The sequence below is a fragment of the Bradyrhizobium ingae genome, from assembly GCF_055791185.1.
Genome location: NZ_JBVUBB010000001.1, coordinates 1 through 55,478, shown reverse-complemented (window position 1 = coordinate 55,478; position 55,478 = coordinate 1). Strand labels below are relative to the sequence as shown.

At 63.6% G+C, this 55,478-nt stretch carries 54 protein-coding genes and 1 tRNA gene; 29 read left to right on the top strand and 26 right to left on the bottom strand.

Annotated elements, in window-relative coordinates; translation table 11 throughout:
• Window positions 1-25: 25 nt before the first annotated feature.
• Window positions 26-196 (top strand): hypothetical protein, encoded by a 171-nt coding sequence (locus ACV1FX_RS00275; protein ID WP_473115528.1) that lies wholly within the window; start codon window positions 26-28, stop codon window positions 194-196.
• 67 nt (window positions 197-263) lie between these two features.
• Here ACV1FX_RS00275 and ACV1FX_RS00270 read toward each other — a convergent pair whose 3' ends face one another.
• Window positions 264-1,478, bottom strand: coding sequence for a hypothetical protein (locus tag ACV1FX_RS00270; protein WP_473115527.1), 1,215 nt, complete (start codon window positions 1,476-1,478; stop codon window positions 264-266).
• 2 nt (window positions 1,479-1,480) lie between these two features.
• Entirely contained in the window at window positions 1,481-2,848 is a 1,368-nt protein-coding gene (locus tag ACV1FX_RS00265; RefSeq protein WP_473115526.1) for an APC family permease, read from the bottom strand.
• A gap of 311 nt (window positions 2,849-3,159) precedes the next feature.
• Here ACV1FX_RS00265 and ACV1FX_RS00260 point away from each other — a divergent pair, with 311 nt between their 5' ends.
• Window positions 3,160-4,503, top strand: coding sequence for an alpha/beta hydrolase (locus ACV1FX_RS00260; RefSeq protein WP_473115525.1), 1,344 nt, complete (start codon window positions 3,160-3,162; stop codon window positions 4,501-4,503).
• A gap of 33 nt (window positions 4,504-4,536) precedes the next feature.
• On the opposite strand, the gene ACV1FX_RS00255 is transcribed toward ACV1FX_RS00260, so the two are convergent.
• From ACV1FX_RS00255 to ACV1FX_RS00245, 3 genes are all read right to left on the bottom strand, one after another.
• Window positions 4,537-4,932, bottom strand: a complete 396-nt coding sequence (locus tag ACV1FX_RS00255; RefSeq protein WP_473115524.1) for a hypothetical protein — start codon at window positions 4,930-4,932, stop codon at window positions 4,537-4,539.
• A gap of 104 nt (window positions 4,933-5,036) precedes the next feature.
• Window positions 5,037-6,215, bottom strand: a complete 1,179-nt coding sequence (locus tag ACV1FX_RS00250) for an MFS transporter (RefSeq protein WP_473115523.1) — start codon at window positions 6,213-6,215, stop codon at window positions 5,037-5,039.
• A gap of 49 nt (window positions 6,216-6,264) precedes the next feature.
• Window positions 6,265-7,614, bottom strand: a complete 1,350-nt coding sequence (locus ACV1FX_RS00245; protein WP_473115522.1) for a COG3904 family protein — start codon at window positions 7,612-7,614, stop codon at window positions 6,265-6,267.
• A gap of 225 nt (window positions 7,615-7,839) precedes the next feature.
• Between ACV1FX_RS00245 and thrS the strand changes: the two genes are divergently transcribed.
• From thrS to ACV1FX_RS00230, 3 genes are all read left to right on the top strand, one after another.
• The gene (gene thrS, locus ACV1FX_RS00240) at window positions 7,840-9,882 is read left to right on the top strand and encodes a threonine--tRNA ligase (protein WP_473115521.1); all 2,043 of its coding nucleotides are present in this window, start codon (window positions 7,840-7,842) and stop codon (window positions 9,880-9,882) included.
• A gap of 98 nt (window positions 9,883-9,980) precedes the next feature.
• Window positions 9,981-10,544, top strand: a complete 564-nt coding sequence (locus ACV1FX_RS00235) for a nitroreductase family protein (RefSeq protein ID WP_473115520.1) — start codon at window positions 9,981-9,983, stop codon at window positions 10,542-10,544.
• A gap of 126 nt (window positions 10,545-10,670) precedes the next feature.
• Window positions 10,671-11,945 (top strand): serine hydrolase domain-containing protein, encoded by a 1,275-nt coding sequence (locus tag ACV1FX_RS00230; protein ID WP_473115519.1) that lies wholly within the window; start codon window positions 10,671-10,673, stop codon window positions 11,943-11,945.
• Here ACV1FX_RS00230 and ACV1FX_RS00225 read toward each other — a convergent pair.
• The 3 genes from ACV1FX_RS00225 to ACV1FX_RS00215 all read right to left on the bottom strand — a co-directional run bounded on the left by ACV1FX_RS00225 (window position 11,931) and on the right by ACV1FX_RS00215 (window position 17,222).
• A complete protein-coding gene (locus tag ACV1FX_RS00225; protein ID WP_473115518.1) occupies window positions 11,931-14,393 on the bottom strand; it encodes a putative bifunctional diguanylate cyclase/phosphodiesterase in 2,463 nt (820 codons plus the stop codon). The two genes, ACV1FX_RS00230 and ACV1FX_RS00225, sit on opposite strands and share 15 nt — an antisense overlap.
• A gap of 1,013 nt (window positions 14,394-15,406) precedes the next feature.
• On the bottom strand, window positions 15,407-15,601 hold the full coding sequence (locus ACV1FX_RS00220; RefSeq protein WP_027525651.1) for a hypothetical protein: 195 nt from the start codon (window positions 15,599-15,601) through the stop codon (window positions 15,407-15,409).
• A gap of 559 nt (window positions 15,602-16,160) precedes the next feature.
• Window positions 16,161-17,222, bottom strand: coding sequence for a hypothetical protein (locus ACV1FX_RS00215; protein ID WP_473115517.1), 1,062 nt, complete (start codon window positions 17,220-17,222; stop codon window positions 16,161-16,163).
• Window positions 17,223-17,458: 236 nt separating this feature from the next.
• Between ACV1FX_RS00215 and ACV1FX_RS00210 the strand changes: the two genes are divergently transcribed.
• Complete coding sequence (locus ACV1FX_RS00210; RefSeq protein WP_473115516.1) at window positions 17,459-18,595, top strand: patatin-like phospholipase family protein; 1,137 nt, start codon at window positions 17,459-17,461, stop codon at window positions 18,593-18,595.
• A 3-nt stretch (window positions 18,596-18,598) separates the two neighbouring features.
• Here ACV1FX_RS00210 and ACV1FX_RS00205 read toward each other — a convergent pair whose 3' ends face one another.
• Both ACV1FX_RS00205 and ACV1FX_RS00200 read right to left on the bottom strand, forming a co-directional pair.
• Complete coding sequence (locus tag ACV1FX_RS00205) at window positions 18,599-19,027, bottom strand: CBS domain-containing protein (protein WP_473115515.1); 429 nt, start codon at window positions 19,025-19,027, stop codon at window positions 18,599-18,601.
• Between the two features lie 190 nt (window positions 19,028-19,217).
• Complete coding sequence (locus tag ACV1FX_RS00200; protein ID WP_473115514.1) at window positions 19,218-20,024, bottom strand: rhomboid family intramembrane serine protease; 807 nt, start codon at window positions 20,022-20,024, stop codon at window positions 19,218-19,220.
• A gap of 456 nt (window positions 20,025-20,480) precedes the next feature.
• On the opposite strand from ACV1FX_RS00200, the gene ACV1FX_RS00195 reads away from it, so the two are divergent.
• Both ACV1FX_RS00195 and ACV1FX_RS00190 read left to right on the top strand, forming a co-directional pair.
• Window positions 20,481-21,035 (top strand): PAS domain-containing protein, encoded by a 555-nt coding sequence (locus tag ACV1FX_RS00195; protein ID WP_473115513.1) that lies wholly within the window; start codon window positions 20,481-20,483, stop codon window positions 21,033-21,035.
• 80 nt (window positions 21,036-21,115) lie between these two features.
• Entirely contained in the window at window positions 21,116-21,589 is a 474-nt protein-coding gene (locus tag ACV1FX_RS00190) for a GNAT family N-acetyltransferase (RefSeq protein ID WP_473115961.1), read from the top strand.
• A 15-nt stretch (window positions 21,590-21,604) separates the two neighbouring features.
• Here ACV1FX_RS00190 and ACV1FX_RS00185 read toward each other — a convergent pair whose 3' ends face one another.
• From ACV1FX_RS00185 to ACV1FX_RS00175, 3 genes are all read right to left on the bottom strand, one after another.
• Window positions 21,605-22,024 (bottom strand): VOC family protein, encoded by a 420-nt coding sequence (locus ACV1FX_RS00185; protein ID WP_473115512.1) that lies wholly within the window; start codon window positions 22,022-22,024, stop codon window positions 21,605-21,607.
• A 98-nt stretch (window positions 22,025-22,122) separates the two neighbouring features.
• On the bottom strand, window positions 22,123-22,602 hold the full coding sequence (locus tag ACV1FX_RS00180; protein ID WP_473115511.1) for a DUF5680 domain-containing protein: 480 nt from the start codon (window positions 22,600-22,602) through the stop codon (window positions 22,123-22,125).
• Between the two features lie 8 nt (window positions 22,603-22,610).
• A complete protein-coding gene (locus ACV1FX_RS00175; RefSeq protein WP_473115510.1) occupies window positions 22,611-24,350 on the bottom strand; it encodes a serine hydrolase in 1,740 nt (579 codons plus the stop codon).
• A gap of 246 nt (window positions 24,351-24,596) precedes the next feature.
• On the opposite strand from ACV1FX_RS00175, the gene ACV1FX_RS00170 reads away from it, so the two are divergent.
• The gene (locus tag ACV1FX_RS00170) at window positions 24,597-24,950 is read left to right on the top strand and encodes a cupin domain-containing protein (protein ID WP_473115509.1); all 354 of its coding nucleotides are present in this window, start codon (window positions 24,597-24,599) and stop codon (window positions 24,948-24,950) included.
• A gap of 20 nt (window positions 24,951-24,970) precedes the next feature.
• Here ACV1FX_RS00170 and ACV1FX_RS00165 read toward each other — a convergent pair whose 3' ends face one another.
• Together ACV1FX_RS00165 and ACV1FX_RS00160 are read right to left on the bottom strand one after the other, a co-directional pair.
• The gene (locus tag ACV1FX_RS00165; protein ID WP_473115508.1) at window positions 24,971-25,483 is read right to left on the bottom strand and encodes a hypothetical protein; all 513 of its coding nucleotides are present in this window, start codon (window positions 25,481-25,483) and stop codon (window positions 24,971-24,973) included.
• 122 nt (window positions 25,484-25,605) lie between these two features.
• Window positions 25,606-26,757, bottom strand: a complete 1,152-nt coding sequence (locus ACV1FX_RS00160; protein ID WP_473115507.1) for a zinc-binding dehydrogenase — start codon at window positions 26,755-26,757, stop codon at window positions 25,606-25,608.
• A gap of 198 nt (window positions 26,758-26,955) precedes the next feature.
• On the opposite strand from ACV1FX_RS00160, the gene ACV1FX_RS00155 reads away from it, so the two are divergent.
• The 3 genes from ACV1FX_RS00155 to ACV1FX_RS00145 all read left to right on the top strand — a co-directional run bounded on the left by ACV1FX_RS00155 (window position 26,956) and on the right by ACV1FX_RS00145 (window position 29,869).
• Window positions 26,956-28,212, top strand: a complete 1,257-nt coding sequence (locus ACV1FX_RS00155) for an MFS transporter (RefSeq protein ID WP_473115960.1) — start codon at window positions 26,956-26,958, stop codon at window positions 28,210-28,212.
• Window positions 28,213-28,300: 88 nt separating this feature from the next.
• On the top strand, window positions 28,301-28,912 hold the full coding sequence (locus ACV1FX_RS00150; protein WP_254105341.1) for a PilZ domain-containing protein: 612 nt from the start codon (window positions 28,301-28,303) through the stop codon (window positions 28,910-28,912).
• A 330-nt stretch (window positions 28,913-29,242) separates the two neighbouring features.
• Window positions 29,243-29,869, top strand: a complete 627-nt coding sequence (locus ACV1FX_RS00145) for a transglutaminase-like cysteine peptidase (RefSeq protein ID WP_473115506.1) — start codon at window positions 29,243-29,245, stop codon at window positions 29,867-29,869.
• Between the two features lie 758 nt (window positions 29,870-30,627).
• Here ACV1FX_RS00145 and ACV1FX_RS00140 read toward each other — a convergent pair.
• Complete coding sequence (locus ACV1FX_RS00140) at window positions 30,628-31,347, bottom strand: GntR family transcriptional regulator (RefSeq protein ID WP_473115959.1); 720 nt, start codon at window positions 31,345-31,347, stop codon at window positions 30,628-30,630.
• 288 nt (window positions 31,348-31,635) lie between these two features.
• On the opposite strand from ACV1FX_RS00140, the gene ACV1FX_RS00135 reads away from it, so the two are divergent.
• The 6 genes from ACV1FX_RS00135 (at window position 31,636) to ACV1FX_RS00110 (ending at window position 37,186) form a co-directional block, all read left to right on the top strand.
• On the top strand, window positions 31,636-32,622 hold the full coding sequence (locus tag ACV1FX_RS00135) for an ABC transporter ATP-binding protein (protein ID WP_473115505.1): 987 nt from the start codon (window positions 31,636-31,638) through the stop codon (window positions 32,620-32,622).
• Window positions 32,623-32,666: 44 nt separating this feature from the next.
• Complete coding sequence (locus ACV1FX_RS00130; protein WP_473115504.1) at window positions 32,667-33,956, top strand: ABC transporter substrate-binding protein; 1,290 nt, start codon at window positions 32,667-32,669, stop codon at window positions 33,954-33,956.
• A complete protein-coding gene (locus tag ACV1FX_RS00125; RefSeq protein ID WP_473115958.1) occupies window positions 33,956-34,912 on the top strand; it encodes an ABC transporter permease in 957 nt (318 codons plus the stop codon). The genes ACV1FX_RS00130 and ACV1FX_RS00125 overlap by 1 nt, the downstream gene beginning before the upstream one ends.
• A complete protein-coding gene (locus ACV1FX_RS00120) occupies window positions 34,912-35,790 on the top strand; it encodes an ABC transporter permease (RefSeq protein ID WP_473115503.1) in 879 nt (292 codons plus the stop codon). The genes ACV1FX_RS00125 and ACV1FX_RS00120 overlap by 1 nt, the downstream gene beginning before the upstream one ends.
• Before the next feature lie 4 nt (window positions 35,791-35,794).
• Window positions 35,795-36,526 carry an aspartate/glutamate racemase family protein gene (locus ACV1FX_RS00115; protein ID WP_473115502.1) on the top strand — a complete coding sequence of 244 codons (732 nt, stop codon included), beginning with the start codon at window positions 35,795-35,797 and terminating at the stop codon, window positions 36,524-36,526.
• A 162-nt stretch (window positions 36,527-36,688) separates the two neighbouring features.
• Window positions 36,689-37,186, top strand: a complete 498-nt coding sequence (locus ACV1FX_RS00110; protein ID WP_473115501.1) for a hypothetical protein — start codon at window positions 36,689-36,691, stop codon at window positions 37,184-37,186.
• 225 nt (window positions 37,187-37,411) lie between these two features.
• Here ACV1FX_RS00110 and ACV1FX_RS00105 read toward each other — a convergent pair whose 3' ends face one another.
• On the bottom strand, window positions 37,412-37,858 hold the full coding sequence (locus ACV1FX_RS00105) for a hypothetical protein (protein WP_473115500.1): 447 nt from the start codon (window positions 37,856-37,858) through the stop codon (window positions 37,412-37,414).
• Between the two features lie 96 nt (window positions 37,859-37,954).
• Between ACV1FX_RS00105 and ACV1FX_RS00100 the strand changes: the two genes are divergently transcribed.
• Both ACV1FX_RS00100 and ACV1FX_RS00095 read left to right on the top strand, forming a co-directional pair.
• Window positions 37,955-38,182, top strand: coding sequence for a DUF6103 family protein (locus tag ACV1FX_RS00100; RefSeq protein WP_473115499.1), 228 nt, complete (start codon window positions 37,955-37,957; stop codon window positions 38,180-38,182).
• Window positions 38,179-38,346 carry a hypothetical protein gene (locus tag ACV1FX_RS00095; protein ID WP_473115498.1) on the top strand — a complete coding sequence of 56 codons (168 nt, stop codon included), beginning with the start codon at window positions 38,179-38,181 and terminating at the stop codon, window positions 38,344-38,346. The genes ACV1FX_RS00100 and ACV1FX_RS00095 overlap by 4 nt, the downstream gene beginning before the upstream one ends.
• A gap of 28 nt (window positions 38,347-38,374) precedes the next feature.
• On the opposite strand, the gene ACV1FX_RS00090 is transcribed toward ACV1FX_RS00095, so the two are convergent.
• Entirely contained in the window at window positions 38,375-38,905 is a 531-nt protein-coding gene (locus ACV1FX_RS00090) for a gamma carbonic anhydrase family protein (RefSeq protein ID WP_473115497.1), read from the bottom strand.
• Between the two features lie 166 nt (window positions 38,906-39,071).
• Complete coding sequence (locus tag ACV1FX_RS00085) at window positions 39,072-39,401, bottom strand: DUF6949 family protein (protein WP_473115496.1); 330 nt, start codon at window positions 39,399-39,401, stop codon at window positions 39,072-39,074.
• A gap of 205 nt (window positions 39,402-39,606) precedes the next feature.
• Here ACV1FX_RS00085 and ACV1FX_RS00080 point away from each other — a divergent pair, with 205 nt between their 5' ends.
• From ACV1FX_RS00080 to ACV1FX_RS00065, 4 genes are all read left to right on the top strand, one after another.
• On the top strand, window positions 39,607-40,317 hold the full coding sequence (locus ACV1FX_RS00080; protein WP_473115495.1) for a hypothetical protein: 711 nt from the start codon (window positions 39,607-39,609) through the stop codon (window positions 40,315-40,317).
• Window positions 40,318-40,693: 376 nt separating this feature from the next.
• Entirely contained in the window at window positions 40,694-41,542 is an 849-nt protein-coding gene (locus tag ACV1FX_RS00075) for a helix-turn-helix transcriptional regulator (protein ID WP_473115494.1), read from the top strand.
• A gap of 978 nt (window positions 41,543-42,520) precedes the next feature.
• Window positions 42,521-43,207: an alpha/beta fold hydrolase gene (locus ACV1FX_RS00070; protein ID WP_473115493.1), complete on the top strand. Its 687-nt coding sequence runs from the start codon at window positions 42,521-42,523 to the stop codon at window positions 43,205-43,207.
• Window positions 43,208-43,576: 369 nt separating this feature from the next.
• Window positions 43,577-44,395, top strand: coding sequence for a hypothetical protein (locus ACV1FX_RS00065; protein ID WP_473115492.1), 819 nt, complete (start codon window positions 43,577-43,579; stop codon window positions 44,393-44,395).
• Window positions 44,396-44,632: 237 nt separating this feature from the next.
• On the opposite strand, the gene ACV1FX_RS00060 is transcribed toward ACV1FX_RS00065, so the two are convergent.
• Entirely contained in the window at window positions 44,633-44,851 is a 219-nt protein-coding gene (locus tag ACV1FX_RS00060; RefSeq protein ID WP_027536208.1) for a DUF3126 family protein, read from the bottom strand.
• A 148-nt stretch (window positions 44,852-44,999) separates the two neighbouring features.
• Window positions 45,000-45,824 carry a serine O-acetyltransferase gene (gene cysE / locus ACV1FX_RS00055; protein ID WP_473115491.1) on the bottom strand — a complete coding sequence of 275 codons (825 nt, stop codon included), beginning with the start codon at window positions 45,822-45,824 and terminating at the stop codon, window positions 45,000-45,002.
• Window positions 45,825-46,096: 272 nt separating this feature from the next.
• Here cysE and ACV1FX_RS00050 point away from each other — a divergent pair, with 272 nt between their 5' ends.
• Complete coding sequence (locus tag ACV1FX_RS00050) at window positions 46,097-47,473, top strand: hypothetical protein (RefSeq protein WP_473115490.1); 1,377 nt, start codon at window positions 46,097-46,099, stop codon at window positions 47,471-47,473.
• Here the strand turns inward: ACV1FX_RS00050 and ACV1FX_RS00045 are convergent.
• Together ACV1FX_RS00045 and ACV1FX_RS00040 are read right to left on the bottom strand one after the other, a co-directional pair.
• The gene (locus ACV1FX_RS00045) at window positions 47,459-48,214 is read right to left on the bottom strand and encodes an alpha/beta fold hydrolase (RefSeq protein ID WP_473115489.1); all 756 of its coding nucleotides are present in this window, start codon (window positions 48,212-48,214) and stop codon (window positions 47,459-47,461) included. The genes ACV1FX_RS00050 and ACV1FX_RS00045 overlap by 15 nt on opposite strands.
• Before the next feature lie 36 nt (window positions 48,215-48,250).
• Entirely contained in the window at window positions 48,251-49,420 is a 1,170-nt protein-coding gene (locus tag ACV1FX_RS00040; RefSeq protein WP_473115488.1) for a hypothetical protein, read from the bottom strand.
• A 303-nt stretch (window positions 49,421-49,723) separates the two neighbouring features.
• Between ACV1FX_RS00040 and ACV1FX_RS00035 the strand changes: the two genes are divergently transcribed.
• Window positions 49,724-49,969, top strand: a complete 246-nt coding sequence (locus ACV1FX_RS00035; protein ID WP_254105288.1) for a zinc-finger domain-containing protein — start codon at window positions 49,724-49,726, stop codon at window positions 49,967-49,969.
• A gap of 20 nt (window positions 49,970-49,989) precedes the next feature.
• On the top strand, window positions 49,990-51,192 hold the full coding sequence (locus ACV1FX_RS00030) for an FAD-dependent monooxygenase (RefSeq protein ID WP_473115487.1): 1,203 nt from the start codon (window positions 49,990-49,992) through the stop codon (window positions 51,190-51,192).
• A 15-nt stretch (window positions 51,193-51,207) separates the two neighbouring features.
• Here ACV1FX_RS00030 and ACV1FX_RS00025 read toward each other — a convergent pair whose 3' ends face one another.
• A complete protein-coding gene (locus ACV1FX_RS00025) occupies window positions 51,208-51,654 on the bottom strand; it encodes a twin-arginine translocation pathway signal (protein ID WP_473115486.1) in 447 nt (148 codons plus the stop codon).
• Between the two features lie 171 nt (window positions 51,655-51,825).
• Here ACV1FX_RS00025 and ACV1FX_RS00020 point away from each other — a divergent pair.
• Together ACV1FX_RS00020 and ACV1FX_RS00015 are read left to right on the top strand one after the other, a co-directional pair.
• Window positions 51,826-51,914, top strand: a tRNA-Leu gene (locus tag ACV1FX_RS00020).
• A 213-nt stretch (window positions 51,915-52,127) separates the two neighbouring features.
• Window positions 52,128-53,363, top strand: a complete 1,236-nt coding sequence (locus tag ACV1FX_RS00015) for a GGDEF domain-containing protein (protein ID WP_473115485.1) — start codon at window positions 52,128-52,130, stop codon at window positions 53,361-53,363.
• Between the two features lie 96 nt (window positions 53,364-53,459).
• On the opposite strand, the gene ACV1FX_RS00010 is transcribed toward ACV1FX_RS00015, so the two are convergent.
• Together ACV1FX_RS00010 and ACV1FX_RS00005 are read right to left on the bottom strand one after the other, a co-directional pair.
• Window positions 53,460-55,049, bottom strand: coding sequence for a peroxidase family protein (locus ACV1FX_RS00010; protein WP_473115484.1), 1,590 nt, complete (start codon window positions 55,047-55,049; stop codon window positions 53,460-53,462).
• Between the two features lie 315 nt (window positions 55,050-55,364).
• On the bottom strand, window positions 55,365-55,478 hold the full coding sequence (locus ACV1FX_RS00005; RefSeq protein ID WP_473115957.1) for an integrase core domain-containing protein: 114 nt from the start codon (window positions 55,476-55,478) through the stop codon (window positions 55,365-55,367).

Here is a 55,478-nt window from a genome sequence, read left to right as displayed (position 1 = left end):
ATGCTCCCATTGGGAGGAAACAACAATGCGCTGGAAAATCAGCCCCCACGGTCACGACGGCAGGACCATTGACCTGCTCGCTATCGTAGCACTGCTCACTCTCGTCCTCGGCTCCGGCTGGTACCTGGCGACGAGCTTCGCAACTCCACCAAGCACGACCGCCTTCATCGTTCCCAGCCAGAGCGTGCACTGGTAGTGAAAGCGTGATCCGGAAAAGCGTGAAGCGCTTTTCCGAATAACCTGAAGCGCGATGTCATCGCGCTTTAGCGAAACCAGAAGAAGCGTCCGGGCGGCGGCGGGATCGGCTCAGGTGGACGCGGCCGCTTCGCACGAACCGGCTTGGGCGGCGGTTCGGCCGACGAGGTGGTTTCGGCCGGCACGTCCTCGCTTCCCGGAACCTTCACCGACAACAGCAAATTCGATTCATTCATGCGCCAGCGATAGCCGATGCCGAAATCGATCGGCTCGGCGCGCGAGAAGAGCTCGGCATAGCGCTCCTGATACCGGCCGGGAAATTCCGCAATCGGGCCGAGGTAGCGCCCAAACGGGAAGAACCGCCATTGCCGCGCATTGTAGTTCGCAAGCGGAATGCCGGAATCGTCCTGGATGATGGTGGCGCTGTTGGCGAGCAGCCAGTCGCGCACCGTCGTGAAGTTACCGGCATGCAGGAGATATGACGCGCTCTTGAGCAGGCTGTTGCCGGGGCCCAGCGTCTCGCAGAACTTCAAAAAACCGGCCGCGCGCGCGCTGGAATTGGAGAGGTCAGTCGAGAAGTAATACAGCGTCCGCACCTCGCCATCGCTGCCGACGAAGGTGATGCGCACGCCGTGGGTGGCGTTCGGTCCAGCGTTTTCGCCCGCCACATGCAGCCCGCCCTTGTCATCGATCGAGAGCATCTCGACGTTGCGGATGGTCTTCCCCGAACGCGCCAGGAAGACGTAGAGGATCGGCAAGGTGCCGCTGACCACGTTGGCGTGCAGGTCGACCTTCATATGCTTGGTGATGAAGAAGCTGAAGCTGAGGATCGAGCCGAGCGAGCGTTCGACATTGTAGAGCGCGGGCGCGATCGCGCCGCGCGGCACGCGTGTCAGGTCGGGAACGTTGCCGACCGGCTCGAGCGCGCCAAGGACGTAGGTGCTTGCCTTGGAATAGAACGCGTCGGCATAGAGGAAATCCGGCCCCGAGAACATGTAGAACATGGTCGGCCGGGGCGCAGCCAGATTGACCCCCGACCAGGCTCGGATTCTGGAAAGCTGCCGCTGCTCAAGCTGGGCGAAAGCACCATCGAAGAACTTTGCGTGGCGCTGCCAGAACGGATCCTTGGTCAGCGCCACAAGCGGAGACTCCGCGGAGGGCTGCATGCCCGCAAGGAAGCGCGCCGTGTCGTCGGCCGTGACGGCGCCGGTCGCATGCGCGGGGGCCACCACCGCGAACAACAAGGTGAAGGCGACGGCCGCAATCTTGATGGGTCGAAACATACCTATTCGCGATTGTGTGAGGTGGCAGCGGCGTCCGGCCGCCTGCGGAAAATGGCGTAGATCAAAAGGCCCGAGAGCATGATCAGCATGCTCGACAGCGACTGAACCGGCCGCTCGGTCAGCAGATAGTACATCATGAAGGCGGTCACGAGCAGGAAAACCATCGGGGTGACCGGGTACCCCCAGGCGCGATAGGGCCGCGGCAAAGCGGGATCCGTGAAGCGCAGCTTGATCACCCCGAGCACGGTGAAGAATGAGCAGAACAACAGCGCGAACTGGATGAAGTCCAGCACCGCCTCGAAGCTGCGCGTGAAGAGCAGAAGGTTGGCCACCGCAAGCTGGAACAGGATCGCATAGGCCGGCGCGCCGCTCGTCGATTTCCTGGAGAACACGCGGAGCGCCGGAATGTCCTCGCCCATCGTCATCATGACGCGCGGACCGATCCACATCATCGCGCTGATGGATGAGATCAGGCCGACGCAGATCATGGTGCCGACGATGCGGCCACCGAGGTCGCCGAAGATGGCGGCGCCGCTGATGCTCGCGACCTCGAGCTGGCCGGCGAGCTTGTCGATCGGGGTTGCGTAGAGAAAGACCGCGTTCAGCGCCACATAGAGCACCATCACGATCAGCGTGCCCGCGAGCAGCGCGCGCGGCAGGCTCTGCTGCGGCATGTGCAGTTCGCCAATGATGTAGGTCGCCGCGTTCCAGCCGGAGAAGGAGTACATCACGAAGACGAGCCCGATCGCGAAAGGTGCACTGGTGATGTGACCGAAGTCACCCGACGCAGGCATGAACGACACCGGCTGCCTCACCCCGATCGCAAAGCCCGCAGCCAGGAAAGCCACGATCAGAATGACTTTCAGGACCGTCGAGACGAGCTGGAAGGTCGAGGAGTGTTTCACCCCGGTGAGCTGCACGATCGACACCAGCCACACCACGCCGATGGCGAGCGGGATCGGCGGCAACGCTGGAATGACCGACTTCGCATATTGGCCGAACGCCATCGCCGCGAGTGCGACCGGGGCGGCAAAGCCGACGGTCGCCGAGACCCAGCCGGCGAGAAAACCGAATGCGGGATGATAGGCGCGGCCGAGAAAATTGTACTCGCCGCTCGAGCGCGGGAACATCGCCCCGAGTTCGCTGTAAGAGAATACGCCGCACAGCGCGACGATGCCGCCGACCGTCCACAACAGCAGGATCGAGAAGCCGGATGGGATGTCCTTGACCTGGAAGCCGAGGCTCGTGAATACCCCGACGCCGACCATGTCGGCGACGACGATCGCGGTCGCCACGAGGACGGAAACGCCGGACCTGCTACCGAGACGCCGGCCTGTCCACGCCGCGCTTCCCGCATCTGATGCCGTCATCGCCGTCCTTAGCTGAGGCCTCGGCCTCTCCCAAGCATCGCGCAGATTGATCCAGTCAATTCAAGCAGGGTTAACAAGGGCTAAATGAGGCAGGCGGAAAGCATCTCAGCACCACAGACGCATCTTTCCGGCCGATAAACCTGCTGCTTCGCTCCGAAAGCCGCCCCCCCTCCCCACATTCGCGACACGATTCCGTGGTCATTTTGAGCGTTCCGGATGTGGGGAGTTTTCTCCGGAAGCTTAACGTCGCCTAAACACCAGTCGGCTCAATTAGCTCAAGATGGCCGATTGCCTTTGGGGTTAGTGGGTGGATGGTCGGGGCCGATCCGAGAGTCGAAACAGCCACGCGTGCTGATCGGGCGAGATCGCCCGTCATGCATTGTCGCGCGTTTCGACTCGCCTGCCGGGTCGGCCTCGCCTCCGTCCTGGTGCCGCTCTCGCTGACACTAATTCAATGCGGCAAGGCGCCCAACCCGGCGATGCTGGCGGCGAACTCCCAGGCGACCTCCCAAGCCAATACCCAGATCGTCGCCAAGACCAGCACGCAAGTCGCAAGCAGCGACACGTTCGAGGACCGCTTTCCCGCCCCGCAATTCAATGAGCGCTTCCCCACCGCAAGCGAAAGCTTCCTGCAACGGCAGATGTCGGACTTCTCGCCGAAACGCGCGGTGCAATCGGCGGAGCCTGCCCCCTACAAGATCGCCTCGCTCGAGCCGCAGGTGCCTTATCAACGTCCGCAACGCGACGATCTGACCACGCTCGTCAGCATGAAATCGTCCGCCTTCCCCTATTTCGGTAACAATCCCGCCTCCGACGCGCCCTTCCTCAACATCTCCAAAGGCGATCGCCGCGGCCATCGCAGCTATTCGGGGCGCGTGTTCTGGCAGGACGAAACCTACAATGACAGCCGCGTGCTCGTGCACGTGCCCGAGCATTTCGACGTGCGCAAGCCCGGCGTGATCGTAGTGTTCTTCCACGGCAACGGCGCGACGCTGGAACGCGACGTGCGCGACCGGCAATTGGTGCCGCAGCAGATCTCCGACTCCGGCGCCAACGCCGTGCTGCTTGCCCCGCAGATGGCTGTCGATGCCGCCGATTCCAGCGCCGGCAAGTTCTGGCAGCCCGGCGGGCTCAAGCGCTTCATGGAGGAATCGAGCCAGCAACTGGCCCGCCTCTACGGCGATCCGAACAGCGCGCGCACCTTCGCCAATATGCCGATCGTCATCGTGGGCTATAGCGGCGGTTTCCTGCCGACCGCCTGGAGCCTCGAGGTCGGCGGCATCAGCGACCGCGTTCGCGGCGTCGTGCTGCTCGACGCGGTCTATGGCGAACTCGACAAGTTCGCATCCTGGATCGAGAGCCACCGCTCCGGCTTCTTCGTCAGCTCCTATACCCACTACACTGCGCGGCGCGATCGCGAGCTGATGAGCATGCTCCGACAAAAGGGCATCAGCGTCTCGGAAGACATGGACGGCCCCTTGCGTCCCGGCAGCGTGGTGTTCGTCGAGACCGGCGACGGCATCAGGCATCGCGACTACGTGACCCGCGCCTGGACGCAGAATCCGCTCAAGGACGTGCTGGTCAAGATGTCGGCGACACCGTCGCTGGCGCTGACGCGTGTCGCCGCGGGTGCGCCGTCCTCATCGAGCCGCTAGTTGCGGATCGATGCGCTCCTCCGATAGGGGCAATCAGTTCTTGGGCAGCTTCGGAATGCTTTCCGCAAAGCCGTTGAAGCAGGCCAGGCGCTCGTCCTCTTCCTTGAGGAAGCGGCAGTCGGCGACGCCCTTCGCCTTTGCGGGCTTCGGCTTCGGCGCCGGCGGGATCACTCCGTCGTAGCAGTTGAGCCGGTCCTTGGTGCCGTCGTCGAGGTCGAGACAGGCCTGCAGCCTGACCGCCGTGGACTGCGGCTTGCCCTTGGGCGCAGCCGCCTCGGGTTTGCCTTTGGCTGCCGCCTCTTTGGTGCCCTTGCTGGCCCCCTTGGGCTTGACCTGCACCAGCGGCTTGTCGCCAACCATCGGCGTGTCGGTTTGCGCGAAAGCGGCGGCCGAATACAGCACCGCGACAAGCGCCAGGATCATCCTCATCTTAGTCAGCTCTCGTTGGTCCCCCACCCTCGCCTTCTAGCGCCCTCCTGCGCGGTTTGCCAAGCGCCCGCTGAGGGGAAAAGCCGGATATGATGGGGTTTGCACTATGCCGCAACCGTCGCCACGGCCGGCCGGGGCCGGGTTAACCCGACAACGACAAGTGCGAGGACGACGAAGCCGGCCGCCACGAAGCCGATCGTGTGCAAGAGATCGCGCGCGAACAAGGCCCCGCCCGCTGCCGAGCCCACGGCCTGCCCGACATAGAGCACGGACGTATTGAGCGAAACGGTGGCCGGCGCCAGCGACGGCGCCGCGGTGACCAGGCGCACCTGCTGCATCGAGTTGGTTGAAGCAAAGCCGAGCCCCCAGACCGCAACCGAGAGCATCATCAGCGCAAAGTTGCCGGCGCCGAGCGCCCATCCGGCGATGCCCGCGAGCAACAGGCTCGTGAACAGAACCGAGGTCTTGTAGGGCCCCCAAGTGTCGACGACGCGCGTGGCAATGAGGAGGCCGAGGAAGCCGCAGACACCGTAGACGCCGAAGAGCAGACCGATCGCATCGGGACCGGCGTCCGTCAGCTTGTTCAGGAGCGGCCCCATGAAGGTGAAGATCACGAACTGCCCGGACATCTGCAGCATGGTGATCGCAAGCAGCAGCACGATGGTGCGATTGCGCCCGACTTCGCCCCAGGTCTTCAAATCGACCGGCGTCCCCTGCAGCCCCGCCGGCAGCCGCCACAGCAGCAGGAGGAAGCTGAGGCAGCCGAGCCCGCCGATCGCGCCATAGGATGCCCGCCAACCGTAGCGGCTGGCGATGAAAGTGATCAGCGGCAACCCAACGGCCGCGGCGATCGACCATCCGAGAAACACATAGGCGATCGTGCTGCCACGCTTTTCGACCGGCACGATAATCGCCGCAGTGCCTGCCGCCTGCGGTGTATAAAGCGCGCCGATCGCGAGCATCACCAGGCGAATGGCGAGCAGGCTCGCATAGTCGGGTGCAAGGGCCGAGCCGATATTGCCGACGGCGAGCAGCGCCAGCGTTGCAGTGAGCAGCATGCGCCGCTCGATGCGGCTGGTCAGCCATGCCGTCAGCGGCGAGCCGATGCAGAGCGTGATGGCGCCAAAGGTGATCAGGAGGCCCGCGGCGCGGATGCTGATGTCGAGTCCTGAGGACAACTCGGGGAGCATCCCGGCAGGCGCCAGCACCGAGGAGCCGGTGACGACATTTCCAAGCATCAGGGCGGTCGGCGCGAAGCGGCAGGCGGCGGGATCGGATTTCATGCAGGTGCATGTAGGCAGCATCGGCATGGCGCGGAAGGGCCAACCATATCTATTTCGCCAGATCCACGATGTCGCCACGCGCACCGGCCGTATTCACCTTTGCCGGTGCGCAGGTCGCGAGCAGCCGGTCGAGTGCAGCCGCCAGCCCTTCGTTCGAGAGCCGGCTGGTGCGGGAAGGCCCGACGCCATCCGGCCCCTGCTCCGCCTCCGTGAAGTCGAAGTGTGGCGCATCCGAGAGGGAAAGCAGCGTGGCCTTCCTGAATTGCGTGCCCCAGAACTCAAATCCCTGCAGCTTGACGGGATTGGAGATGAGCGCGAGCGAATTTGCGTTTCCCAATGCCACGCGAACCGAGGCAGGGCTGGCCGCGGACGCAGCCGGACGCCGGAACTCCAGCGCGAAACGATCGAGGTCGAAGCATGTCAGGCGCCAGGCAATCAGCCGAAAGGATTTGTCGACGTCATTCCGCTCGGCAACGATCTTCTGCACCATGCTTCGCGTGCCGAACTCGAACAGCCATGGCGTCTCGACATGCCCGCGCCGATCGATGCCGAACCGTGCGATCTCATCGCGCGTCAGCACGTGCATGTCCTCATATCTCACGGAGTCGGCGAGTCTGAGCAGGCCGAGGTCGACACCCATTCTTGTGAAGTAGCTCGTCAGCAACTGATCGGCGCGGTCGAGACCGCGCCTGGTGGCAGCCGCGCGCATCTCCGGTGTCGGCGCTTCGACACGGAAGAGAGTGACGACCTTCGGTGAGTGCACGCCGAGCACGGCATCCGGCGCGATCTCCCGCGTCCCGGCTCCCAGCATCACATAAGGACAGGCCGAGGCACAAACCACGCCGCGGGTGGAGAGGTTGCCGCGCAGCTCCCGTCCCGAAGCCTTCAGCTTCAGGCAGACATCGCTGTCCTGAGCCTCGAAGCCGCACTCCTCCGCCACCGTGCGCCCGACCCGCGCCACTGCATTCCGCTCCCGGAGCATGGCGCCCATCGCCACGGCCTGATCCAGATTGCCACCGGGCGAGGAAAAATAGATCGGCAGGGCGCGATCGAGGACCTTCTGCAGGAACTTGCGAAACCGCGGTGCGGCGCCGGCGTCGATCGTGCCCTCTGCCGCGATCCAGCGGTCGCAACCGTTGCCGCAGGCGTCGGGGCTTCCTTTGGCGACATAGAACGTGATCGGCCGTTGCGAGGTCGGCGACTTCTTTGGCGGAATTTGCGGCACCGGGTGTGCCGGCAACGGCGGACCTGGCTGCGGCGTCAGAGGAGCCTGCGAAACCCGGCCCGCGACCGGCGCGGCCCAGGCAGGACTGGACGCCGGCCCGCCGACCATTGTCAGAAACGTGACGAGGACAATGCGGGCGCCATCCCTGAGGCAAGTCGATCCAACGAACGTCACGAAGCAACCAACCCCAAAACCGCCAGTCCATCCCCGATGCGCCCATGAAACAACAACCTGTGGAGGCATGCAACGTCCGTATCGCGTCTGGCTTCGGGCTTCGAAACGGGATGTTTGCGCGTAATTTCCTCGTTTTGCCCGATTGCGCAGGCCGAATCGCCTGATATACCGCTCGTTCCCGCTTACCTGCGCTCGTTCGCAGGAGTGAGCTTCAGGAGAAATACCATGTCCGACGACCACAAGTCCGAATCCGGCTTCCAGTACAGCCTCAGCAATTTGAAGCCCGTGACCCCAGCCGCCAAGATTACCCTCACCTTCCCCGACGGCGCCAAGCGACAATTCGACAAGAGCGTTACCGGCCTCGACATCGCCAAGGGCATATCGCCCTCGCTCGCCAAGCGTACGGTGGCGATGGCGCTCGACGGCGCGCTCGCCGATCTCAATGATCCCATCGAGTCCGACGCCAGGATCGAGTTCGTGGGCCGCGACGAGCCGCGCGCGCTGGAGTTGATTAGGCATGACGCCGCACACGTGCTGGCGGAAGCCGTGCAAGCGCTGTGGCCGGGCACCCAGGTCACCATCGGTCCGGTGATCGAGAACGGCTTCTATTACGATTTCTTCCGCAACGAGCCGTTCACCCCGGAAGATTTTGCCGCGATCGAGAAGAAGATGCGCGAGATCATCGCGCGCGACAAACCCTTCACCAAGGAAGTCTGGGATCGCGAGAAGACCAAGCAGGTGTTCCGCGACAAGGGGGAGGCCTTCAAGGTCGAGCTGGTCGACGCCATTCCCGGTAACGAGCCGATCAAGATCTATTTCCAGGGCGACTGGTTCGATCTGTGCCGCGGCCCGCACATGACTTCGACCGGCAAGATCGGCAACGCCTTCAAATTGATGAAGGTGGCGGGCGCCTATTGGCGCGGCGATTCCAACAACCCGATGCTGACCCGCATCTACGGTACCGCTTTCGCCAAGCAGGAGGATCTCGACGCTTACCTCAAGCAGATCGAGGAAGCCGAGAAGCGCGACCATCGCAAGCTCGGGCGCGAGCTCGACCTCTTCCACTTCCAGGAAGAAGGTCCTGGCGTTGTGTTCTGGCATCCCAAGGGCTGGACCATCTTCCAGCAGCTCATCGCCTATATGCGGCGACGCCTGACCGGCGACTACAGCGAGGTCAACGCTCCGCAGATCCTCGACAAGGTGCTGTGGGAGACCTCCGGCCATTGGGGCTGGTACCGCGAGAACATGTTTGCGGCACAGTCCGCCGGCGACGAGGCCGAGGACAAGCGGTGGTTTGCGCTCAAGCCGATGAACTGCCCCGGCCACGTGCAGATCTTCAAGCATGGCCTCAAGAGCTACCGCGACCTGCCCATGCGGCTCGCCGAGTTCGGCGTGGTGCATCGTTACGAGCCGTCGGGTGCCATGCACGGCCTGATGCGCGTGCGCGGCTTCACCCAGGACGATGCGCACATCTTCTGCACCGAGGAGCAGCTCGCCGACGAGTGCCTGAAGATCAACGACCTGATCCTGTCGACCTACGCGGATTTCGGCTTCACCGGCGACCTCACCGTGAAGCTGTCGACCCGCCCCGACAAGCGCGTCGGCACCGATGCGATGTGGGATCATGCCGAGCGCGTGATGGCGACTGTGCTGCGCGAGATCCAGTCGCAGAACAATCACATCAAGACCGAGATCAATCCCGGCGAAGGCGCCTTCTACGGGCCGAAGTTCGAATACGTGCTGCGCGATGCCATCGGCCGCGACTGGCAGTGCGGCACCACGCAGGTCGACTTCAACCTGCCGGAACGGTTCGGCGCGTTCTATATCGACCATGACGGCGGCAAGAAGCCGCCGGTGATGGTGCACCGTGCGATCTGCGGCTCGATGGAGCGCTACATCGGCATCCTGATCGAGCACTATGCCGGCAACTTCCCGCTCTGGCTCTCGCCGGTGCAGGTGGTGGTGACGACCATCACCTCGGAGGCCGACGAATACGTCAAGCAGGTTGTGGAACAGGCGCGGCGCGCGGGCCTGCGGGTCGAGATCGACCTTCGCAACGAGAAGATCAACTACAAGGTCCGCGAGCACTCGCTGGCAAAGATTCCGGCGCTGCTCGTTGTCGGCAAGAAGGAGGCCGAGACGCATTCGGTCTCCATTCGCCGGCTCGGCAGCGAGGGGCAGAAGGTCATGCCGACGGCGGAGGCGATCGCAGCCCTGCTCGACGAGGCGACCCCGCCGGACCTACAGCGCATGCGGGCAAAGGCCTGATCGTTGAAATCGGTCTAAACTCGCTTTTGGTTGCGGGCTTGCATGCCTATCTCGGGTAGGCATGCAAGCCCGACGACCAGCCGAAGAGGAAACTTTCCGTGCCCGACGCCATCGACCTTCTGAAGACCCGCCGCTCCGTCAAGCCGCGCGAGATGGCGGGGCCCGGCCCCTCGCCGTCCGAACTCGAGACGATCCTCACCATCGGCGCCCGAGTGCCGGATCACGGCAAGCTCGCGCCCTGGCGCTTCATCGTGTTCGAGGGCGAGGCCCGGATGCGTGCGGGCGAGGTGATCGCACGCGTGTTCGCGCGCAAGAATCCGGGCGCGCCGGCGGCCGACATCGAGGTCGAGCGGAAGCGGCTCACCGACGCGCCGCTCGTGATCGGGATCGTCAGCTTCACCAAGCCGCACCCGAAGGTGCCGGCCTGGGAGCAGGAATTGTCGGCCGGCGCCAGCGCCATGAACATCGTCACGGCCGCGACAGCGCTCGGCTACGGCGCGTGCTGGCTGACCGGCTGGTTCGCCTTCGACCGCGACGTGCTGGAAGGGCTCGGGCTGAAGCCGGACGAGAAACTCGCCGGCCTCGTGCACATCGGCAAGCCGACCAGGCCGAGCGAAGACCGCCCTCGCCCGGCGCTCTCGGAGATCGTGACGCGGTTCTAGTCGACTCCTCACCAGTTGACGGACCGCTCATCTTCCGGCTTTGATCCCGTTGCGTCGGCCGGGCAGGATCCGAAGTGACGCTTGCTCGCGCCCGTGCCGCCGCCTGACGCTGCGCGGGCTCATGCCATGACCACCACGCGACGAACATTCCTCGCCGGCGCTGCGCTGCTTGCCGGCACCGCCATGCGCAGCCGCGCCAACGATATCCCCGCGCCCGCGCCCGACCAGCTCGAGCGCATCACGGCTTTTTTCGACAACGAGGTCGCGGCCCGGCGGCTGCCTGGTGCGGTCATCCTGGTCCAGCAGCACAGCAAGCCGCTCTATCTGAAGACCTTTGGCGTGCGCGACGTCCGGACCGGCTCGCCCATGACGCCGGACACGATCTTCGCCATCCACTCCATGACGAAGCCGATCACGAGCCTGGGGGCGATGATGCTGATCGATGTCGGCAAGCTCGCGCTCGCCGATCCGGTCTCGAAATACATCCTGTCCTTCGCCGATACCAAGGTTGGGTTGGAGGTCACCAATCCCGACGGCACGCTTGCCCTCGAGATGGTGCCGCCCAATCGTCCCGTGACCGTCCAGGACCTGATGCGTCACACGTCCGGCATCAGCTACGACTATATCGGCGGCAAATGGGTCGAGCAGGCCTATCACAATGCGATGATCTTCGCCGGCCAGTTCGACAACCGCGAGTTCGCCGAGCGCATCGCGAGACTGCCGCTGGCACGCCAGCCCGGCACGCTCTGGCGCTACGGTCATTCCACCGACGTGCTCGGCCGCGTCATCGAGGTGATCTCGGGGCAGACGCTTTACGAATATCTCAAGCAGAACGTGCTCGATCCGCTCGGCATGACCAGCACCAAGTTCGTGCTGACGACGTCCGACGAGTTCAAGCGGATGGCTCGGCCACTGCCGAACGACACCATCCTGCTCGACGCCGAGCGCGACCGTCTCGCCCATCCCGAATGGGAATCCGGCGGCGGCGGCCTGCTTTCGACCCTCACAGACTATGGGCGCTTTGCCCAGATGCTGCTCAACGGCGGCGAGCTCGACGGCAAGCGTTATCTCAGCCCCGCCGCCTTCAAGGACATGACGACGGACCACATCGGGCCGGGCTCGGGCGTCGATCGCGACTATTTCTATTTCCCGGGCGACGGCTTCGGCTATGGCTACGGCTTGGCGGTGCGCACCGATCCGGGCGAAGCCAAGCCGCCGCCGCCGGGCTCGATCGGTGAACTGAAATGGGATTCCGGCAGCGGCACCTATTTCGGCGTCGATCCAAAGCTCGACATGATCTACGTCATGATGCAGCAGACCCAGAACGAGCGCGGCCGCATTACGCCGGCTTTCAAGGCCCTCGTCTATGACGCCTACCCTCCCGAGCTACGCCGCCCGTGAGGCGCGCTGTCCGAACGTCGTCAGCAACTGTTCGATCTCGCCGGCGGGGCGCGCCGCGCTGAACAGGAATCCCTGAACCTCGTTGCAGCCTTCCGCCCGCAGCCAGTCGAGCTGGTCCTCGGTCTCGACGCCTTCCGCCGTCGTCGTGATGTTGAGGCTGCGGCCAAGCCCCGAGATCGCGCGCACGATTGCCACGCAGTCGGGACGCTCTGCGAGATCCTTGACGAAGGACCGATCGATCTTGATCTTGTCGAAGGGGAAGCTGCGCAAGTAACTGAGGCTGGAATAACCGGTGCCGAAATCGTCCATGGAGATGCCGACACCGAGCTTACGGAGCTGGTGCAGCGTGGCGAGGTTCGCATCGGTCTCTGCCAGGAAGATCGACTCGGTGATCTCGAGCTCGAGCCGCTTCGGCGCCAGGCCCGATTGTGCCAGCGCCGAGATCACGACCTGAACCAGGTTGCGGCTGCGGAACTGCGCGGGCGACAGGTTGACCGCGACCTTGACGTCGCGCGGCCATTTCACCGCCTCGTAACACGCTTCACGCAACACCCATTCCCCGAGCTGGATGATCAGGCCGATGTCCTCGGCCACCGGGATGAACTCGGCCGGCGAGATCATGCCCTTGTCTGGGTGGCGCCAGCGCAACAGGGATTCGAAGCCCGAGATGCGGTCGGAGGCGATCGAGACCAGCGGCTGATAGTGCAGTTCGAATTCGCCATTGGCAAACGCGCGCCGCAGGTCAAGCTCCATGTCGCGGCGCCGCTGCGCCTGCAGATCCATCTCCTTCTCGAAGAAGCGCTGCACGCCGCCGCCGTCGGACTTGGCCCGGTAGAGCGCCATGTCAGCGTTGCGCATCAATTCCTCCGACGTCACGCCGTCGCCGGGCGACAGCGCTATGCCGATGCTGGCGCCGATCACCAGGTCCACGCCGTCGATGTCGTAAGGTGCGCTTAGCATCTCGATCAGCAGGCTCGCACAAGCGCTCGCCTCGTTCGGCGAAACGTCGGCTGCGAGGATCACGGCGAACTCGTCGCCGCCGAGGCGCGCAGCCAGGTTGGCGCCGCGGATGGCGATCGCAAGACGCTCGGCGACCTGTTTCAGCAGGCGGTCGCCCACGGGATGGCCAAAGGCATCGTTGATGGTCTTGAACAGGTCGAGATCGATGCTGAGAACGCCAACCCTCTTGTCTCCGGCCTGGTCTAGCGCCTGCTTGAGCCGATCCTGGAAATATTCCCGGTTCGCCAGATTTGTGAGCCCATCATGATGGGCCATGTAGGCGATGCGCGCCTCCGCCTTGCGCCGTTCGGTGATGTCCGCCACCGCGACCAGATAGCCGTCGTGACCTTCGAACGTGACGCGGCGGCCGAAGGTCAGGACCTCGATCTCGCCGCCGTCGGCGCGCAGGTGTCGCCAGCTCCGCGAGGAGTGACAGGTGTCGCCGACACGCTCCAGTGCCTCGGACTGGCTGTCCCATTCGTCCTGCGGCCAGATCTCCGGCAGGCTCATGCGTAGAAAGGCGTCCCGGTCGTAACCATAGTGCTGGACCGCGGCGTCGTTGACGCTCAGGAAGCGTTTCGTCTCGGCATCGAACACCCACATCGGCATCGGGTTGTTGTCGAACAGCAGGCGGAACGATGCGTCGCGGCGCTTCAGCGCGGTGACATCGGAGATCGTAAGCGACACGATGTCGGCAAAGGCGGTGGCGCTGAGGCGCAGATAGCGGCCATCGCTCTCGATTTCGCACTGCTCGCTGCGGCCGTTCGCGATCGCCGCGAGCAGGAGTTCCTCGACCTCCGGTGAGGCGAGCAGCGTGCCGCCCTCGCCGAGCCTGCGCCAGAGCAGGCTTGCACTTCCGACCTTCAGGAGCACGTCGGCGCTCTTGTTGTGATGAACGATCTGGAAGTCGAAGGCCCTCGCATCGGCATCACGCAATGCGGCGAGCGACACCACCGCATCGTCGGTTGCGGAGAAGATTGCATCGAGAAGATTGTATTGGGCGCCGCGCTCGTTGACATAGATGCCGATCAGCGTGGCACCCCAGCGCGAGGCAGTCGGCAGTGCCAGCACGTCGTACGTCCTGACCATGCCGTCGCGCACGCAATGCGCGTGCGAATGATGCGGGCGGCCGTTGTGAAGCGCATTCGCCGCGACCTCCGCCAGCGCGGTGGCGCAATCGGGTGCCAGCGCCGTCACGGGCACGTCCCAGCGCTCGTCGCCAAGCCATGTCTGCACGTAGCGTCCACTGCGCGACAGCTCGAGCGCCCCGTCATTGCGCAACAGCGCGATATGATCGGCGAGCCGCCCGAGGCTGCCGAGCATCACGTCCTCGTAGCGCGGCAACCGCTCGCCCGGCCGCAACGCGGCGTGCCATTTGCGCTGAAGCACCGGAATGTCGTCGAACATGTCGGCGGCCGGTTTGCCCGGCATCTTCTTGACGGCACTCATCGCATTCCCCACGCACTCTGCCGCGCATCCAAGGCGGAGGCACTTAATGGCGTGTAAAGGATTTTTTCGTGCTGCGCGCAAAGCGCGATTATGACAGTTTTAAATCAGACGATGGTTAGTGCGCGTTAGAGACTGTGACAGATTCGTTTCGCTCTCTTTGACTTGCGCCTGGACGAGGCTGGAGAGATGTTCCGCGTCCGCTTCCACGAGCACCGTCATTGCGCAATGACGGAGGATGGGCGACGACATCGCCGCTTCAATTCGCATTTTCATCTTCGGACACACGTTCGCATTCTCGCGGCGTTTCGCCCGAGCTTTTGCTCATCTCCTTCCCTCCATCGGAACGGAGGGCGCAGGGAAGACCGGGTGCCGGCTGGCACCCGCGGTCCGCTGCGCGCAGGTCAAACAAAAGAACTGCACAGCGGCATACAGGTTGAGCCGGAAACAACACCCGGCCTTCCCTGCGCAGTGGGCTTACGGCTTATGTCGTGCTCTCCTCGGGGAGCGATGCACTATTGCCCCCGTCGCCTTGCGGCTCAACGATGCGTGCGGCCCGGTCGAGCCCACCCGCATCACCGCAAGAACTTGACGCACAGACTCCGGGCGCCAGGACCACACGATTTTGCCGTACGCAAATAGCGTTGTCGTACCCGCGCGATGCCGCCGCTCACGGGGACTACCCGCCCTGCGACCGCTATTCGCGCCAACGCTGCCTGCGTCCACCGCCGCTCACCCCGCATACCGTGACGATCGCGATACGCCCCTCTGCGTGGGATGAGATGAGCCAAATGTACGATAAATCCGAATTCCGTCAATCGACATATTTGATCCCATGCGAATTGACCCAGCACTGGCGTGATTTGCCGGTCGGGCAACCCAAGAGATTGTGGATGCGTAGTGCCCACCAAGGTCTCTCGCCGGGCAAGCCAAGTTGATGGGTTACGCTGCACCAACCCACCCTACGAAGCTTCTGGCTGATCTGCCTGACGGGTCCCGCCTTGCCCGTCCGCCCGCTAGTCCTCGCTCGAGGCCGCCGACCGGTTGTTCAGATAGGCCTGGGACAGGAGGAAGAACAGCGCGCGTTCGCCCTGATACTTGGCTGCCGGTCGGGTGCGCTCGAAGCCATCGGCAAACAGCTTGCCTGACTGGTCGCAAACCTGCCACCGCCAGCCAAATCGCTTGCGCCTCGTTAGGACCACTTCGAACATGCCGACGGGCTACACCCCCTGCTCGTTGCCGGCCACGCGAGGCCAAGACAGAAACCTGCGCATCCGGACGGATGCCCGAGATATAACGCAGCAGAAGCGAAAGAGAACAAGATTGATTATCGGAATTGCGTCGCAGGTGCGGTGTTTCCCCAGACCTTGCGCCTGAAGAACGATTTGGTAGCGCTTTCGCACGCGATTCAAATCGCAACATGGACAGGATGGCCGGCGAGCAGTGACTCACCGGTCAATTCGACGACGAACCTGAACGGCCGACTCGCGCCTGCAAATGCGCCGGATAGCGATCATCCTTGACGGTCACGCTGGCGAGAATGCCAACGATCGGCATCCGTTAGCGTGACGGCAGTCACACCGATGTTTTTCCTGTGGCCAGCGGCCAGGCGAGCGCAACTGCGCCGGCGTCACACCCTTTTCTTTCGCAATCGCACCGAGCGAGTTGACGAAGGCTGACCCACCTTTCGTGCACTGGATGAGAAGCGCGGTATGATGTTGCCCCGCCTCCGCCGTGCCGGCCGAGGCGCTGCGCTATCGGAAGCGAGGTCTAGCGCGCAACGACTTCAACTTCGCCGTCGACGCCGTTGACGACGTTGAAGCCGCGCTCATAGACCTTGCCCTCGTTCTTGGCGATGGCGCGGTATTCGCCTTCGGAGAGCACCACGCGCGGGAACGCGCCGATCGATTCCTTGATCACGTCGCCGCCGGGGGTGAGCACCGACCAGGCGGTGTTGGCGAGCGCCTCGCCGCCCTTGTCGCTGACGAGCTTCAGCGTAATCACAGCGGCGCGATGGGTGATGGTCACGTCAGTGAGCTTGCCCGCCTGCACGCGAATGTCGGAACGCACCACCGAGTTGGCGTCGCCATAGTTGGAGATGATGTAGTAGGTGCCCTCCGGCAGCAGCACGACGTCGCCGGCGGCGACGTTCGGCACCAGCGAGGAACGCTCGCCGCCTTCGAACTGGCTGCCCTTGTAGATCGCGAACGAGATCTGGTTCTGCGGAATGCGGCTGGTGCCGACGCGGCCCTCGATGCGCAGGCCCCCGGCCGGCAGCACAAAGGCTTCCCGGTCGGTCTCGGCCTTCAGGCTGACCGTACGCACTGCGCTGACGAGGCCGAAGGCGACGTGCACGACGTAATTGCCGGGCGGCAACACGATGTTGGGCGTGGCGTTGCGGTCCTCGCGGATCAGCTTGAACGTGCCGTTCTCGTCGGGGCGGTCGGCAAACACCCGCCACACCAGCCCACTGGTGATCGGCGGCAGATCCTTGCCGTATTTCGCGGTCAGCGACAGCACGGCCTGGCCGGGCGCGGCCGCCCCCATGGGCGCGGCCGGCGGTACGGTCGCGACCGACGGCGGGATGCTGGGAGAAGCCGGTTGCATCAGCGTCGGCGGCAGGCTCGGCGGCGCGGCACCCGGGCCCGAGGGCGGCGCGAGGCTGACGGCCGCGCCGGGGTCGGGCACGGCGGCCGGTGGCACTGGCGGCGGGCGGTCAGAGAACAATTGCGCGTGAGCCGCGTCCTGGCCGAGGAAGCAGGCAAGCAAAACGGCCGGCAGCAGCCATCCGCCGCGCCGCCATCGTCCGATGCCGTCACCCCCGAAAATCATGCCACCTGCTTTTCACCGAAAACGCGGCAAATTCAAGCCACTGGAACACCGGGAAACACCTGATTCTGGAACAGACGGAACCGCAAATCGTTAAGTCCTGCGGCAATCGGCCATCGCCATACTCCTGCCCGGTGCCCTCACCAAAGCAGCATAAACCATGCTCTGCTGTGTATCTGGCGGGGCGGGATCGCGGCGCCTAGTCTGGTGGGCGTCGGTCGGGTCGTAGGAGATCTTCTGTGCTGGATATGTTGAAGGGTCGCGGCGCGAATGGCTCCAACGGTGCGAACGGCGAAAAAGTGGGGCTCGGCAGCATTCGCCGGCCGGTGATCGGCCTTGCGCTCGGCGGCGGCGCGGCACGTGGCTTTGCCCATATCGGTATTCTGAAAACGCTACTGGCCAACGGCATCGTGCCGAACGTCGTGGTTGGCACCTCGATCGGCGCAGTGGTCGGCGGTGCCTATGCCGCCGGACATTTGGACACGCTGGAGGACTGGGCCCGCAGCTTCCAGGGTGTGCGCAACATCCTCTCCTATCTCGACATCCGTCTCAACGGCTCCGGCCTGATCGGCGGCGAGAAGCTGGCAACCCGGCTGGAGGCAGCGATCGGACAGACCCTGATCGAGGATCTGCCAATCAAGTTCGCGACAGTTGCCACCGAAGTCCGCACCGGCCACGAGATCTGGCTGACGCGCGGCCGCATGGTCGAGGCGATGCGGGCTTCCTATGCGCTGCCGGGAATCTTCTCGCCCGTGCTGATTGGCGACCGCTGGCTGGTCGACGGCGCGCTGGTGAACCCGGTGCCGGTCTCGGCGGCGCGGGCCTTGGGCGCGGAAATCGTCATCGCTGCAAATCTTTCCAGCGACATCTTCACCCATTCCACCACCATCTATTCACACGGCGCAATGGCGCCTCCGGTCGAGCCAGCGGCAGCCGAAGACGCCCCCAGGGACGCAGCCAAGCGGCGCTTCCCGAGGTTCTTCTCGCCCGAACGCACGATGAAGCGCGAGTTCTTCGGCGGCGGCGGAAGGCCTGGCATCTCCTCGGTGATGGTGGATGCCTTCAACATCATGCAGGACCGCATCACGCGCGCGCGTCTTGCCGGCGATCCGCCGGACATGCTGATCACGCCACGGGTCGGCCAGATCGGCTGGTTCGACTTCCACCGCGCCGACGATCTGATCGCCTTCGGCACCCGCGCCGCCGAGCGCGCGATCGACTCCATCCAGGAGGCGATCCACGTGCTCGCGCCGGCGCCGGAAGGCGCCGCGCCCAAGACTAATCAGGACAAGACTAATCAGGACAAGACTAATCAGGACAAGACTGATCAGGACAAGACTGACCAGAACAAGGCCGGCGAGAAAGTCAGCGAATAACGCTCAGGCCGTCTTGATGTAATCGCGCAGAGCTTCCTGCTCGGTCTCGTATTCGCGCACGCGCCATTTGACGATGTCGCCGATCGAGATCAGGCCAACCACCTTGCCATTATCGATGACCGGCAGATGTCGGAACTTGCCCGTGGTCATCATCTCCATAATTTCGGCGACCGTGTCGGTCTCCTTGCAGGTCACGACCTTGCGGGTCATGACGTTCGAGACCGGCTCCTCCAGCACACCGGCGCCCCGCTCGCCCAGCACTCGCACGATGTCGCGTTCCGACAGGATGCCTTCCAGCCGGCTCTGATTCATCACCAGGACCGCGCCGATTTTCTTCTCGCCGAGCAGTTTGATCGCGGCCGACATCTTTGCGTCGGGCTCGACGTTCATGATCTGGTGGCCTTTGGTGTTGAGGATAGAACGTACCGTCATTGCCGCCTCCCTGAATCCCACCCAGCCCCTCAAGCCTGGGCTGGACTTCTTCGCGAGTCTTCAACTAACAGTCTCAATGCCGGTTTCGTTCTCAGGCGCTGCGCGAAGCAGCGCCGCTACCGGCTTGTCGCATCACGACATTCTTCGCATGCGATGATGAATGAAATCGACTCATCCCGCAAGCGCCGCTTCAAATGCGGTCTGAAATGTCCTGTGATGACGCATCTGCAGCATCGGGGCGCACGCGCGGCACGGGGTCGAACAGCGAGAACAGCAGAAGCCCCGCGAAGAAACCGCCGATATGCGCCTGCCAGGCGACGGTTGCCCCCTCGGTGTCGACCCCGATGGCCCCGATGCCGAAGATGATGTTGACGCCGAACCACACCGCGAGAAAGCCCATCACCCGTCCGTCGCGCAGCGCCCGTGACAGCGGCAGCGCCGGTACTTTTGCCGCGGTGTCGGCATCGCCGCGGCTGAAGGACAGGAAGCTGCCGCGCACGAAGGCAAAGCGGATCGCAGCCGCCATGGCGCCGGATACCGACGCCGACGCCCCGATCATCGGCGCCACCGCATGCTCATGAGTAATGAGATGGGCGAGCGCGCCGGCCGCAGCCGTCACCGCGAGGAACAGGTAGAAGCGCACCGGCCCAAAGCGCCGCGCCAACGCGCTGCCGAACGGCAAGAGCCACAGCACGTTGAAGCCGAGATGGGTGAGGTTGGCGTGGAGCAGCGAATAGGTGACGAAGGTCCATATCTTCGCACCGGTGCCGCCGGGGATCGCGAGATTGAGCAGCGAGGAATCGTAGCGCTTCGGGATGAAGCCGAAGACGTCGATGGTCCAGTTTTCGAGCTCCGGCGGCAGCAGCACCCGCAGATGGATCACCGCCAGTAGCGCGATGTAGGCCGTCAGCGCGCCCGGCAGCGTCAAAACCGGCTCGCGCCGTGCGTCCTGAAGTGTGGCCGGCTCATCCGGCGGAGAATTTGGAGGGGCGTCCAAGGGATTTTTGGCTTTCAAGCGCGAACAAGGCGACAAGCGTGGAGATAGTCGCCTTTGCCTACCCCGTGCAAGTGCACAAAAGGAAAAGGGAGGGCCCTGGGAAAGCCCTCCCTGTCCGTGTCGGCCTTCCCGGATCTGCGAGCAATAAGGAGTGTCCCCACCCCTCCCCCGCGGCCCAGCGACCAAACTGTTTGACGCCTGTGTACAGACCCCGCCGAGAACCTGGAAAAGCGGCGAAGCTTGCGACCGCGACAACCATAGCAGCCGGGCGAACGGGTTAAAGCGGATCGTTAATTTAACGTTAATGACGCAAAGGCCCGCCCCTGGGGGCCAAAAACACGCCCGCGGCATGGACGCTGCAAATCCACTCCTGCACAACACACAAGGGGACCCGAGGTGCATTGAAGCGGGACAAGTTTGTCCCATGACATGTGGCCGAGGGGCGAGCGTAGAGTCATGAAACATCCGTCAAGCCGCGAATTCTTCGCTTACTGGGACGACAAGCGCGGAACCGCGCGAGCGCCGGATCGCGCCGATATCGATCCGGCCGCCGTCCGCGGGCTTCTCGGTGATATCTTCGTCCTGTCCTGCGAGCCGGCACTTGGCTTCCCCTTCCGCGTCGCCGGCACCCGCGTCTGCGCGCTCGCCGGGCGCGATCTCAAGGACCAGAGCTTTGCCGCGCTCTTTACGCGCGAAAGCCGCGCCGAGATCGAGGAGATCACTGCCATCGTCGCCGAGGAGACGCTCGGCGCCATCGCCGGCCTCACCGCGACGCGACAGGACGGCACGCGCGCACATCTCGAACTCCTGCTGCTGCCCTTCAACGCCCGTCCGCATACCCCGGTAAGCGTCACCGGCGTGCTCGCCCCGTTTGACGACGAATATGGCGCGCTCGGCGAATTCGCCCTCACCTCCTGGCGCTATCTGCACCAACCGGAGAAGCTGCTGCCCCGCGCCATCCGCAAGCTGCAGATCGCGCGCGGATTGATGGTATATGAGGGTCTGAGATAGACACCCGCCGCCGGGCCCTCACAGGAAGCCACGTGCAATCACATTGGCGCCGCGCCAAGCTCACCGATCTTCCGGCGATCATGGCGATCGCGACGGCAATCCATCCCGATCTGCCAGAGCGCGCGGACGTGCTTGCGGAGAAAATGAGCTTGTTTCCGGAGGGATGCCGGACGCTCATCGCATGCGATGATGTCTCTGGCTACGGTATCGCCCATCCCTGGACGCTCCACGAGATTCCACCGCTCGACGACTTCCTGCACAGGCTGCCGTCCGCGCCGGACTGTCTCTATGTGCATGACGTCGCGGTGCTGCCCGCCTCGCGCGGCAGTCGCGTCGCGACATCATACATCGAGGCCCTCGCACGCCTCGCGCAGGCGGAGGGAATCGGACATCTCGCGCTCGTCTCCGTCTACGACACCTCGCCGTTCTGGGCGCGTCATGATTTTCGCGCGGTCGCCGCCGACGCGGCGTTGCGCATCAATTTGGCATCCTATGGCGGCGGCGCGAGATACATGGTCCGGAATCTCACTGCGAGCCGGTTGCACGACGCGTAGTGCCCGCTCGCACCGCTAGATCTCGGCGTAAATCTCCAGCAAATTGCCGTCGGGATCACGGAAGAAAAGCGTGCGATGTCCAAAGGACTGGTCCGTCGGCGGCGAGAGCAGCGGAACTCCGTGTCTCACAAGCTCTTCAGCGCACAGGTCCACCTCCGGCGCTGACACCTTGAAGGCCAATTGAAGCGAAGCGCTGCCGCTCGGCGTCGGCGCATCGTCCGCGGTTCGGCTTGGCCGCGCCAGGGCCAGCGTGTTGCCGCCGACCCGATACTCGGTCCAGTTCGGCGACAGTTCGCGCAGCAGCGAAAAGCCGAGTACGCCCTCGTAGAAACGCCGCATCGCAGCCATGTCGCGCACGAAGATGACGGTATAGTCAATCGCGCGGATGGCTGTGAAGGGCGATGTCGTGCGTTGCGGAGGGGTTGGTTCGGTCACTGACGCTATTCCTGTAGCCCGATGCGCGTAGAGACATGCGGAATGCTACCCAAAAGACCTCGGATATCGCTTGGCTCATCCGGGTTACGTTGTCTAAATTATCCTACCAACCCGCCACCGTAGCGCAGCTCGTACAGGATTGTGCCACCCTGCGCGATCGCCTCGATTCCGTGGAAGCGTTCGATCGAACCTTCGGCATCGTTGCGATAAGTCAAGTCACCGGCGGTGAGGATCGCCGGTCCGCGATAGGGCATGTCGACGCTCACCGCGAGCAACGCCTGGCGCAAGAATTTGTAGATCGACAGCAGCCGCTCGCGATCGCCGACATTGCTCCGCGCGCCGCCGCTATAGCTCATCGACCAGATGACGCTGTCATCCCGTGACACGATCTCTTGGCCGACGAAGAAACCCGTGCCGAAATAGATGTCGCGATAGGCATAAGGCGGTGCACGATGCTCGAGCTGTTTCGAGCCGGCGAGCAATGGGGTCGCGATGGTCGTATCGTCGTCAAGACCTGCGTAGGTGCGCCGCTTGGCCTCGATCAGGAACGTAGCGAGATCGCCGGAAACATCCGTCATCACCTCTCCTATTCCGCCAGGCGGTCCGCAACGAAGGTGCCGTTCGGTTGGTGGAAGACGATCTGGCCGATACTCTCCCCCTCCCCGCGAAATTCGACGGCAAAGCCCTCCAGTTCGGCAACGCGAAACCTGCGGCCCTGCTGCGGCTCAAGGCGATAGGCCGGCTGGAAGTCCGGCTTCAGGATGAGCCTGCCTTCGCTGTCCAAGGTAACGCGATGCGTAATGGCGCCGCTCCTGAACTGCCCGACGCAGCGTGCGCGGAATGCGGGATCGACGCAGTCGCCGGCGGGTCGGCGCGCGAACACGATGTCCTTCACCGTCGGCTCCAGCGGCACCGACAGGTGCACAATGTTGCCCTCGCGGTCCGTCTGGAAGGTGATGGGGAGATTGTCCGGATGGAGCTGGTCGATGATCTCCGGCGTGACGAACGTCTCGAAATGCCAGTGCGACAGCGGCGCGCCCATGCCGCGCCACGACCAATGCAGCACGCGGTCCCGCTCGCGGATCGAAATCACGCCATAGGCGGGGTGGGCATAGTCGCCCGCATAGGCCGACAGCGCATGCGCTGGCTTGGTGTCCTTGTGACGCGCCTTCTCGCGAGCCTCCTTGTCGACCGGGATATGGGCGATGACGTCGTCGCGCATCTTGCGGAAGCGCGAGAGCCAGTCGACCGGCTCCCGGCCAAGCAGCCGGTCGATGATGTACCACGTCAGAATCGGCGGTATCTCGCTTGGACTGCGGTTGGTCAGTACAGCGACGCCGATGCCGGCGTCCGGGACCAGGGTCATAAACGAGCCCCAGCCGTTCCAGCCGCCGCCGTGCGATACCATGCGCTCGCCCCGATAGCTGTTGGACTGAAGCCCCAATCCATAGTGCGCGTGGCCGAACTCGGAAAATTCCGACTTGCCGACAGGTGCCACCGGCGCGTGCAGCTGCTCCACCAGCACCGCCGGAAGCAGGCGCTCGCCCTCGAACTCGCCCTTGCCGAGATGCAGGCGCATCCAGTTGGCGAGATCGGCGACCGACGTGTTGATCGCGCCTGCGGCCGTGGTGCGGATCGGCAGCCGCAGCGCCGGCGACCGCGTGTCGACGTCGATCTTGTAGGGCCGCGCCGGCTCGGGTCCTGCTTCGAGCTCATCGAGCGAGAAACTGACGGTCATGCCGAGCCGGTCGGTCAAGCGCTCGCGCACGAAGGCTTCAAAGCTCTTCCCGCTCAGCCGCTCGATCAGAAGACCGGCGGCGTTGTAGCAGAGATTGCTGTATTGCCAGGTGGTGCGGATGTCGCGGCTCAGTTCGAGGTGCCGCATCAGCGGCAGCATCTCGGCCGGCGAGAGATCGCCGGGCAAATGAACCCAATCATGCCGCGGCAGCCCCGACTGGTGGCTGAGCAAGTCGCGAATGGTGACGCGTTCGGTCGCTACCGCGTCCGAGAGACGAAACTCCGGCAGATAGTCACGGACCGGCTTGGTCCAGTCGAGTACCCCTTCGTTATGCAGCAGTGCGATCGCGGTCGCCGTGAACGACTTCGTGATCGAGCAGATCACGAACTGCGTGCGTGGCGTGACCGGCAAATCAGCCTCTACGTCGCGCTGGCCGTAGGCGCGGGTGAGCGCGACCTTGCCATCCTTTACGAGGGCGAGCGCGGCTCCCGGTACTTTCCAGACAGCCATCGCCTCTACGGCGAGCCGGTCGAGATCGGGGATGAGAGCTGTGATGGAATCGTCTGATGTCTCGGATGTTCGGTTCATGGCCCGCACAGTGCTGACAGGGATGCGCAGGCTAGCTGCATCAACGTAAAATGGAAGTCACGGATGCAGGATTTTTCGCTGCCGAGCCCCCTCACGCCTCCTTCGCGTAGTTCGCGAGCCCGGTGGGTTACGCTGAGCTACCCACCCCACCCATTCCGGTCATAGCGCGCGGCGAAGAGCCCTTGTCGCGTCAGCGGCTCGACCCCAAATCGCTGCTGCACGGGATCGACGCGACACGGGTGATACATGGCCGACAAGATATCGCTTGCCGACAAGCTCACGACATTCGGAGAATTCTGGTCTCCGCGCACCGTCGCCACCTTCAACGACTGCGACGTGATGGTGGTGAAGGTGAAGGGAGAGTTCACCTGGCATAGCCACGCGGACACCGACGACTTCTTTCTCGTTCTGAAGGGCAGCCTCGACATCGAACTGCGCGATCGCACGGTGACGCTCGAGCCGGGCGAGCTCTACATCGTCCCCAAGGGGATCGAACATCGGCCGGTGGCGCGTGAAGAGGTTCATCTTCTGTTGATCGAGCCGACCGGCACGCCGAACACCGGCGACGCCGCGACTGCGGCTCCGCGCAGGCTCGCATAGAGGGTAATTCGCCTTGTGGACTAATCCCGGAACGTCGCCAGCTTGCTGAATCCGCCGACCAGCCTTGCTCTGACCTCTGCGACATAGTCCCGCGCCGCATGGCTCAAGGCGCGAATGGCCCGCCAGGCTTCGGTGGCTTGCAGCCAGGCCCTCGCCTCGCAGTACTTCCCATAAGTCCAGGCGAAAGCCGGAATCCTCAGCAGCTTGTCACGCGTCAGGTGGAACAGGCGCTCCACCAGCACGAGCTTGAGCAATTCGCCGATGATGAAGGCAACGGCGCCGCTCAGCACCTGGCCCGTTGCGGCGAGGTAGGCCGCGACCGGCTTGATCGGTTCCAGAACAATCACCGGCACGGAAAATAGGGCGAGCGACGGATAAGGCGGCAGCGATTTGATCCAGGCCCGCAATCGCTTGAATTCCAGATGCCGCCCAAGCCAGCGTGATATTGGCCTCGCCACGGCCATGAAGACCGCATCTACCAGGAAGTAGATGGCGGCCAGGATGTAAGTGATGGGTTCCAGGATTCGCTTCACGGTCATTCTCCCGGGAATTGAAAGCCGGAACTTGGGCCTAAGTTTCACCTCCGCATGGATATCTCGCGAATTCCTGATGGAACTTTTGGGGCGGCGTGGCTCTCATGCGCCTCTATGATCGCTTACCCCACCAATTCCGGCCACGGCACGATGGTCGACTTCACCGTCTTCATCGCCAACGCGTCCGCAACCGCCTGCGCGACGCCCTCTTCCGTGAACGGATAGATCGTCTGCATCTTCAACCACGGATATTTGCCCGCCGTGCGGTAGAGCATGTCGACGCCGAGCGGCAGGTCGTTGCCTGTAAAGCCCCAGGAGCCGAGCACGTTGAGGTCCTTGGTGCAGATGCGATGCCATGAGGTCTCGATCGATCCGGCATCGGTGAACTGGCCCATTTCGACATAGGTGCCTCCGTCGCGCAGCATCTCGATGCCTTCCGGACCCGCGGTCGGATGACCCGAGCAATCCATCACGAGATCGGCACCAAAACCGCCGACGATGTCACGCACAGCCGTGATACGATCCTGCGGCGACTTGAGTTCATCGATGTTCACCGTCGCCTCCGCGCCGAACTCGCGCGCGAGCTTCAGCCGCGGCTCTTCCGGCGCGCCGACGCAGATCACGCGTCCCGCTCCCATCTCCCTGGCCGCAGCGACGGCCAGGATTCCGATCGGACCTGAACCCTGAATCACGACTGTGTCACCCCAAGCAAAGCCGCCGGCGCGGCTCGCGCGGTTGAAGGCGCGGATACAGGAGGTCAGCGGCTCGGACAGCGCCCCCAGGCGCAGCGACATGTCGTCGGGCAGCTTGTAGATCTTGGTACCCGGCAGCATGTCGAGATCGACATAGACATATTCGGCCCAACCGCCCCACAGGTGCGGCGCCTTATCGAAGCCGAGATAGCGGCCGTAGTAGACCGGCGTGAGGCACTTGTTGGCGGTCGCGGGATAATGGATGCAGTAATAGCAGCGGCCGCAAGGCATCAGCGGCGGGATCATCACCTTGGATCCGACATGAAGCGGCTTGCTCATGAAATCCTCGGTGAATTCGTCACCGCATTCGACGATGACGCCGCCGAGCTCGTGACCGAGCGTGAACGGCCAGGGCAGCGGCTTCGGCCAATGGCCCTTGAGAATGTGCAGGTCGGTGCCGCAGACGCCACAGGCGCCGATCTTGATCAGGGCGGCCTTCCTCCCGACTTTCGGCCACGGGACGGTGCGGATGACGGGTTCGGTACCCGGCCCCGCATGGGTGCATACGCGGATTGACTCCATGGCTGTTTCCTCACTGCCCGTCTTGTGGTGAATGTCGCAGGCTGCGGCAGAGCCTATGTGAGGTTCGCGATTATGCCAACCGCAGCGGCAGGAGCTGTAGCCCGCATGGAGCGGAGCGGAATCCGGGCCACAAGGTCCCTCTACTAAAACGCCAGAACGTAACCCTCGCCGAGTTCTTACCCAGGTCTCCGATTGAATATTCACACAACGACGAAACCGGCCGCCGTACCGAGCTCGTTCGCCGCGATGCAGTCACGGCCCTATCGTGCGCAGTTCATGGCTTACGTGCTGGCCATGATGGCCGACAATATCGAGCACGTGATCAGCTATTGGGTGGTGTTCCAGAAATTCCACTCGCCGGCGCTGGCGGGATTTGCGGTGCTGTCGCACTGGCTGCCGTTCCTGCTGTTTTCCGTGGCCGTCGGCAGCCTCGCCGACCGCTTCGATCCGCGCCGCATCATCCAATGCGGCATGCTGCTGTTCATCGTGGCCTCGACCGGATGGGGTATCTTCTTCATCACCGATACGATCCAGATGTGGCACGCGATGCTGCTGCTGGTCATTCATGGCTGCGCGGGCGTGCTGTGGCAGACGCCGAACCAGCTCCTGCTCTACGACCTCGTTGGGCCTGCCGATCTGCCGAGCGCGGTGCGGCTGAATGCGATGGCGCGCTATCTCGGCATCCTGGTCGGCCCGGCCGTGGGCGGCGTCATCATGCTGACGCTCGGCACCTCGCACGGCATCATTTTCAATACGTTGTTCTACCTGCCCATGCTGCTCTGGCTGTTCTGGGCGCCGTCGCGGGACAAGAGCGTCGCAGTCCGGCGCTTCGCCGTCCGCGGGTTTGCCGACATCGTACTGACCGTCCGCTCCATCGGCACGCAGCCGGTGCTGACCGCGATGACGTGGCTCGCCGGGCTCACCTCCTTCATGATCGGCAACGCCTACCACGCGCAGATGCCGGGCTTTGCCGGCGATCTCGGCCATGGCGATCCCGGCGTTTCCTACAGCGTACTCCTTGCGGCCGACGCCGCCGGCGCGCTGCTCGCCGGCATCGCGCTGGAATCATGGGGACGGCTCAAGGGTACGCCGCGGACCGCGATCACCCTCGCCATGCTGTGGAGCGTCGCGCTGCTCGCCTTCGCATCGGTGCGGATCTATCCGCTGGCGATCGCGCTGTTGTTTGCCGCGGGCTTCTTCGAGCTGTCATTCAACACCATGGCGCAGGCGCTGGTGCAGCTCAACGCGCCGGCCGACATCCGCGGCCGTGTCGTTGGTCTGTTCAACATGGCCGGGCTCGGGATGCGGGCCTTCAGCGGCATCACCGTCGGCCTGTTCGGCGCGGCGATCGGCATCCACTGGTCGCTCGCCCTGTCGGCGGCCAGCCTGCTGGCGCTGCTGCTCATCCTTTATTATCGCGCGGTCCGGAGAGGTAACCCGCCGCCGTCAATCTGAACGTCCCGCGCATCCCGCTAACGGCGCGTTAACCCTGTGCGCCTTAGGGTCGCTGGGACTCCGCCCGGGCGGGGGTCGGGTAGTGAAAATGGCGTTGGCGAACAAAAAATTTCTTCCTGCCGCCGAGGAACGTCGGCGTTTCCAGCGGGTGAAAGTGCATCTGCTCGGCCGCTATATGCTGCCGGACCGCCGTGAATTCCCCTGCCAGGTGATCAACATGTCACCGGGTGGCCTCGCTTTGCTCGCCCCCGGCATCGGCAATGTCGGCGATCGCGTGGTCGCCTATCTCGACCATATCGGCCGCGTCGAGGGTAAAATCACCCGGATCATCGACAACGGCTTCGCCATGACGGTCGGGGCAACGCCGCGCAAGCGCGACAAGCTGGCCGCCCAGCTCACCTGGCTCGCCAACCGCGACATCCTCAATCTGCCGGAGGATCGCCGCCACGACCGTATCGTGCCACGAAACCCGATCGCGGTACTCACGCTCGAAGACGGGACCAAGATGACCTGCCGCATCATCGACCTGTCGCTGTCCGGCGCCGCCATTGCCGCGGAGAACCGCCCGCCGCTGAAATCGCAGGTCATGCTCGGCCGCGTGCAGGGCCGCGTGGTCAGAAACCTCGAAGACGGCTTTGCGCTCGAGTTCGTCCACGAGCAGCCGATCGAGACTCTCGAAGAGAGCGTTACCGCGCGGTAAAGCGCAATCGCCAGAAAAATCCGGCAATCGAGCCGAAAAGGCGGCCTCCGCAACGCGGACGCCGCCTTTTTCGTTTCCTTCGCGCGTAAGGCTGCCGGTTAACGCGGGCGACCGTGCGGAGCGAAAACGCTGAGTTCCCCGGACCTCGCGCGTTAATGCCTACAATTTTACTCAATTTCAGTATTCTCAAATTTTATTCGAATTTCACTCAAGTATAAATCGAATATTCCGCTCGTTTTACTTGCATTCGTCTCGACTTGACTTGGCTCACTTAGCGGCAACGCAAAAGCTTCGTGGCAATTGTGGTCCCAACAAGAAACGGGGGCCACGATGTTCGACTTCAGGGGACAGGGGAAAGGGCTGGCGGTTGCCGCCATGCTCTTCGGGATCAGCGCGACGGTGCAGGCCGGCGAAGGCCGCCTGCTCTACGCGAGCCTCGGCGACAACACGCGTGCGCCGATCGGCTGGGTCGAGTTCTGTGCCGACAATGCTGCCCAATGCCAGGGCGGTCCGTCGCAGCCGCGCGACATCGTGATGTCGCAGACGGCGTGGCGCGATCTCCTGAAGGTCAATCGCTGGGTCAACGAGACCGTGAAGCCTTTGACCGATATGGAGCACTGGGGCGTGGTTGAGAAGTGGTCGTTGCCAACGGACGGCTACGGCGACTGTGAAGACTATGTGCTGTTGAAGCGCAAGATGCTGATCGATGCCGGATGGCCCCGCGAGGCCCTGCTGATCACCGTCGTGCGCGACAAGAAGGGTGAAGGACACGCGGTGCTGACGGTCAAGACCGACAAGGGCGAGTTCATTCTCGACAATCAGAACGAGAATGTCGTCGCCTGGACCGAGACCGGCTACCGCTTCGTCAAGCGCCAGTCGCAGGGGGATCCCAATGTCTGGGTCTCGCTCGGCGATACCAAGCCGGCGGTCTCGACCGCCAGCGCCAAGGATCAGTAGTAGGAACCAAAAAGCGAGTTACGCGACCCGGTCACATCCCCACCCCTCCCCGTCCCAGACCGGTTCGCGCGCGCCCAGCCATCCCCCAATGGCTGGGCGCAATCTTTTTGCGGGGCCCGGACGCAACATTGCCGTTCGGTCGCATCGACCGAAAACTCGTCATGACGGGTCGGGACACGAAACTTTTTTAACATAGGTGAATTGCCCATGGGGGCTCGCAAATGGTGAGGCGGGCCATGCAGTTCCTGTCGCCGGGCGACGTGTTTCTGATGTCGGCAGTCACCGGCCTCGTTTTCCTGGTCGAGGTCGGATTTTTCATCCTGATCGGCATCATTTGACACCTGATCGAAAACTGTTCCGGGAAACGGAACAGCCGATCTCCAAGATCGTTCAATTGCGGTCGGAGGATCGCCACCATGCGCGCAACCGATTGCAAGTCGCCTTGCCTTGAGCCAACGCGTATCGCGCTCGCAGCGACATGAAAAATATTTCGCCCGGAATGCGCAGGGCGCTGCGTCAGGCTCAGCTCTACGGGCATCTGGTCGTCCGAAACGACAGGCTGTATCACCCCGGAGGCAACCATCCGATTTGCTCCGTTCAGACCGCGCGGGAGATGGTGAGGTCCGGGTGGATGAGGAAGCGAAACGGCGAATACGAGATCACCCAAGACGGGCAGCTCGCCGCCGAAAGTGAAAGCTTGCATTGACGCCGGGGCGCAGGCCTCGTTCCTCCCTCCGCCGATGCTTGCGAGCCGCGCCTCAGGCGCCAAGCACGTCGGAGAGCCGCGGCTCGTCGACTGCCGGCTCTTTCAAGAACAGCTCGGCCTCGATCTCCGTGAGATGCGAGAGCATCAGCTCGCGGGCCCGCGACTTGTCCTGCCTGCGGATCGCGGTGACGATCTCGGCATGATGGCTTGTGCCGCAGGCGGGCGTGTCGTGGCGGCGGTAGAGCAGTATGATCAGCGAGGAGCGCGCGATCAGCTCCTTGAGAAAGCCGGCATAGGTGCTGTGGCCGGACATCTCGGCGACCAGCCTGTGAAACTCTCCCGACAGGCGGACCGAGGCCCTGGCGTCGCCGCGGGTTTCCGCCGCGTGCTCCTCCGCTAAATGTAGCTGCAGGCGCTCAAGCCAATCCGGCGACACCGCATCTATCGCATGATCGACGATCGACGGCTCGATCAGCCGCCGCGCCTCGAACACCTCGCGCGCATCAGCCGGCGTCGGCCGCGCAACGAATGCGCCGCGATTCTTCTCGATGCTGACGATCCCCTCATGCGCGAGCTGATGCAGTGCGGTGCGAACCAGGGTGCGGCTCGCGCCGTAGATCTCACCGATCTCGTCCTCGCCGAGCTTGGTACCCGGCAACAACCGATGCTCCAGGATCGCAGTCGTCACACCCTCCCGGATACGGCTGACACGGTCATTGCCATTGTCGGCCGCGAGCGGTGTGTCAGACCTCGGTTGGGCTTTGGCGGCCATAGGCTTTGGCTTGTTGAATCCGGACTCGTTGATTTGGCCTTGATCGTCCAAATCAGGCTCCAAAGGTTAGTCGAGCAGCCGTATCCAATGACAGGCGAAACTTTATACAATCCGTGATCACTTTGTGTGCACGATGCTCTGTTGCGGCCACCGCCGCGCCACCCCGATTTGCCGTCTCCGAGCTAACGATCTGACATTGCTGCGCAGTTCCGAAAAAATACCGCGGGCTTCCGCTTGGCACGGGCCTTGCCGAGGGAAGCGTTAGATCGTCCTTTCCCTGGGAGCCCCATGGCCCTTCCCGCTGCCCTCGAACTGGTCTCGGTGACCAAGCGCTATGACACGACGCTGGCGGTCGACAGCGTCAACCTCAAGATCCCGGCCGGCACCTATTGCTGCCTGCTCGGTCCCTCCGGCTGCGGCAAGACCTCGACGCTGCGCATGATCGCGGGCCACGAAGCGGTCAGCGAGGGCGACATCATCCTCGGCCCCCACAACGTCACTGACCTGCCGCCGGCCAAGCGCGGCACGGCGATGATGTTCCAGTCCTACGCGCTGTTTCCGCATCTGACCGTGCTCGACAATGTCGCCTTCGCGCTGAAGATGCGCGGCATCGATCGTGCGACACGCCACAAGCGCGCCGGTGAGTTGCTCGAACTGGTGGCGATGACGCCCTATGCCGCGCGCCTACCGGCGCAGCTCTCGGGCGGCCAGCAGCAGCGCGTGGCGCTCGCCCGCGCCCTGATCACCGAGCCGCAGATCCTGCTGCTCGACGAGCCGCTCTCCGCACTCGACCCGTTCCTGCGCGTCAGGATGCGCGGCGAGCTGAAACGGCTGCAGCGCGAGCTCGGCATCAGCTTCATCCAGGTCACGCACGGCCAGGAGGAGGCGATGGCGCTCGCCGACCACATCGTGGTCATGAACGGCGGACGGATCGAGCAGCAGGGCAGCGCCCGCGACATCTTCCACCATCCGCGCACCGAGTTCGTCGCGCGCTTCATCGGCGGCCACAACGTGCTCTCGGATGCCGGGCAGATGATCGCAGTGCGCGCCGATCAGCTCGGCATCAAGCCGATCGCGGACGGCGCCTTCGGCGCGCCCGCGCTTTTGACGGAAACCGAGTACCAGGGATCCTATGTCTCCGTCTCGCTCACGCTCGATGACGGCACCGCCCTGTTCTCCCACGTTCCCGAGACCACCTTCGACGCCCACCCTTTCCGTCCGGGTGATCGCGTGCTGGCCACCTGGGATCCCGCCAAGGCGCAGCGTCTGCAATAGCGCCATCCAGTCCAGAAAATGCGCAACACAGAGGAGTGACTGACATGACAGAGACGACGAGGAAGACCGGCGTCAGCCGCCGCACATTGTTGAAGGGGACCGCGGGCCTCGCAGGTCTCGCTGCCGGCTCCGGCGCAATCACCGGCTTCCCCTACGTGATGTCGGCCGAGCCGAAAGTGCTGCGCTATCTCGGCACCGCCGTGAACGAGGGCGATGACATCTCGAAACAGTGCCTGAAGGACACCGGCATCAAGATCGAATACATCACCGCGACGACCGACGATGTCACCAAGCGCGTGATGACCCAGCCGAACTCCTTCGACGTGCTCGACACCGAATATTTCTCGCTGAAGAAGCTCGTGCCCTCCGGCAACATCCTTGCCCTCGACGCCAAGAAGATCAAGGAATTCGACAACATCACGCCCGTCTTCACCAAGGGCGAGACGCCCGGCGGCAAGAAGATCGGCAATCAGGGCACCGCGCCCTGGAAGGTGCTCTATCTCGAAGGCAAGGACTCCAAGACCTTCGCCAAGTCCGCGACCGAATTCGTGACGCTGATCCCGACGGTCTACAATGCCGACACGCTCGGCATCCGTCCCGATCTCATCAAGCGGCCGATCAACTCCTGGGCCGAGCTGCTCAATCCCGAGTTCAAGGGCAAGGCCTCGATCCTCAACATCCCCTCGATCGGCATCATGGATGCGGCGATGGTCGTGGAAGCCACCGGCAAGTACAAATATGCCGACAAGGGCAACATGACCAAGGAAGAGATCGACCTCACCATGAAGGTGATGACCGAGGCGAAGAAGGCCGGTCAGTTCCGTGCCTTCTGGAAGGACTTCAACGAGAGCGTCAACCTGATGGCGTCGGGCGAAACCGTCATCCAGTCGATGTGGTCGCCGGCCGTGACCAAGGTGCGCTCCATGGGCATCGCCTGCACCTTCCAGCCGCTGAAGGAAGGCTACCGCTCCTGGGCCTCGGGCTTCTGCGTCTCCAAGGGCGTGTCGGGTCCGAAGCTCGATTGGGCCTACGAGTTCGTCAACTGGTTCCTGTCCGGCTATGCCGGCGCGTACCTCAATCGCCAGGGCTATTACTCGGCGGTGCTCTCGACCGCGAAGGCGCACATGGAGCCCTACGAGTGGGCCTACTGGATGGAAGGCAAGCCCGCCGAGAAGGACATCAAGGCGCCCGACGGCTCGCTGCTCGAAAAGGCCGGCGCGGTGCGCGATGGTGGTTCTTACGAAGATCGTATGGGCGGCGTCGCCTGCTGGAACGCGGTCATGGACGAGAACGACTACATGGTCCGCAAGTGGAACGAGTTCATCGCAGCGTGATGGACACGTCCGACGAGGTCTTGCAACAGGCATCCCCGGGCCTCGCCCGGGGATTGGGCCAGACGCGCCAGAAAGCGGCGCGTCTGTCGCCATCCTTCATCTCCTGGCTCCAGGCCGGGCCGATGATGCTCGTCTTCCTCGCCTTCTTCCTGATCCCGCTCGTGTTCGTCGTCATCGTCTCCTTCTGGGACTACAACGAATACCAGTTGCTGCCAGCCTTCTCCGGCCGCGGCTACACCGACACGTTCGAAGGCTGCATCGCGCAGCTCCCCGATCTCTGTACGATCGGCAAGACCTATGTGAAGACTTTGAAGCTGTGCTTCATGGTCTGGGCGATCACGCTGTTCATCGGCTTCTGGGTCGCCTACTTCCTCGCCTTCCACATCAGATCCAAGACCTGGCAGATGGGCCTGTCGCTGCTCTGCACGATCCCGTTCTGGACTTCGAACGTGATCCGCATGATCGCCTGGATTCCGCTGCTCGGGCGCAACGGCCTCGTCAATTCCGGGCTGCTCAAGACCGGCCTGATCGACCAGCCGGTCGAGTGGCTCCTCTATTCAGAGTTCTCCGTGGTGCTGGCGCTCGTGCACCTCTTCACGTTCTTCATGGTGGTGCCGATCTTCAATTCGATGGTGCGCATCGACAAGTCGCTGATCGAGGCCGCCTATGACGCCGGCGCCACCGGCTTCCAGACCCTGGTCAACGTCATCATTCCCCTCGCCAAGCCCGGCATCGTGATCGGCTCGATCTTCGTCATCACCATCGTGATGGGCGACTTCATCACCATCGGCGTGATGGGCGGCCAGCAGATCGCCGCCGCCGGCAAGATCATCGAGACCCGGCTCAACGCGCTGCAATTCCCCGCGGCTGCCGCGAACGCCGTGATCCTGCTCGCGATCACCTTCCTGATCATCACCATGATGTCGCGCATCGTCGACATCAGGAAGGAGCTGTGATGCGAGAGGGACGCCCGCGCAGCTTCTACGTGCTCGCCGTGTTCTTCGCGGCCTACGTCCTGTTTCTCTACGGGCCGATGTTTGCGATCTACATCCTGTCGTTCCAGGGACCGCAGGGTGGCCTCACCTTCCCGATGAACGGGGTATCGACCTACTGGCTATCAAAGCTGTTCCAGGGCACCGGCATCGTCGATCTCGGTGCCGCCTTCCGCCGCTCGCTCCTGCTCGGCCTCGTCGTGATGGCTGTCACCGTCGTGCTGTCGGTTGCCGCCGGCATGGCCTTCCGCCGCAAGTTCAGGGCGCAGAGCATCCTGTTCTATTCGGCGATCGCAAGCCTGATTGTCCCCTCCATCATCACCTCGCTCGGCATTTCCCTGGAATTCCGCATTATCGACGACCTCATCAAGGCGCACTGGAATGAGAATTTCGAGACCTCGATGGGCCTGCTTACCTCGGGGCTCGGTGCGCATCTGACCTGGACGCTGCCGTTCGGCCTGCTCATCATGTTCGCGATCTTCAACCGTTTCGACCCCAGGCTCGAGGAAGCCGCGCGCGATCTCGGCGCAACGCCCTGGCAGACCTTCCGCCACGTCGTGCTGCCGATCATCCTGCCCTCGGTGATCGGCATCGGGCTGTTCGGCTTCACGCTGTCATGGGACGAGCTCGCGCGCTCCAGCCAGGCGATCGGATCGGTGAACACGCTGCCGCTGGATCTCCAGGGCCTCACCACGACGGTGACGAAACCCGACATCTACGCGCTCGGCACCATCATTTCCGCGGTTTCCTTCGCGGTGATCACGCTTTCGCTCGGCGCCATTCACGTGCTGAACAAGCGGCAGGCCGCAAAGGGCTCGGATGCCGGCAAGGGGCTGGTGTGACCTGATGCGCCTTCACATCGTCAATCCCAACACCACGGCCGCGATGACGGCGAAGATCGCCGCGGCCGCGCGTGCCGTCGCCTTGCCGGACACCGTGATCGATGCCCGCCAGCCCACGATGGGCCCAGTCTCGATCGAAGGCTTCTACGACGAGGCCTTCGCGGTTCCCGGCATGCTCGGCTGCATCCGCGATGCCGACCGCGAGGGCGCGGACGCCCACATCATCGCCTGTTTCGACGACACCGGCCTCGATGCGGCGCGTGCGATCGCAAAGGCACCGGTGATCGGCATCGGCGAGGCCGCCTTCCACATGGCGAGCCTGATTGCGGCACGCTTCTCGGTGGTGACGACGCTCGGTGTCTCCATCGTGCCGATCGAGCATAATTTGCGGAAGTACGGCCTCGCCGAGCGCTGCGCCCGCGTCCGTGCCGCCGAGGTCCCCGTGCTCGCCCTCGAGGAGCGCAATGCCGATGCGGTCGGCAAGATCTCCAGCGAGATCACGGCGGCGATCCGCGAGGACCGCACGGAAGCCATCGTGCTCGGCTGCGCAGGCATGGCCGACCTCGCCGGCGAGCTGGCGGACAAGCACGGCCTCCCCGTCATCGACGGCGTCGCCGCCGCCGTCCCCCTCGCCGAAGGATTGGTGCGGCTGGGGTTGAAGACGTCGCGGCTGGGGCCTTATGCAGCGCCCCGGGCGAAGGTGTATGCGGGGCCGTTCTCCGGCTCTCAGCCCTGAATCCTGCGGCCGGAACCGCCATCTTCGGCCGTAACGGCCCCTTTTTCAGCCCTCAGCCTCTTTTTGGTCCCATTTCCTGCCGAAATGTAACGTTTTCGGGACGCCCCGGCGGCCGTTGCCGCTGGTCTTCGCACTTCAGTTCATTTTTGGGCTTTATCAGCGATGATCGATCTCGCACCGCGCGATACGCGAACCAGCGCCTTCACCCGTCTCGGCAGCCAGCCGATCGCGCTCACGGCTGCGGCCCTGCTCCTGCTCATCACCGGCGTCACCTCGATCGCGGTCTGGCGCGCCTACACCGGCACCACCCCGGAGTCCGACCGGGTGGTCACCGCCCGGTTGCTGCAGGCCCGCACCGCGCAGGCCTCCGAGCAACTCGTGGAGAAGACCAAGGGGCTCGAAGCCACCCAGCAGGAATCGATCGACCAGCTCCAGATGGTGCAGGACCAGCTTCTGACGGTCAAACGCCTGCTGGCCTCGCAGCAAGCCGATACCAAGCGCCTGTCGGAGCAGGTCGCGACCCTGACCGAATCGATCGACGGGCTCAAACAGTCCTTCGCCAGCGCACAGGCCGCGGAAACCGACACACCGTCCGCCAGCCGCGGGAAATCGGGCCGGCGCCACGCCAGCCTGCGCAAACGGAGCAAATCGCGAAGCTGATCCGGTCGACGGCGATTCGTTCCCGCCTGATGCGCCAAAATTTTGCAGCGTGTGAACTAGATCACATTCCCCCGTATGATTCCGCGTCATGCTGGCCTTCACCGGATGGCGTGAGCCAATTTCAATATCCGGGGCTGGCAAGGTCGTTGGCGGTATATTGCGTCAACGGCCTTGTTTTTTACGGTTGCTTTTCAACTACTTAAGCCATCGGCCTGCCCTGCCAGCTCAGCAGCCGCGGCAGATGCTTTTGACCGTCTTATCGACCTGCTTGTTCTCGGCATCGACCGCCGAGTCGACCGATTTGTCTCGATCGCCACCGGATCCCATGCCCACGGTCCCGCCGGAGGATTGGGCGGTGCCGAGGCTGTTCGTCCCCGGCGGTGGAGCAACCCCGCTCGCCGATCCGGTGCCGCCGGGAGCGGTGGCGGACGTTGTCGGACTAGCCGGGCTGAGCTGTCCTTGAACGGCGGAGTTTTGGCTGCCTGTTCCCGCCGCCGTACCGGTGGTCACTGAGCCGCTTCCCGTCGCGCCGGACGTCGCGCTGCTGCTGCTGCTTCCGCCCGCGCCGCCTCCGCTGCCTTGTGCGAATGACGCCGTCGGCATCGCAAGGAGCGCGAGACCAAGGATAGAGGCAGCCATCGATGCCGAAACCGTTGCAGGCGATCTGATCATCGGAAACTCTCCCTTTTGAGCACCAACGACGGTCACACAGCCACGTTCCGGAACAATTCCGTTACGCACGATTTGACAAGGGAGGCAGAGACGATCATGCGCAAGCTGATCGCATTCGACGACGATACGTTCGGCAAGCTCAAGCAACTTGCGCGCGATCGCATGGAGACCCTTCAGGACCTGGCGGACGAAGCCTTCGCGGACCTCCTGGAAAAGCACGGCATTCCGGCCGACCTGAAGGATGCGCTGCGAAAGAGCGCCAAGCCCGATCAGGCGAATCTCAAGCGAACCGCGCGTCCAAGATCCGGAAAGGCAAAATCATGACCGCTGAGCGCGATCCCTTCGCCGAAGGCGAGCGTGCCGCGCGCGAGAACATCCCGCGCGGAGCGAATCCCTATCAGGACGGCAGCGACGAACATGCGCTGTGGGCCGCAGGCCATGAGAAGATCGCTGGATCCCGCGAAGCCCAAGAATCCGAAGGGAGCTGAGGGTCCGAAAAGGGCCTGACCAGTGACGTCAGCCGATCCGCTTCAAGCCGTTCTTGAAGCGCGGGCCGTTGGCGACATAGAACTTCGCCGCGCTGCCCATCCTTGCGACTTGCGCGTCGTCGAGCGTGCGGATCACGCGTGCCGGCGAGCCGATGATCAGGGAGCGCTCCGGAAATTCCTTGCCCTCGGTGATAACGGAGCCGGCGCCGACGATGCTATTGCGGCCGATCTTCGCGCCGTTCATCACGATCGCACCCATGCCGACGAGCGCGCCGTCCTCGACGGTGCAGCCGTGCAGGATCACGTTGTGGCCGACGGTACAGTTTTGGCCGACGACGAGCGGAAAGCCCAGATCGGTGTGGCAGGTCGCGCCGTCCTGCACGTTGGAGCCCTCGCCGATCTCGATCCACTCATTGTCGCCGCGCAGCACCGCGCCGAACCAGACGCTCGCGCCAGGCTTGAGGCGCACGCGGCCGATCACGGTTGCGGTGTCGGCGATGAAGTAGTTGCCGTCGGCGGGAAGGTCGGGCGCCTGCCCGTCAAGCTCGTAGATCGCCATGGAGGTCTCCTGTCGGGAAACCCTGGCATAGCGGAGCTGCGACGTTCAAGCAAAGGGCCTAAAGCGCGATGAATCATCATCGCGCTTCAGGTTATTGTTTGAGCGTGATCTTGTCGGAAAACCGCTACACACTTTTCCGGATCATGCTCTGGAACGAGACGCGCGCTCAGGCCAGCACGCCGGCGGCGCGCAACGTCATCAGGAAGAACGTGCCGCTCATCATGCTCCAAAAGCCCGCAATGATGGTTGCCATCATCACGAATTCCATGCGGCGGCTTTCCAGCCGCGCGCCGCGCAGCGTATTGCGCATGATGATGAAGGGCGCCGCGAACACCAGGAACGGCACGGCGGCGAACGTCTTCGGCGCCACGCCCTCCTGCAATAGCCCGAAGCCGGCAGTCCGCTGCCAAAGGGCCTGGTAGCCATTCACCAGCGCGCCCGCGAGCGCGAACCCGATGCAGATGGAGAAGAAGGAATTCAAGGTCTCAGGAGTCATCGGAAGTTCCGCCCATACGCAACGCAAGTCCCTTCCTGTGACAAAAAGTGCGGGTTAACGCTACATTAGCCTTAAGAAAAGGTTAACGCAGCGTCCCGCCGGCGTCATCCCCCCATGGGACCCGCGGGCTGCGCGGAACCGCCGCGGCGTGGCATATTCGCCGCTGATTCGTCGGCCAGCGGCCGACTTTGCGGCGACGTCATTGATGAGCGTGTTCTCGGCAACTCCCTCCCGCGGCCGTCAGGCCCGGACCATCGCGCACCTCGGTCCGCTCGTGCTCGGCGGCGTGTTCGCGGCAGGCGCGGTGGCCGTGGTCGCCTATCTCCTGTGGCCGACCTGGGGGACGGTGGTCGGTGCGAGCGCGCCGGACCGGCTGCCGGTCAGTGTCGGCGGCACGCTGTTCAACGTGCCGACGGCGGCGATACGGATGAAGATCCAGCGGCACTCCGGACCGCAGGAGCGCATCGACATCGATTTCCTCTTCCCCTCGCTCGAAGTGCCGGGCGCACCAAAGCATGTCAGCGCCGATGCGGCGGAGACGACGATGCAGCCGATCGACCGCATCTTCCTGTCGATCGCGGCGCATCACGATGCGCTCTCGCCGGAACTGCGGGTCAGCACGATCTATCCGCGCTATCTCGACCAGGACGCTACCTCGCCGGAGGACGGGCTAACGATGCGCATGTTCCGCACTGACACGCCTTACGGCAGCGAGGACCTGTTCTCCGCATCGGCCCCCGAACTGACCGCGCGCTGCACGCGCGATGCTGCGACCCCCGGCATGTGCCTCTCGGAGCGCCGCGTCGACGGTGCCGACCTCACCTTCCGATTTCCCCGGAGCTGGCTGTCGCAGTGGCGCGACGTAGCGGAGGCGATGGAGAGGCTGACGGCGCAGTTGCGCGGTCCGAAGGGGTGAGCGCGGCCTCCCTGCCCCGCCGGATTGGCTTGCGGGACGGAATGGAGCGTCCCGTCAAAAATGTCGAAAACAACCCCACGCAAAGTAGCCGGGCGCCGATGGCGTTAATTTCGTTTTATTCGAATACGATATGACGCGCCAACAAGATACCGGGGGTGCGAATCGCATATAGAGTCCGTAAGGCATGCTCAGGCAGATCGCGCCTGCGACAGAGCACGGCTTGAGATACACATTGAGAAACGCTCCAATCATCCAAGGTTCGGGTTTCGAGAGTCTCCTCGCGTATTACGGATCTCGACTGCTCCCGATGAGGATCATCCCGCCGGCTTCCGGCGCGGGATTTCAGTGGCGATCAGATTTCGCCGCTGGGCCGGGAGTGAGCATAGTCCGTGCGCAGTATTGGAGCGACTGGTCCTACGGTTCGGACAACGATACGGAAAATCTCAATCTCGCTTTTCTCAGCGCCGGAGCTTCCGAGTTTACGATCGGCTCCAGAACGATCGAGCAGACCTCATCGCAACTGGTCGTTTATCCGCAGCCAAGCCTAAAGCGGCAAGCCATATGCACCCGCGATGGTACTCTCGCGGGGGGCACGTTACGCTTCGAGGCAAGCACCGTCGCCCGGATCCTGCGCGACATGTTCGACGGCGCGCTGCTGACGAATCTCAATCTCGCGCTCACCTTCGACTTTGAGACGAACTTCGGACAAGCCTTGTGGTCGATCGCCAATGCTCTGGTCAGCGGCATGCACGACGAGCAGTTGCTTCTGCGCTCACCCAAGGCGATCGCGCTGCTGACGGAATCCGCTCTTCGACTGATTTTCGCGGAGGCGCCGCATCGCCTCTCCGGAAAGCTCTCGGCACGAGAGGGCGTCCCAACTTCACCGCAGATCAGGCACGCGATCGATTACATGCGGGCCAATCTTCACTTGCCGATAACAATAGGCGATGTTGCGGACGCGGTCGGGGTCAGCAGCCGCTCACTCCAGATCGGCTTCCGCAGATACTATGAGACGTCGCCGGCTCACTATCTTCGACGTGTCAGGCTTGACGCAGCCCATATCGAACTGTCCTCACCCGAGAACAGGTTGCCGGTCAGCGAAATTGCCCTGAAATGGGGTTTTGCCCATATGGGACGCTTCGCGGCCCAGTATCGCAAAACCTTCGGCGTTTTCCCCTCGGAAACCGCCAAACGCGCGGGCGCACATCGGCTTGCTCGGCCCTGACAGAATCCGTCGCAAACGAGAGGCGAAGAAACGGCAGCCCGTGGGATGAGTGGGCCATCTCGCGATGCGGATCGCGTCAATTTGGATCACAGCGATCGTTTTCCCCTTCAGAAATTGTTGCAGCCGAGGGGTCTCGATAGTCCGTCTCCGACAGACAATTGTCTCTACGGACAATTGCACGCTTCGGTTCTGTCGCCTTTTATGGGCGCGCGTATCGGCAACCCGGTAGGCATCGCACCAACGATCCCGTAGCGGCCGCCCGTTGTGGGAGCGTTGGTGCGGAACGGGACGGCTTGCCGATGCGACCATCATGGTCGAACAGCGGCTGGCGCTCGCAAGAAAGCCGATGCGCGGCTCATCTTGAGTCCCGGTGAAAACCGAGCAATGGCAAGCGACAGCACCGCAGGGTCGGCGCAGCCTGCGCGGCCGCTATTTCCGCCAATGCGGTTTATGTCCCGGTGGGTCCGTTCCCGTTATTGCCCGATACCAAGCGGCATCCGATTGCGCTTGCGCTCTGGCAGCGGCGAGTTCCGATTGTCCCTGGTAGAACCGACTTAGGGCGATGTAGCAATCGGTGCGCGCAGGTCCGCGAGGTATCGTGCCGCAGTCCCGCTGCGCGCTCGCGATGGCAGGACAACTCACCAGCCCAATCGCGACGACACTTGCGATCACATGCCTCATGCCGCCTCCGCACTGTATCCGTCGAGGTCAAAATCCAGTCCTCGCCGCCGGAGGAGCATACCGGATATCTCAGCGGTGACCTCCTTTGATTTCGAACATCAACCTGCCAGCCCGGAGAAAGAGACAAGGTCGCTGCCACTCCCTCAGGGTGGACCGGACATGGCTCGGCCCTTTCCTCCGTGCAGCCTGTGACCGACGGCGACAACCAGCCCGCCCTACATCAGGGTAAGATCAATCCTGATCAAGCGGGGCAAGCTCGTTGAGCGACTATTCCGGCAACAACGGAGGAGAACTCATATGGGAACATTCATCCTTGTCCCCGGGGCAGGCGGTATGGCTTGGTATTGGCACCGCGTGACTCCGCTCATTCGCGCGGCCGGACACGACGCCGTCGCGATCGATCTTCCCGGCGACGATGGGAATTCCGGTCTCGCAGCGTATGCGGACATCGTCATCCGCGCGATCGCGAAACGAAGCGATGCGATACTTGTCGCCCAGTCGCTGGCGGGCTTCACGGCGCCCCTCGTTTGCGCGCGAGCACCCGTGCGGATGGCCGTGTTGGTCAACGCGATGATCCCCGAGCCCGGGGAGACCGCCGGTGCATGGTGGGGCGCCACGGGAGCGGTCGAAGCGAGGGAGAAGGCTGCGACACGCCGCGGCTATGCGACGGAATTCGATGTGGCAACCTATTTTCTGCATGATGTGCCGCAGGAGGTGCTGCGCGCCGGCCCGGAACAACCACGCGAGGAAGCCGGCACCGTTTTCGGCGAGCCCTGTCGCTTCGAGCGGTGGCCCGACATCCCCATTCATGTTCTCGCGGCAAGAGACGACCGTTTTTTCCCGGTCGAGTTTCAACGGCGCATCGCGCGCGAAAGGCTCGGCAAGGAGGTCGAGGACATTCCCGGTGGCCATCTCGTCGCCTTGTCGAACCCGGAAGGACTGACCGAACGTCTTCTTGCCTATGAGAGAGGCCTGACACGCTAGCCCGTAACACCGGGGAGCGCAGCTCCACCCATTCTACATGTCACGTTGGAGTCGTCTCCCGTGCGTTTACGGAGTCGCGGGCGCAAGACCTAAAGCGGAGAGTTAAGATCCCCCGGAGATGGCTTTTCGTTCTCCCGACGGGTCAGTGTTCCTTCCGTAGTTCTCCGGCCGTGAACATAGTTCCGCCTTCTCGGCTGCGTTAAACCGGGCTGTAAAAAAATCCGAGTGACATGCAGTTGCATGTTCATTCCCGGGAAGCGTCGCAGGCTCAAGAACCATCTGCGTTCCGTTGAATGTTAGTTTCGCCGTAGGCGCAGATGCGTGGACCGTTCTCAGGCGGGTGCCAATGCATTTGATACGGAGCAGCCAATGAATTCCACGCTGGATGACAAGCTCGCGGAAGGACAGATCGCGAGCTTGGAGGAACAGCTTTCGAACCTGGCACGCGAAGGGGGAGTCAGTCGTTGCGACCCGCCGACCGGCATCTCGCCGACCGCGGTGAAGACGTCTCAGGCTCCCCTGGCAGCGCTTCATCGGTTGGCAGATTGGCGTCATGTGGCCTTGGTCGGTTCTGCATTGGTGGCTTCCCTCGGTATCGCCGCCTCGTGGCGGTCGTCCCCCGTTGAGACTGCGATAGTGGCCCCCGCAGAAACAGCACGTCCGGCACAGGCTACGTCAGACGTCGCCGCGCCGAAGGACGTCGCGCCGACTACCGTTGCCCTGCATTCCGAGGTGGCGCAGCAGCTCCAGCCGATCGCGCGTGACATGGCTGCCTTGAGCCAAACGGTCGAACAGCTCAAGGCGAGGCAAGACCAATTGGTCAGCGACAATGAAAATCTCGCGAGCCAACTCAAGGCGAGCCGGGATGAAAGCGCGCGCAATAACGATATCATCGACCAGCTCAAGGCGGGGCAGGCCGCGATGGCACACGAAAGCCAGATGCTGACCCAGCGGCTCAATGCGAGCCAGGAACAACTCGCCCAGGTCGTCGCCAACGCTTCAGAGCCGAAGGCGATGCCCGAAACGCCATCAAAGGCGAGTCCCCAAGAGCCAAAGGTGATGTCCGCAATTCCACTGCCCCGCCCGCGGCAACCGGCCAATGTCGCCCAGGCGCAAAAGCCGGCATCAACCGCGTCGCAAGCCAGGAAACCGCAACCATCGTTGGCATGGCCATGGTCCGCGCACTAATCCGGACAGCAGCCGCTTGGCAAAATCGCAACGCTGACGATACGAAAATGGCCGACGAGACCGCGATATACGCAATAGAAATATAAATGTGTGGCCCCGAACGGGGCCACAACGACGCACCAAAGCTCGCTTAGATTATTGTTTGAGCATGCCCCTTCGCAAACGCGTTCCGCGTTCGTCGCAAGGGAAAATCGCTTCACACTTTTCGCTGACGCGGGCCTTCAGGTCCGTATCAGCTCATTCCTGGTCGATGAGATCGTCCTCGAGGATCGCCATCTGGAACTGGAACGAGCGATCATCGTCCTCGTCATCGACGAACAGCACGCCGATGAACTCCTCGCCGATATAGACCTCGGCGGAATCATCCTTCTTCGGCCGCGGCACAACACGAATCTTGGGATTGCCGAACACGCGCTTCAGATACGCGTCGAGCTTCCTCACTTCTTTGACGTCCACGGCAAGTCTCCAATCGAAATCTAACGTGGCGGGGTTTTAGGACGAGACGCGACGAACCGCCAGCATGAATTCCCAAAGAATTCTGGGGACGATCGGGGCCGGAAGGCACCGCCCCGATTCAAGGTCGAACCGGGATCAAAGCCCCATATCAAAGCCCCATGGCGTTGATCATCTGATCCATGGTGCGCGACGGCTCAGCGCAACCGGCCTCGCCGACGATCTTGGCGGGAACGCCGGCAACGGTGACGTTGTGCGGCACGGGCTTGACCACGACCGAGCCCGCCGCAATGCGCGCGCAATGGCCGACCTCGATATTGCCGAGGATCTTTGCGCCGGCACCGATCATGACACCGTGACGGATTTTCGGATGACGGTCCTCGTTCTCCTTGCCGGTGCCGCCGAGCGTGACGCCATGCAGGATCGAGACGTCATCCTCGATGACCGCGGTCTCGCCGCAGACGAAGCCGGTGGCATGGTCGAGAAAGATGCCGCGGCCGATGCGCGCAGCGGGATTGATGTCGGTCTGAAAGACAGCGGAGGCGCGGCTCTGCAGATAATACGCAAAATCCTTGCGGCCCTTCAAATAGAGCCAGTGCGCGAGACGATGGGTCTGAATCGCGTGGAAACCCTTGAAGTAGAGCAAGGGATCGATGAAGCGGGAGGTCGCGGGATCGCGGTCGTACACCGCGACGAGATCGGCGCGGAAGGCGTTGCCAAGATCGGGCTCGTCGCGCAGCGCCTCGACATAGGTCTGACGCACGAGATCGCCCGACAGCGACGTATGGTCGAGCCGATCGGCCAGCCGGTGCACGACCGAATCTTCCAGGCGGCTGTGATGCAGCACGGTCGAATAGATGAAGGTCGCAAGCTCAGGCTCGCGGTGGACGATGTCTTCAGCCTCGGTCCGGACCCGATCCCAGATCGGATCGAGCGCGGCGAGCTTTCCTGCCGGATTGACCTGATGCATTGCCATGGCGTGCTCTCGAAATTCGCTCGTTTGGTTTGGCCTATAGCACAGTCTAGCGTGCCCTGTCCCTGTCGGCTTGCCTGAGAGTGAACACCGGGTTGCCGCCGAAAGCCCGTCAACGCGTTGAATCAAAAGACTTTCTTGCAGCACCCCTGATACGGCAAGGTCCGTTGAAGGTGGTCAGCGTTTTGCCAAAATCAAGCTCGGCAGCGTCAAACTATTGGTGAATTTCACCCCAACCGTTATTGCGGGCATGGTCGACAGCCGACGGAGACGACTTGAGCATCACCACTGACACCTTGCGCGCCCGCGCCGGCGGATCCGCCTGGCTGAAACTGGCCGGCGTCGCGCTGCCTCTTCTATTGATCGCGCCGGCGTTCTGGAACGGCTATCCCCTGCTTCAATGGGATACCGGCGGCTATCTGGCGCGCTGGTACGAGGGCTATCTGGTCCCGAGCCGCTCCACGGTGTTCGGGCTCTATCTGCATATGGGCGAGAGCTCGAGCTTCTGGCTCAACCTCGCCCTCCAGTCGCTGGCAACGCTGTGGCTGCTGCAACTGACGCTCCGCGTGCTCGGCCTGATGCAGACCTTCCGCTTCGTCGCGATCAGCCTGCTCCTGATCCTGTCGACCGCCCTGCCCTGGCTTGCCAGCATGCTGCTCACCGACATTTTCGCGGGGCTCTCGGTGCTGTCCCTGTTCGTCCTGGTGACCGGGGGCGACCGGATCTCCGGCATCGAAAAAATCTCCCTGTTCGCCTTCACCGCCTTTGCCGCAGCGACCCACAGCGCGACGCTCGGCGTCCTGCTTGGGCTTTGCGCCGCCGGATGGCTGCTGCGGCCGCTGCTCGGCAAGCGCCTCCCCCTCGCAGGGCTTGCGCAAGGCAGCCTCACCATTATCGCCGGCGGGGCGATGCTGGTCATGGCGAACCATGCGCTGTCGGGCCAATGGGCCTGGACGCCCGGCGGCTATGGCGTCGCTTTCGGGCGCATGATGCAGGACGGGATCGTGGCGAGCTATCTTCGCGACCACTGCCCGCGCGAGAGTTTCAAGCTCTGCCCCTACCGCAACGAATTGCCGGCAACCGCGGACGAGTTTCTGTGGGGCAACAGCATGTTCAACACGCTCGGCCGCTTCGAGGGGATGAACGACGAGATGAGCTATATCGTCGTTCATTCGCTCGCCGACTATCCGGCCTGGCAGGCGGGCGCAGCACTGCGCGCCATGGGCCAGCAATTGCTGCATGTCGCGACCGGCGAAGGCACCAATGGCTGGATCCCCCACACCTACGGCATCATCGAGCGCTACATCCCCTCGCAAATCGCGCCAATGCGCGCCGCGCGGCAACAGCACTGGGACATCAATTTCGATCACGTCAACTGGCTGCACGTCCCTGTCGCGCTCGCCTCGATGCTGGCGCTCGTGGCCCTGCTCGGCCAAGCACTGGCGCGCCGGCGGCTCGACGACCTGACGCTGCTCGGGGCGACCGTGACGCTGGCGCTGCTCGGCAACGCTTTCATCTGTGCCGTCATCTCCGGCCCGCACGACCGCTACGGCGCGCGGATGGTCTGGCTTGCGACCTTCGTCGTGCTGACCTCGCTGGCGCGCGCCTTCGGCAGGGACGAGCCGGCAGACGACGCCTCAGCCGCGGCGTGAGAGGAAGTCGATCACGCCGGTCTTGTAGACCTTGTCACCGACCGCGCGCATGTGATCGCGGTTGGGGATATCGAGCACTTCCGAACCGGGAATGATTTTTCCCAACGCTGAGGCTGAGCCCGCGACATCGTCGGTGGTGCCGACGGCGATCAGAACCGGCACGTCGATGCGTGCGGCTTCCTCCCTCTTCATCAGATCGCGGGTGCCGCGCAGGCAGGCGGCGAGCGCCTTGCGGTCGGAGCGCGTCTGATCCGCAAACGCACGGAAGGTGCGTCCGACCGGATCGGTGACGTCGTCGAGCGAGGGCGCTTCCAGCGCCTCGGCCACGTTCTCGCCGGGCCCGGTGCCCTCGATCAGGCCGCCGACGCCAATGCCGCCTAGGATCGCCGAGCGCAGGCGCTGCGGCTCGTTGAGCCCGATCCAGGCGGTCATCCGCCCGCCCATCGAATAGCCCATCATGTCGGCCTGCGGAATGCCGAGATGGTCCATCAGCGCGAGTACGTCACCGGCCATGGTCGGAATGGAATATTGCGCGGGATCGTAGAGCTTTGCGCTCTCGCCATGGCCACGATTGTCCAGCGCCAGCACGCGGCGGCCGTTCTTGCGCAATTCCGAGACCCAGGTCGGATAGACCCAGTTCACGTTCTTGCTGGAGGCAAAGCCGTGCACCAGGATGATCGGGTCGCCCTCGCCTTCGTCGAGATAAGCAATTTCGACTGCGCCGTTGTGAAAGCTCGGCATCAACTTAAGTCCGCGTCTGTTGGGGAGAGGATGATCTTAGGCCGCGACTTCGCCGCCCGCCAGCGCAAGTTGCGCCCGGCGCAGGTTCCGCGCCCGCCTGCGGTCGCACCAGGACTGGGTCAGCCGCTCGGTGGTGGCCTTGATCGAGGACAGGACGCCGAACAGCGTGACCAGCGCGCCGAACAGCCATAGTGCGAGATCGAATGCGCCCGTCGCGAGCAGCAACGCGCCGCGGCCGAGCAGCTTCAGGATCGCGCGAGTCTTGCCGCCCTGGGCCTCGGCGAGCCGCGCAGCACGCGCAACGTCCTTCGGTCCTTCGGCAACCCGCAGCGTATCCAGCGCGCCGCGTGTGCCCGCCTTTTCGGTGACGCGGGCAACGTCCTTGCCGAGCCGGACCAGCGCGCCGGCCTTTTCGACGCGGAACGCGGCCTTGATCGCGCTTGCGGTCTCGCCCGGCCGCAGCACCGAACCGGAGGCGACCGCATTCTGTAGTGCCGGCGTGTCCACCACCTCGCGCGCCGAGCGCCCGGCCCAAGCCGCGAGCCCCTCGCCAAGCCGCCCGACCTTGCGGGCGTCCTTCACCAGCGACAGGCCGGCGCGCACCGGCGCCGCACCGCCGACCGAGACATAGGTCGCCGCCGTCACCGCAAGACCGGCCGCGGCAAGCCCGAGCACGAGCCGGTCGGTCTCCTCCCCCATGGCCAGATGCTTGCCCTCGCGCACGACGTCCCTGACGTCGCCGATCACGAAGAGATCGCCCGCCACGGTGCCAGAGAGGCTCGCGACGTCATCGGCGCTGCCGGTGACGAGACCGGTGGCAAAACGCCTGGCGAAATGTGCGGTGGAGTTCTCCTCCCTCACGGCGTCGCTGACCCGGCTCAAGAGGTCGTCAGGCAGCGCGATGCTGCGATCGCGCGCGAGCTCGACGAAGCTGCTCGCAAGATCGGCATCGTGGGCTGCGAGCGCCGCTTCGATATTGTCCTGAACGAGTGCGGCATTCTTGACCGGTGCGTTCTCGCCCGGTGTGTTCTTGCCCAGTGTGTTCTTGCCTAGCAGGGAATCGAGCTTCAGCTCCGACAGCGCGGCCGGATCGTCTTTCGCCGCCAGCACGGCCCCCGCCTCGCGCGCACGCGGCACGACCTGCACGAGTACAACGCTGCATGCCACGAGAGCGGTCAACGCGGTGCTGATTCGCAGCCACTTCATATTCAAGCCTGGACGTTCGCTTGGAAATTCGTTTGGGAATTCGCCTGCCGCAGGGGTTTTCGTTCGTCCACAGACATAGTATGCCAAATTTGCGACACAACGGCCCCGACGAAAGAAGGGCTTCTCTGAGGCGACAAGATTGTGTCGAATTTGCATGAGCAAATGAGCATGGGGCAGTTGCGAACCTTTTGGTTCCACTGGACTAGCAATCATCTGCACCCCTCAGTATGGTCCGCGGCGTTCGATGATGCCGCGTCAGTTTTGATTGCGTCTGCCGCCGTTGCCACTCCAGGATGAGTTCCGATGTCCGACCATGTCGTCCCGCACTTCCACAACGATGCCGGTGTCCCCGTCATCGAAATCGGCTCGCAGGAGTTCATGTGCGTCGGCGCCAACCCTCCGTTCGACCACCCGCACGTCTTCCTTGATCTCGGCAACGACAACGAGATCATTTGCCCCTATTGCTCCACGCTGTACCGCTTCGCGACCGACCTGAAGGCCGGCGAGGCGCGCCCGCCCGAATGCGTGCTGAAGGACAGGGTGGCCTGACCGGCGGCATCCTTTAAGGGGTGGCCGTCTCCCGAACGATCATCATCGCCGGTGCCGGAATCGGAGGATTGACGGCCGCGCTCGCGGTTGCCGCCAAGGGCTTTCGCGTCGTCGTGCTGGAAAAGGCCGAGCGGCTCGAGGAAGTCGGCGCCGGCCTGCAATTGTCACCCAATGCGAGCCGCATCCTGGTCGATCTCGGGCTGAAGGACCGGCTGGGCTCGCGCGCGGTGACGCCGGAGGCGGTCAGCATCATGAGCACGCGCGCCGGCGGCGAGCTGATGCGCCTGCCGCTTGGTGCGGCGGCCGCCGAGCGCGCCGGTGCTCCCTACTGGGTGGTGCACCGGGCCGATCTGCAGGCCGCGCTTGCCGCAGCGGTTTCCGACCATCCTGATATCGATTTGCGGCTGGGTGGGACCTTCGAGGACGTCGCCGCGCATACCAAGGGCCTCTCCGTCGTCTATCGCAGCGGCACGTTGCGCCGGAGCGAGGTGGCGAGCGCGCTGATCGGCGCCGACGGCGTCTGGTCTACAGTACGCCAGCATCTGTTTCCGGATGTCGCGCCGCGCTTCTCCGGCCTGATCGCGTGGCGCGGCACGTTCGAGGCCACCCAACTGCCGAAGGAGCATGCCTCGCGCCGCGTGCAGCTCTGGATGGGGCCGAATGCCCACCTCGTCGCCTACCCGATTGCAGGCGGACGCCAGATCAACGTGGTGGCGGTCGTGCCCGGCACCTGGAACAGGCCAGGCTGGAGCACGCCCGGCGACATGTTCGAGCTGAAGGATGCCTTCCCGGCGCCGCACTGGCCGGGCCCTGCGCGAATGATGCTCACGGCGGTCGACAGCTGGCGCAAATGGGCGCTGTTCACGCTGCCCGACGGCGTTGGCTGGAACAAGGGCGCAATCGCACTCGTCGGCGATGCCGTGCATGCGATGCTGCCCTTCGCCGCGCAGGGCGCAGGCATGGCGATCGAGGATGCCGCCGTGCTCGCCGATCATCTCGGCGACAACGCCACCGAGAGTGCAGCCAGCATCGCGGCGGCGCTGGCGCGCTATGGCCGGGCGCGCGAGGCCCGCATCAGGCGCGTGCAGCGGACCGCGCGGCAGCAGGGCCGCATTTATCACCTCGGCGGCCCCTTCGCACTGGCGCGTGATCTTGCGATCCGCGCGCTCGGGCCGGAGCGCATGCTGGCACGTCAGGACTGGATCTATCGCTGGCGCGCGTGAGGTGCGGTGCCGGCTTCAGTGAATGGCGCTGCCGGACTTCGAGCCCGGTGCCGGCTTCGCTGCGGACTTGGCGGCAGTCGGGGACGCTGGCGGCGCTGGCGGGACCGCCGGCTCCATGTCGCTGTCGCGGCATTTGTTACGCCGCCAAGCCTCTTCCAGGAGCTTCTGCTGTCCGCGCACGGCAATATAGTCGTTGCGGTAGGCGAGCTCCGAGACGACCGCACCGCCGGTGCCCGTCTCCGCCTTCGCCATCAGCTTTTCGAGGTCCTCGATGCGCTTGATCAGGCTTTTGCGTTCAGGGCCGAGCTGCTTGCAGTCCCAGAGCTCGTATCTACCGGGATCGACGAAGGCCGGACTGATGGTGTCGCTCACGCTGGCACAGCCCGCGAGCCCAGCGCCCAGCGACAGCAGCGCGGCCAGCGCAAGCGCGCGACGGCAGCGATTGAGAATCGAAACAGACATGCCGGATTGGTAGTCCCCGTAGATTGACATTGCCTAAAGCAGGCCGAGATGTCCGGATTGAGGCTTTGCCTTGTGCGGCCGGGTCGCTTAAGGAAGGGCACCCTTCGCCCCGCCCCGGCCCCAAGCCAGGCGGCCGGCAAGGGCTTTAAGTGTTTGATCCCGTTGGATCAAGCGGGCATGGCGGAATTGGTAGACGCAAGGGACTTAAAATCCCTCGGTGCGCAAGCGCTGTGCCGGTTCGACCCCGGCTGCCCGCACCACCCTGATCCCCGCTCCCCGTGCCCGACCACCGAAGCCGTAAGCGCCATCGTCTCGCGTCGCGGCATGGTCGCCGACCCCGGCGTGAAGCAAGGCTTTACCGTAAACTTGCCGCCCCCTCAGAATTGGATATCCGGCGCCGCAGCACTGACCCAATCTTAACTTGTCCCGGACGACCATCTTTCGGCGTTTTCAGCGATTTTTGGCCCAAAGCGATGGATCGAACCGAATTCGAGAGCGAGCTTGCACGCGCGTCCTGCTGGTCCTTCCGGGCTGCGCTGGAGGCCGCCTATCTGGCGCGGCGCGGGCGCTCGATGGCTCGTCACATGGCGCGCTCCGCCGCGGTCGGTGGAGTCCTGACGCTGGCGGCGATTGCTCTCGATCGCGCGACCGATATCGACGTCTTTGCCGCCGCATGGATGTGGCGCTGCGTCGTCGCGCTCTGCTGCGCCGGCGTGGCCATCTATGGTTTTCGGTCCCACAGCACACTGCTGATGGGGCTGGCCTATGGCTCCGCCATGATCGCCATCATGGCCGTCATCGAACTCGCGGGCGTCGCCGCGCCGAAGGCGATCCAGGAAAACTACATGCTCGCGGCGATCATGCTGTTCGCCATTTGCGTTGCCTCCGTGCCGATGCCGTTTCCGGCAGGACTCGTCATCTGCGCGACTGCCGCCATCCTGCATCCGACATTGCCGCTCGCCTTCGGAGCCGACGCCAGCCATCTGGCCGGCGACACGATCGTCGGCCTGGCCGCGTGCCTGACGGCACTGCTGGTCATCCGCAAGAACGAGGTCGAGCGGCGACGCAGATTCCTCGAGACGCTTCGCTATGAGCATGCGGCCACGGAATTGAGCGTGGTGAACCGGGAGCTGCTGCGGATATCCAACACCGACGCGCTGACCGGACTTCCGAACCGCCGCTTTTTCGAGGCCGAGGCCACCCGGCTGTGCGCGGAACGAGGTCACGACTGCATCGGCGCCATCCTCATGGATGTCGATCACTTCAAGGCGTACAACGATACGGCCGGACATATCGCGGGCGATGTGTGCCTTCGCACGGTGGCTCAGGCGCTTGCAAACAGGGCCAGCGAAGCAGGCATCAGCGTCGCCAGATATGGCGGCGAGGAATTCGCGGCCATCGTCCCGTCGGCAACTGCTCTGGAATTGCAGCAGCTTTGCGAAGAACTTCGCATCGCGGTCAGCAACGTCAATCTGCCTCATCCTGGCCTGCAAGGTCGAAACGTGAGCATCAGCGCAGGACTGGCGTGGCGCGACACCTTCACGGACGATCCGAAATCGCTGCTGGAGGAGGCCGACCGTGCGCTGTACGAAGCAAAGGCCGCCGGCCGCAATCGCATCGCCTGGTTCGATGCGGCGGCTCACGCCCTTTCGCCCGGCATCGTTCCCGACCTGATCATCCCGGATCCCGTTTCGGCTGCCCGCGGCTGATCCCCCGGCGGGTCTGCTCCCGGCGACCCGCAACGGTGACGAGACCAGATTCCAAAGACCCGGCGCCGTGCGCCGGGTCTTTGTTTCTCGTACTGATCACACCTCTCCGATGTACCGCAGCACATCCCACAGCGTGATGGTGGACGCGTTGGGCTTGATGACGGAGGTCCACCCGCTGGTATTGGCGACGGAGCTCTGGTCGTCATCGAGGATGCCGAAGAAGACCTCGAGCACGATGCGGCCGCCGACCGGACCGAGCTGGGTGCCGGCGTTGGAATCCTTGTCGGCGACCTTGACGCCGTCCTCGATCTTCATGTCGAACGTGCCGTCGTCCTTGGCGAGGCAGGCCTGGCCTTCGGCGAGCACGTAGAGCCAGAGCGGCGTGCTGTCTTCGAGCTTGCTGGCATCCGCGCCGGGCATTTCCGGCATGTCCTTGAACGACAACAGACGCTCGCCGAACACGAGCGGCGGCTGCGTGGTCACGCCGAGCACCTTTGCGACATCCTGCCCCGAGGGCAGCGAGAAATTATAGCCGCGTTTGAGATTGCGCGCCGCGAGCGAGCGGAACAGCATGTCCTGCCCGCCGATCCGCGGCGGCAGCACCAGGAGCGGATTCACCAGGCTGGTGTCGATCTTGTAGCTGTATTGCAGGCGGCTCTTGTCGAGCCCGACGTCCACGCCGCCGACCTGCGAGGGATTGTCTCCCTTCACACCCGGCGCAAGCTGGTCGGTGACGAATAGCGACCAGTCGATACGATGACTCTCCGGCAGGTCGCCGAAGCCGACCAGGCTTTCGGCGGCGTTGTCGGCTCCGTCGAAGATGCGGCGCTGGAAATTCTCGTTGAGCCGATAGGCGTTGCGAATCGCCGAATGCCCGTAGCGATAGGCAGCTCCGGTGAATTCGAGGGGCAGCTCCGTGCGATCACCCTTCTTGTAGAGCTTGTAGGCCGCATCGCCGTTGCTCGCCCGGTCCTGGACGAAGCTGTCATAGACAGGCTTCTGCACGATGCGCTTGAGGAAGTCGGTGACGATGATCGTCTGATAGGTGAAGCGAACCTCCTGCTGCGCCGCCTGGAACAGCTTTGCTCCGGTCATGCCCTGCGATTTGAAGAACGCGATCATCGCATTGTGGAAATGGATGAAGGCGAGCTGAAGCTGGCAGACGATGGAGTTCTCGTCGTTGCGGGGATCGCCGATGATGGCACGGTGGCTGCCGGCATCGTCGGGCTTGAAGAAGATCGTCGAACGCGGCAGGTCGTAGGGCCGCTCCATGTTGGTCGCGAGCCGTCCGTCCTCGTCATACATGAAGGGCGATGCGGACGGCCCGAGGCCGTAGAGGCAATCCATGTCGAGCCGCGGCGTGCGCACGTCGTTGGGGAAGCTCGACAAGCCTGGCGGAAGCGTCGCGAGCGTCGAGCGCGTATCGAATGTCAGGTCATGGTCGATGAACTGGCCGAGATAAGTGTAGGCCGCAGGCACGAAGGGATTTTCCTCATCGTCCGGCGTGTCGGAGGGATCGTCGAGGCCCTGGTCGATTGCCTTGGCGATGATGCTCACGATCGTGTCGGGATCGGAGAGCTGCAACGCTTGATAAGTCTCACGCTTCAACAGGCGCATGAAGCTCGCGGCATCGGAACCCTGCCCGCCATGTCCGCCCTGCAACTGGTCGCTTTTCATGTCCGACATTTCAACGCTCCTTCAAATGGCTGATTTGAATCAATTCGCGTTATCGTCGCGCCACGCCCCCCATAAATCCATTGCGTAGCGGCTGGCGGCTTATCACCTCCAGTTGCAAATTGGTCTTTTGGCCATCCGCTCGGTTCAACGAGTCGCGCATGACGCGTCGATTTGATTCAATACGTGATCGCGCGCGCGACATTTGCCGTCGCTGCTGACGACGGATTGAGCAAGTGGAACTGCGACAAGGTTGTGATTTGCAATCTCACAACCGGCCTTCATCGCTCGCATCAGATGCGCCGATGACGCAACTGTGCAAGTTCACTAATTCGCTGATCGAATGGTCTGGGTCTGGACCTCGGCAAATTCCTTTGGTGTCTTGCCGCCGAGGGCCTGATGAGGCCTGAAGTTATTGTAGTAGACCACATACTCGAACAG

Excerpts from the sequence above, each read along its gene's own strand:
- ACV1FX_RS00275 (WP_473115528.1), top strand. The coding sequence starts at position 26 with ATGCGCTGGAAAATCAGCCCCCACGGTCACGACGGCAGGACCATTGAC.
- ACV1FX_RS00270 (WP_473115527.1), bottom strand. The coding sequence starts at position 1,478 with ATGTTTCGACCCATCAAGATTGCGGCCGTCGCCTTCACCTTGTTGTTC.
- ACV1FX_RS00265 (WP_473115526.1), bottom strand. The coding sequence starts at position 2,848 with ATGACGGCATCAGATGCGGGAAGCGCGGCGTGGACAGGCCGGCGTCTC.
- ACV1FX_RS00260 (WP_473115525.1), top strand. The coding sequence starts at position 3,160 with ATGGTCGGGGCCGATCCGAGAGTCGAAACAGCCACGCGTGCTGATCGG.
- ACV1FX_RS00255 (WP_473115524.1), bottom strand. The coding sequence starts at position 4,932 with ATGAGGATGATCCTGGCGCTTGTCGCGGTGCTGTATTCGGCCGCCGCT.
- ACV1FX_RS00250 (WP_473115523.1), bottom strand. The coding sequence starts at position 6,215 with ATGAAATCCGATCCCGCCGCCTGCCGCTTCGCGCCGACCGCCCTGATG.
- thrS (WP_473115521.1), top strand. The coding sequence starts at position 7,840 with ATGTCCGACGACCACAAGTCCGAATCCGGCTTCCAGTACAGCCTCAGC.
- ACV1FX_RS00230 (WP_473115519.1), top strand. The coding sequence starts at position 10,671 with ATGACCACCACGCGACGAACATTCCTCGCCGGCGCTGCGCTGCTTGCC.
- ACV1FX_RS00225 (WP_473115518.1), bottom strand. The coding sequence starts at position 14,393 with ATGAGTGCCGTCAAGAAGATGCCGGGCAAACCGGCCGCCGACATGTTC.
- ACV1FX_RS00220 (WP_027525651.1), bottom strand. The coding sequence starts at position 15,601 with ATGTTCGAAGTGGTCCTAACGAGGCGCAAGCGATTTGGCTGGCGGTGG.
- ACV1FX_RS00215 (WP_473115517.1), bottom strand. The coding sequence starts at position 17,222 with ATGATTTTCGGGGGTGACGGCATCGGACGATGGCGGCGCGGCGGATGG.
- ACV1FX_RS00205 (WP_473115515.1), bottom strand. The coding sequence starts at position 19,027 with ATGACGGTACGTTCTATCCTCAACACCAAAGGCCACCAGATCATGAAC.
- ACV1FX_RS00195 (WP_473115513.1), top strand. The coding sequence starts at position 20,481 with ATGAAACATCCGTCAAGCCGCGAATTCTTCGCTTACTGGGACGACAAG.
- ACV1FX_RS00190 (WP_473115961.1), top strand. The coding sequence starts at position 21,116 with ATGGCGATCGCGACGGCAATCCATCCCGATCTGCCAGAGCGCGCGGAC.
- ACV1FX_RS00180 (WP_473115511.1), bottom strand. The coding sequence starts at position 22,602 with ATGACGGATGTTTCCGGCGATCTCGCTACGTTCCTGATCGAGGCCAAG.
- ACV1FX_RS00175 (WP_473115510.1), bottom strand. The coding sequence starts at position 24,350 with ATGAACCGAACATCCGAGACATCAGACGATTCCATCACAGCTCTCATC.
- ACV1FX_RS00170 (WP_473115509.1), top strand. The coding sequence starts at position 24,597 with ATGGCCGACAAGATATCGCTTGCCGACAAGCTCACGACATTCGGAGAA.
- ACV1FX_RS00160 (WP_473115507.1), bottom strand. The coding sequence starts at position 26,757 with ATGGAGTCAATCCGCGTATGCACCCATGCGGGGCCGGGTACCGAACCC.
- ACV1FX_RS00150 (WP_254105341.1), top strand. The coding sequence starts at position 28,301 with ATGGCGTTGGCGAACAAAAAATTTCTTCCTGCCGCCGAGGAACGTCGG.
- ACV1FX_RS00145 (WP_473115506.1), top strand. The coding sequence starts at position 29,243 with ATGTTCGACTTCAGGGGACAGGGGAAAGGGCTGGCGGTTGCCGCCATG.
- ACV1FX_RS00140 (WP_473115959.1), bottom strand. The coding sequence starts at position 31,347 with ATGGCCGCCAAAGCCCAACCGAGGTCTGACACACCGCTCGCGGCCGAC.
- ACV1FX_RS00135 (WP_473115505.1), top strand. The coding sequence starts at position 31,636 with ATGGCCCTTCCCGCTGCCCTCGAACTGGTCTCGGTGACCAAGCGCTAT.
- ACV1FX_RS00130 (WP_473115504.1), top strand. The coding sequence starts at position 32,667 with ATGACAGAGACGACGAGGAAGACCGGCGTCAGCCGCCGCACATTGTTG.
- ACV1FX_RS00125 (WP_473115958.1), top strand. The coding sequence starts at position 33,956 with ATGGACACGTCCGACGAGGTCTTGCAACAGGCATCCCCGGGCCTCGCC.
- ACV1FX_RS00120 (WP_473115503.1), top strand. The coding sequence starts at position 34,912 with ATGCGAGAGGGACGCCCGCGCAGCTTCTACGTGCTCGCCGTGTTCTTC.
- ACV1FX_RS00115 (WP_473115502.1), top strand. The coding sequence starts at position 35,795 with ATGCGCCTTCACATCGTCAATCCCAACACCACGGCCGCGATGACGGCG.
- ACV1FX_RS00110 (WP_473115501.1), top strand. The coding sequence starts at position 36,689 with ATGATCGATCTCGCACCGCGCGATACGCGAACCAGCGCCTTCACCCGT.
- ACV1FX_RS00105 (WP_473115500.1), bottom strand. The coding sequence starts at position 37,858 with ATGATCAGATCGCCTGCAACGGTTTCGGCATCGATGGCTGCCTCTATC.
- ACV1FX_RS00100 (WP_473115499.1), top strand. The coding sequence starts at position 37,955 with ATGCGCAAGCTGATCGCATTCGACGACGATACGTTCGGCAAGCTCAAG.
- ACV1FX_RS00095 (WP_473115498.1), top strand. The coding sequence starts at position 38,179 with ATGACCGCTGAGCGCGATCCCTTCGCCGAAGGCGAGCGTGCCGCGCGC.
- ACV1FX_RS00090 (WP_473115497.1), bottom strand. The coding sequence starts at position 38,905 with ATGGCGATCTACGAGCTTGACGGGCAGGCGCCCGACCTTCCCGCCGAC.
- ACV1FX_RS00085 (WP_473115496.1), bottom strand. The coding sequence starts at position 39,401 with ATGACTCCTGAGACCTTGAATTCCTTCTTCTCCATCTGCATCGGGTTC.
- ACV1FX_RS00080 (WP_473115495.1), top strand. The coding sequence starts at position 39,607 with ATGAGCGTGTTCTCGGCAACTCCCTCCCGCGGCCGTCAGGCCCGGACC.
- ACV1FX_RS00070 (WP_473115493.1), top strand. The coding sequence starts at position 42,521 with ATGGGAACATTCATCCTTGTCCCCGGGGCAGGCGGTATGGCTTGGTAT.
- ACV1FX_RS00065 (WP_473115492.1), top strand. The coding sequence starts at position 43,577 with ATGAATTCCACGCTGGATGACAAGCTCGCGGAAGGACAGATCGCGAGC.
- cysE (WP_473115491.1), bottom strand. The coding sequence starts at position 45,824 with ATGGCAATGCATCAGGTCAATCCGGCAGGAAAGCTCGCCGCGCTCGAT.
- ACV1FX_RS00045 (WP_473115489.1), bottom strand. The coding sequence starts at position 48,214 with ATGCCGAGCTTTCACAACGGCGCAGTCGAAATTGCTTATCTCGACGAA.
- ACV1FX_RS00040 (WP_473115488.1), bottom strand. The coding sequence starts at position 49,420 with ATGAAGTGGCTGCGAATCAGCACCGCGTTGACCGCTCTCGTGGCATGC.
- ACV1FX_RS00035 (WP_254105288.1), top strand. The coding sequence starts at position 49,724 with ATGTCCGACCATGTCGTCCCGCACTTCCACAACGATGCCGGTGTCCCC.
- ACV1FX_RS00025 (WP_473115486.1), bottom strand. The coding sequence starts at position 51,654 with ATGTCTGTTTCGATTCTCAATCGCTGCCGTCGCGCGCTTGCGCTGGCC.
- ACV1FX_RS00015 (WP_473115485.1), top strand. The coding sequence starts at position 52,128 with ATGGATCGAACCGAATTCGAGAGCGAGCTTGCACGCGCGTCCTGCTGG.
- ACV1FX_RS00010 (WP_473115484.1), bottom strand. The coding sequence starts at position 55,049 with ATGTCGGACATGAAAAGCGACCAGTTGCAGGGCGGACATGGCGGGCAG.